Origin of the sequence: Nostoc sp. XA010 (assembly GCF_020829625.1) — a bacterium.
Taxonomy (GTDB): domain Bacteria; phylum Cyanobacteriota; class Cyanobacteriia; order Cyanobacteriales; family Nostocaceae; genus Nostoc.
Window position 1 is genome coordinate 1 of the sequence record NZ_JAIVFX010000028.1, and the last position, 57,671, is coordinate 57,671.

The following is a 57,671-nucleotide window of genomic DNA, read 5'->3' on the forward strand; positions in this document are numbered from 1 at the left end:
TTACCAGTAGTAGAAAGCTTCCATCCAGTTGTTTTATATTCCACTGAACGACAGTGTTTTTTGAATTTAGGAAACCCTTTTTTACCCTTGGACTTCTTCTTGCAATTAGACGCTCTCTTACGAGACGTACTTTTAGGTTAAGTTGACATTAATGGGCATTGCTGTGCCCCTACACCTAGTGATATAATTTTGTACCGCGTCTGAATGGGAACCACTATATCAGATTGCCATCTGAATTATTGATTAACAAGCTTAGAAAATACTTTAAAAGTGGGTGACCTGAGATTCGAACTCAGAACCAATAGATTAAGAGTCTACTGCTCTACCGTTGAGCTAGTCAATAACTCTACAAGCCCATTTATTTGTTACTTCTGATCGGTTTTCTCTCAATCCAATAAGTAGGTTGAGAGAAAAATGAGAGAAAGTTTTGATCAAGTCACAGCAAGCGATTTAGGCAAACACTTAATTGGATATGAACGCTTATTAGCACTCTTCAAAGACATCCAGAAGCAAACCCCAAAAGGTGTAGGACTAAAACGAGAAGTCAAGACATCTGGTACATATATACTATTGCAATTTAAGATTGGTGATAAACGAACTGCTAAGGCTTGTAACTGTGACTTTACCGAGATAGGGATAGTCAAGGCGCTAGAAAAAGCAAAACAGGTTAGTGAAGCGTTAATACGGTATAGCAGTGAGACAGAGTTCTGGAATTGGTACGATGAGTTCCTACTTGAGAAAAACGTCATCAAGAATGATCTGCTGACTTTTGAGCAAGCGATCGCTCTAGTAGAAGAGAATTTTTGGAACAGTTACAACGGTAAAAAACAAAAACGAGATAGAAACAATCCATCTCATCAAACTTGCTGGTATGACGCTTATGGGCGCTTTTACAAACTATTGCCAATAGAAAAAATAGTAAATCATGCCGATATTAAATTAATAGTTGACAGTAAAGAATCTGGTACTAAAAACTTCAAAATGTGTGTACGTTCAATGAAAAAACTTGCAGACATCATTGGTAATACTGGATTGAGTGATGAGTTAAAAAAGATAGATATTAGACAAACTAAATATAGAGATGACTTACAAAGTATTTCTCTTGATGACTTCCTACAAATGAGAGATATGGTATTAAATATACCCATTGATGATAAACGCTATAACATTGAGTCTCGTAAATCTTGGATGTTCGTATTCTCAATGCAAGTGGTATATGGGTTCAGAATTAGTGAAGTGTTTGCAGTTCAGAATATTGATAAACCATTTGTTACACGAGATAACGTCACTATAGCGGCGCTTAATGACCCTAACAACAAAGATATGATTGCTGTTGTGGGTGATAAGACGTTATTGGGAACTACGACTAAAACAGGTTATAGGTTAGCACGTCCATTGGTTCCACCTACTCATTTAGATTTGATTGAACAATTAGAAATAAAATCTAGTAGGTTGCCAATAGTCAGAATTGAAAGTAATAACCCTGTGTCGATACGGCACAAATACACTAAAACTGCTAGGCAAATGTTATGCAATTGGCTGAAAGATAATAAATTCACTCAAACTCATGCTTTGCGTCACCTAGCTAATCTAAATGGGATGATGGCTGGTATACCGTTAGAAAAAAGAGCTATGTCTCTTGGTCACTCCCCCGCAATGAATGACACAGTATACAAAAAACGTCAAACAACTAAGACAACACTCGATCTACTAACGCAGTCTACTAACCAAGCGATTCCGTTACAGTCAGCAGTTGCGATCGCTCATAAACTGAGATGTACTGATGAGAAGTCCACTAAACTACTAGCTGCTATCTACAATGTGTCTGAAGATGAGATAACTAACATTATGCTAGTACTTTTGTAGCTGAATAAAGATACAATTATCAGAATTCTAAGTGTATTCCTCAATATATTGAGCAGTAGGAGAAAACGCCATTTGCAAATAGAAATACTGATATAAAACGACTACCCATTAGATTTTCCTAGTGTTATGTTGGGTTTGTAGGACATAGCTGAACTTTGAAAAAACTGAATACCCAAGACGCCCTGAGATAACAGAAGCATCGAATAGCCAAGATGCCGATGGTAGGTACGAAACGGGCTGAGGGTATTCTGTATAGTACCTAACCACACTTTGAGAGAAAGTCTGGTTATCCCTTCTTTCAAGAATAGGTTAGTTATGTATTTATAAGATAGCTAGGTCGTGTACAAATCAGACTATTTCAGCCTAAACAACACAATAAAGAAAGGAACTATTAACGATGCATAATCAGTATTACAGTTCTGATTCTGATAATCAAGATGTAGAAGGAATTGCTAATTTTACCCAAGAGGAATACGCGCCAACACGACCATTATTTCCACTATTGCCAGATACTAGTGAATATCTAGAAAAAACCGATGCTGCAATCGTTAGTACGCCCAAAAGTAAACAAGGTACAATTCCACGAGCCGATATTATAGGTACAGAGATAGCTGAAAAATATAGAGGTAAATGGATATTCAACGGTGAGGCTAATTGTTGGATGATCTATGAGTTTACACAACCTGGAATTTGGACTAAGGTTAATGATATCTGTATTGAGGGATTGATCAATAAAGAACTCAAAAACCAAGAAATAGCTGGCTATGGCTCTTGTAGTTACATCACCAACATTATTAGTAAAATTAGAATCGAATTGATAGAGATGAGTTGGCAAGAAAGGTTGCCTACAAAGTTATTACCATTTGAAAACTGCGTACTAGAAATAGCTACAGGAAATGTTCTTAAGCATTCACCAGAATATCGGTTTACTTGGTGTTTACCGCGTGCATTTGATAACTCTAGTAATGAGTTTCGGTTGATTGATAAGTGGTTGGATGAGGTTACAAGCACTAATCAATCAATCAAAATAATACTACTATGTTACTTAGCTGCTATTCTCAAAGGTCGTTCTGATCTCCAACAGTTCTTACATCTTATTGGTTCTGGTGGAACAGGTAAGGGCACATTTTTTAGACTTGCACAATCTCTCGTAGGTAACTACAACGTATGTAGCACTACTCTTAGAGATTTTTGTAGTAAAACCTTTGGAGTGGCTAATGCTTACAAAAAGCGGTTACTACTATTTCCAGATCAAACTCCATATCAGGGAGATGTACAAAAGTTTAAATCGCTTACGGGACAAGATGAGTTACAAGCAGAAGAAAAATATAAGCAACCATTTCAATTCAGATTTGATGGTATGGTCATCATGGTATCAAATGATCCTGTGTTTGATACTCGTAACTCATCTTGGCTTACAAGGAGACAGATTTTAATTCCATTCACAAACACTATAGATAAAAAGAAATGTAGAAATTTAGAAGAAGAGTTTCAGCCTGAGTTGAATGCATTAACTCAATATTTACTGAGTATTTCTGATGAAACAGTTACTGAAGTATTGAGGTGTGCAACCGATAACCCAGAACTTGCTCAACATAGTTTGGAGCAACAAATAAGTACTAATTCTATTGCAGGTTGGATTGATGAGTGTGTTATCCGAGATGGCACTAGCAAATGTGCAATAGGGAGCGATAAGACAGACAGCAAGACTCTATTTGGCAGCTATACACAATGGTGCCGCAAGTCTGGTAGCTCTGCTCCCACCTTGCGTACTTTTAGCCTCAATCTACTGGATTTTTGCAACTCTACTATGAGATGGGATGACGTAAAGAAACTACGTAATAGCCAAGGTTATTACATTGACAGCTTGAGATTACGTCAACTTGGTAACGATGATCATCTTCCTTCACCACTAGTCAGTGTAGAGTCAACCTACACAGTGAAGAGTGAGGTGTAGCAACATAACCCAGTCAGGATAAGGGTTGTGTAGGTTGTGTAGGTTGTGTAGGGTCAGAGTATTATCCCTAATATATTTAGGAATGAGGCTCTGACCTGCAAACAAAATCATAAATCAAGTAAAAAGATATATGTAACCCCAGGGCAAACGCATCTAAAGTATAAGAATCCTTTAATAGCAAGGGTTTCAACGTTTTTAAATTTAGCCTATTTTTTCGTCAAGATCCTTATCCAGCAGGGGTTTCAGAAATGCCGTGCGTTCGCCCTGATATGTAACCCTACACACTCTACATAACCGAGTCAGTATAAGGCTTACAACACTACACACAATCCTACACAGTGTAATGTCAATCCTACATATTCAAAGTAACAAGTAATGAGTGTTACTGTTTATCTCTATTGGTTACTATGAAGACTTAGTTAATCTTGATACAGGTAAGAGAAAGTGTAGTATAACTGATATAAGTATTAAATACTACATTAGTTAGATATGGAATTTGCAAGAGCAATGGCTTTAGGTGGCAAAATAGTTCATGCAAATGGATGTAATTTTTCTTCCTACGACGAGCTTAAGTTGCTTTGTTGTGTATGCAGAGAGCCTGTTTGTCTCAAAAAGGGTGAATATAGAAAATCTCATTTCGCTCACTTTCCAGGTACAGACCCAAAACAAGTAGAACAATGTGAATTGAGAGTTTCATCTTATGGCAACAAAACAGAAATTAGTAGTTTCACTAAGGATAGAGGACAAAGGCTAGAGATATTTCAACAGCACTTCATAAGTATGATTTCTGTTGGGGGAGAAAGAATTGTTGAGGATGTAGAATTCCACGACTGGATTGATTCAATCAAACGTGACAATAATCAAGCAATTAATAATATTACCAAAGGTTGTATAGAATATTTTCTAACCCATCAGAAACAAATGGAGGTATCCTGTTTTTATCTCACAGATGATCAACCCTTACTTCAACAGCAAATAGCTTTGGAAGTGATTGACTACTTGTGTGTCAAGTCTAGCTTGCAGTTGCTAAAGTATTTAGTTCATTATAGTGTGTACAAACTGTACAAGCATAAACATGACAAGTTATTTAAACAGCAAATTACAACAAAACATATAGCTAATATTTGTCAATACACAGCTAAAGTAATTATGTTCACCCCTTGGATAGAGGTGATAAATAATCCTAAAAACACACAGTTATTAACTACTAATACTTCCCAGCTACTTGAATCAAAACCAGTATCAGTTATCAAGCGTAACTGGTACGCCTTGTTCGTTCGCTACGGTAAAGAACAAGCTACCGTACATACCATTATCGAACAAATGAAGATCAACGCCATACCTGACTACAAACGCAACGTTAATAGCGGGTTAATCTCGTCAGATTTCTTACTCTCCGATATCATCCTAGATATCGCATATCCTCACGAGTTCTCTATGGCTAGCAACATGACCATAGAAAATTATAAATCGTATCTGTTCATAGAGATCGATGACCTATACAATACCGATGTTTTCTACAACATCATAGAACCGTTCTTCAAAAACCTGATCGACGTTATCGGATTCGTGGGCATGAAAACACCCAAGTATGCTAATCCTGATAAGAAAACAAATCCCATACGTCTTAAGCAACAGTACAGTGTACAAGGACGTTCCGTTCTCAAGTACTATAACGATACCGTTACCGTACCTGTTAACGTTTCCAAGGTTGACTACGAACGGTTACGCTTGTCAAACGGTAGTGTATCCGTCTTCGACGATGACTTGTATCAACCTGGGGAACCTGTGTGGTTTGTGATTAACGCCAAGCACAAGGCAAAGTATTGGGTAGTTAAAAAACTAGATCAAGACCACTACCAAATTAGAACAAAAAAATGGTTCAAGTTTCCCGCTTGCGCCAACATGCTCCGTAAATTTGACGGATAGCAGCGATCGCACAATTAACTAATGGTTGACGGTAGCCATCATACCGTTATCAATGAGTTAATCCCTCATATACCTACAAAACTTTGGAGACTAAAGATAATGGCTAGCACATACTTTGTAGATCCATCCTCAGAGAAAGCGCTCGCTGTAGCCCAAAATCTAGCAATACTCAATGAGAAAATTGCGATATTAATACGTGAGACTGCTACTAAAACCACGACTAAACAAGAAGTATTCTACTTTCTAGCCAGCCACGACGGAGCTAGAGTTATATTTAAAAATGAGAAAAAAGTATTAAAAGAGTTGACAATCGATCTAGCGTATGGGTTGGAATTCGATCCTAGAGATAAAAATGGAAAACTGCAACTTGACATAGTTAACTTACTATGTGAAATAAGCCGAGATCCTCACATGATTGATGTTTCACTTGGCTTAAAGTGGCTACAAGTTGCGTTTATTGTATTTGGTAAAGTTCACATGAGGGCTACATCCGTAGTATCGGTAGATATCGTTACAGCGACATTGCAAGACTGGATGGACACTATCAAAGCTACACAGTTAGAAGCTAGCGATAAGATTGAGATCGCTATCTGGTTACTAGATAGAAGTAAGCTAGGCAGAAAACTGAACGCTAGCGATCGCAAGAAACTAGAAACTTTCGTTAAGTCTTTAGAACCCGTTGCAATAACTGCTACAGTGCCTACAGTGCCACAATAAATTACAGTAAAGCCTACTACTGATGCTACAGTAGCTTCTCAAGTGGTTGACAATGTTAACGCTAACAAATCCAGAAATGGTAAAGTTACGCAACTAGTAACACCATGCCTATGAGTATGCAGCAATTAGAGGGTCAACCGTTATTCCGTCAGACCTCGAATGGGGCAGTTTATCGAACCGAGCAAAGACAAAGTTAGCTAAAGAGAACAATTACTGGGGCGGTATCCGCATCAAAACAGATGGCGAGAATGAGTTTCGCGGCACATACATTCATAGCTTAATTGCGATCGTGTTTGCTCAATGGTGTAATCCGAAGTTTGCATTGTGGGTTTCGCAACAAATGCGGAATGGAAGGGATGTTAGACAATGGTCAACTTGAGTTTATCAACACGTACTTAGACAGCAAGGGTAAAATAAGAGTACTTTGGGCGTATGACGATCGCATATTCTTGTTACTAGCATTGAAACGTCGTTCTCACCTTATCCCCGATGACGCTAAGGATATCAAGATAGCTAAACAAACATATCAGCCTATTTCTAACGAACTAGTTATGGAAGCTTTTACAGAAGCTTATCAATTAGCTAGCGATCGTTCGATCGTTATGCCTAACACAACTTTGGATGCATACAATCGTTACGCTATCGGCAAACTAGCAGAAATACAAGCAGAAATACAGAATGCAATCGCTAACGATAGTAAAGCAGATGATACGGCGATCGCTAACGACAGTAAGGAGCAATAGTTGAGTCAACTGTATGACGATGGTTACACTAAAACACTCGTTAACAAGCTAGCCAAGGTCAAAAAAGTTAGCGTTAACGAGCTAGCTAAGGCATACGATCATAAATGTGACCTTGAAAACGATTTAATCAACCTCAAGTAACACTCAAGTCAACATAAGTTAACTCATAAGGTAGCTATCGTGGCTACCTTTTTTGTCAACTTATCACACTACTTAGTAGGAGTTCCCATGATAGATTTTTCAGATTTTGGTGCGATCGCTGGTAAGGCAGTTACCAATACTGCCACTGTAGCTAAACCACAGGAATCAACCAAAGTTAAACCGAAGTTAACTATTGATACTAAAACCAGCAAAGCTATACTAACTGCCTCTGTAAGCCTTTGTAAAGGGTGACATGAAGCGATTGTGGCTTGATATTACATGAAACTTAAAACAGAGGTATTACAGCCTGATACAGCTACGTTCCCTAATTCGTTAGGCGTTTATAACGTGATCAGATAGTTTATTCATTAATAAATAAGACAAACTTATATTTGCAGATATAAATGATAAGTTTATCTCAATACAAGTATTCACCCCTATTTGGTTGTTTTAGGGGTACATTGGATTGAAGTGAGAGAAAACTGAGAGAAAAACAAAAGCCTGAAAAAAGTGGGTGACCTGAGATTCGAACTCAGAACCAATAGATTAAGAGTCTACTGCTCTACCGTTGAGCTAGTCACCCGCACGAATAGCCATCATAGCAGACTTCTGACAATTTAGCTAGTACCGTGCCAAAAAACGAATTAAAGGGGGAATTTGATGGTGAAGGTGGTTTGACCGGCTTCACTCTGCACATAAATTGAGCCGCCTAAATGTCTGACCATTTTCTGCACTAATGCCAATTCCAGCCCAGTGCCGCTATGTTTCCAAGGATCATGTTTGGAAAGGTGATAGAAAGGCTCAAATATGCGTGACAGTTCGTTGCTGGTAAGCTTTAGTCCCGAATTGCTAATATTAAGCTCTACTGCGTCCGTTATCAGGTGAGCAGAGACTGTGATAGACTCACCTGCCGGGGTATATTTGCAGAGATGGTTGAGTAGTTCGGTTATAATCCTCTCCATATCTGTGATATCTGTCTCTAAAAGCGGGAGTGCGGGATCAACACTCAGGTTTAACTGCTGTCGCTGGCAACTGCTAAGGTCTCGAAAAGACTCGACAATGGGGTTAAGCCAGCTTTGTAAGTCAATGGCAATCAAAGTTGGGGGATCGGGTTCGGCTTCTAGATATGTGAGTGTGAGTAGGTCGTTAATTAACTTGCTTTCTCGCGCACACTCGTTATGCAGAATCTGCAAGAGTTGTGGAACTATTTCTATATCTAATATTTCTGCTGGTGTGAGGACACTTTCGAGGGTTTGGACTGCAAGGCTGATGCTAGTTATTGGTGTCCGCAGTTCTTGGGACAGGTTTCTGAGAAATTGGTTTTTGAGCCGATCGCAATTTTCTAATTCTTTGACCTGTGCCTGGTTTTGTTGGTAAAGCTGGGCTTGACGAATGGCGATCGCACATTCATTTGCTACCTGCTGCACTAACTCGACTTCAAATTCATCAAATGCCTCTTGTGATGGTCTTGTCAACCAAATGTTTCCCAAAATCCCTTGAGTATCGAAAATTGGACAAGCCATCTGGGACATAACCAATAGCTTTGGTTGCCATCCCGGCGCAATTTCCAAAAATTGCAAAGGTTGTTTTTGCAACAGTGACTGATAAACTTCAAGACGGTCTGCAATCTGTTTAGTCAATCCTTGACACTGGGGTAAGTTAGTGGTGTACTCGTAGGCAATACTAACCAGAGTTTGACAGGTGCTATAGAGTTCGATTTGGCAACGATCAAGGTTCAGTAGCTCTGCTAATTCCTGGGTGAGTGTCTGCAATACCTGAGTTTCATCGAGACTATCGCGGATTTGTTCTGTCATGCGTCGCACCAAGGCTTCAAAGTTTCGCACTTGCTGCAACTGATTTTTGTGCTTCTGTTTTTGCAACTGCAACTTTGCTTTGAGATCCTTAATTTGCTGACGAAGTTCTGCCTGCTCAACAGCAATGCCGATTTGAGTTGCCAACTGTTTGAGTAAGTCCGTTTCTGTTTGCTGCCATTGACGCGATTGGTTGCAATGCTGGGCAATCAATAGCCCCCACATATCTTGCTCTTTGAAAATCCGCACGACTAGATTGGCTCTCACCTGCAAAGATGCCAGAAAATCTATATGGCAAGGATGCAACCCAGCTGCATAAATATCTTCGACAACTTGAATGCAACCTCGCCCGTAGTGTTCTTGATGTTTGCCACTGAAGCAGGGATCGGTGATGTTTTTTCCCAACAGGGGATCAGTCACAGTTGACTCGGCAATAATTATCCCACTGCCATCAGCCTCGAAGCGATAAATTAGGACGTGATCGCAATTCAAAAACTGCCGCAGTTCAATTGTTGTCTGATGCAGAATTGTCTCTAATTCGACAGATTGATGAATTCGTCCTGCGATCGCTTCTAGCAGTTGTTCCCGTTCAACCTGGAGTCCAACTGCCTGTTCTGCTTGCTTCACAGGAGTAATATTGCTACTAGTACCAATCAGTCGATAAATCCTGGAGTTAGCATCCCTTAGCGGCGTGAGAGTCGTACTCCACCAAGTCTGAACCCCCTGGAATTGCAAACATTGTTCGTAAGAAATAGTTTTGCCGAATAGCACACACTCAGCATAATGCTGACGCACCTTAGCAGCATCGTTGGGGGAGAGAATATCCTCTGGTTTTTTGCCCCGGAGATCATCTGAACGAATGCCTATCCACTGCTCATGAGTGGGATTAAGTGCCACATATCGAAAATCTCCGTCCTCCAGAACATCAACTACAAATATTGATGCTTGCACAGAATCATACATGCTCAGTAGAAATTGCTCACTACTACTTTTATCATCTACTTCTGTGCCGAAGAGAATCTGAGGTGGTGATAATTTTGTCAACTCCATAGTTGATTCCGTTGGATTTATATTCATGCGAGAGTCCCTGTCTGGTATTACTGACTCTTCTAGGCGCTCTCTTGTCGTTACGCTTGTAGTAGATGCACTTTAGCGCCTATAGCAAAGTATTGTCAGCTGTTGCTCATCGAAATTTGAATCTTTCTCTACTTCTTGTCAGAAATCTAGGAAAGCTAATAAAAGTCAGCTTAACAAATCCTGCTTTTTGAAGGCGAAAAGACATTTGCAGGTTAGGGCAAACTTATTGAAGTTGATTTTTAACAGTTTTTCAAGATTGTTGCATGTACTTAAGTGCAAACCTCAGTATACATGAATTAGATTTATAATTCTTAATATAAAGAATAAGGAGTGGCAGAACTCACAATCGCAATTTATGAGCATTCATTCCGGTGAGAATACCAACTAGCAGCCAAGTAATAGCTAATCCCATGACTTCGCCTAAGAATAACTGCATCAGGCGGTGTAAAATCATCCCAACAGCAGAACCCACGGGGACAGCAACAGCCCAACTTGCCGAAGAGACAAATATCCATCGCCACGGCATAGGCTGGGGAATTGCTAATGATTGTGCCAATCCAATCCCCAAGCCGCCAAGCGCCCCATAAACCGCCCCAGACAGGATTCTCACTGGGAAAATCTGAGTGCTAGGTACTATCCAACCCACCGCACCAATACCGATCGCAGTGATGATACTCCAACCCAAAAGACTTGACAAAATCCACCTGATACAATATATGGGTTCTTTGAGAAGACAACCTTGAGGAAGTGCGATTGCAAATCCGCCGATAGCCGCCTCTACTACCCCAATATCTGGTTTATCGCCGACTTCGATAAACAATAAACTCAATAAAAAACCGCCAAAAGTAGCGAAAGTCCACAGAAATATAAAGCTAAGTCTAGTATTTTCTGGCGCGAATGGCATTAAAGTTTCTTTGGTTTTAATAATCTGACAGTTTTAGCATTAAACAGATCAAAAAAAGCTTTGCGTCGCTGTTGGGGTGATTCGGGTACGATGTAACCCCAGAGACTCTCCCAGTAAAAAAAGGAGATCCCATCAAAATTGCGATCGCGCACCACCTGAACTTGTTCTCTAATTTGTGCCATTTTGACAGGATTACGCACCGTTCCCGTTGATATCCCAATACCTACAGGTATTAGACTTTGAGCCAATTTTATCGATGATTGTTCCAGTTGAGCGATAAAAGAGTTTTTGTCATTTCGATATACCTGCAAAATTAACTCATTAACCAAACCTTTTTTTACCCAATTTTCCCAGTCTTGCAAATAGTATTTGTAGGCAAAAGCTTGATAGTTAGGAGACAGAGATATTTTAACGTTGGGTTTAACAGCCTTCACAGCTTGATAGATTTCTGCCATAAAATCAGTAATTTTGTCTGCCCGCCAACGCATCCACTCTGGGTTAAAAGGATCAGTTGGGGGACTTTTGCCTTGATGCTCTTGCTGGTAGAGTTCAATAGTGAAGCGATCGTAGCCAAACTGTACTGGCATCCCAAAATGATCGTCAAGTTGAATACCATCCACATCGTAATCCCTGACTACTTCTAAAATTAGCGATTGGATAAACTCTTGCACTTGCGGATGTAAGGGATTTAACCAGGCCACCTTACTAACCAAAACATTATCAATTTCTTCCGGTGGGGCATCTTGGGTAGACTTTATACCTTCTTGCCCAATTGTCAACCAGTCGGGATAACGCCTTGCTAATTGTGAATAATGCGGCGTCATAAACCCGTATTCAAACCAGGGGATCACTCTTAAATCTTTATTTTTCGCAAGTGTTACTATTTTTGCTAAAACATCCTGTCCACCGTGCATGAAGTTGAGCAAAGGTTGAGTTTCCGAACCTGTAGTCATTTTAGCTATAGCACTCTTATAAAAAGTATTTCCTCGATTCCAAACTACAGGATAAATTGTATTAAACTTGAGAGTCGATAATTGGTTTATAGCACGGTTAATACCCCAAGGAACAAATAGTACACCGCTAGCAACATTAGTGAGCCAAACACCGCGAATTTCTGTAGTTAAAGGATTTATATTTTGGGAATAAACTGGCAGTGAAGAAACTGAAGAGAGCGAAAAAACTGTTAAGGTGGCTACTAATCCCAAACACAGTAAATAAGAAATACAACGGCGAGCAACCCGATTCATTTGTAAGCGTGACCTAGTGCGATCGGAATATATATAACTACAAAATAAAGTTGTAATCCTCCGGATGATGTAAAGAAATGATGATTCAGAATTCAGGAGTTAGAGGTCAGAATAGTTGAAATAATACGGAGCCAATTTTGGTCATGAATCTACTTAACAATACCAAAACCTGATAAATTATGACTCCTAACTCCTAACTCCTAACTCCTGAATTCTTTCTCCTTAAAATCTTTCCACACCTTCAAATTGCTTGAGTGCCGATGCATTTGCTGCTTCACCACAAGTTCTTGGTGTAGGGAATATCTTTTCAGGATTTGCTAACCCTTTAGGATTAAAAACTTGCCGCACCCATTGCATAGTTTCTAAATCAACTTGGCTAAACATCTGTGGCATATAGCACTTTTTCTCTGCACCAATGCCATGTTCACCCGAAATACTACCACCAACTTGCACACAAAGTTTAAGAATTTTACCACCCATTTCTTCTACTTGCTCTAATGCTCCATGCACAGAATTATCATAAAGAATTAGCGGATGAAGATTGCCATCGCCAGCATGAAATACATTAGCAACCCGATAACCGTATTGTTCACTTAATGTCTTAATCTCGTGCAAAACATAAGGCAACTGAGTCCGAGGAATTACACCATCTTGTACATAATAATCTGGGCTTAAATGTCCAGCCGCAGCAAAAGCTGCTTTGCGTCCTTTCCATAATTTCAATCTGGTTTCTGGGTCAGTAGCAGAAGTAACATTTCGTGCCCCATTCTTTTTACAAATTTCAGTAACTCGCTGCTTATTTCCTGCAACTTCTACTTCTAAACCGTCAATTTCTATTAGCAAAATGGCAGTAGCATCGCGGGGATAACAATTAGTTGCTACAACATCTTCAACAGCATTGATGCTGAAGTTATCCATCATTTCCATACCACCAGGAATAATCCCGGCGCTGATGATATCAGAAACAGTTGCTCCCGCATCTTCAATGCTAGTAAAATCTGCCAACAGCACACAAATTGATTCTGCACTTTTGAGAATTCGCAAAGTAATTTCTGTAGCAATTCCTAAAGTACCTTCGGAACCAACAAAAACACCTGTTAGATCATAACCAGGCATTTCTGGAATTTGTCCGCCTATATCGATAATTTCCCCTTCTGGCGTAACAATTTTTAATCCCAAAACGTGGTTAGTAGTAACACCGTATTTGAGACAATGTACACCACCAGAGTTTTCCGCAATATTGCCCCCAATAGAGCAGATAATTTGGCTGGAAGGATCAGGAGCGTAGTAAAAACCAGCACCACTAACAGCCTGCGTTACCCAACTATTAATCACCCCTGGTTGGACAACTGTCCGTTGATTTTCCAAATCAATGCTGAGGATTTGCCGCATTAAGGAAGTGACAATTAAAACAGAATCTTTGACTGGCAAAGCGCCGCCAGATAGACCAGTGCCAGAGCCGCGTGCTATGAAGGGTATAGAGTATTGGTTGCATATTTTCACAATTTGGGCAACTTGTTCTGTAGTTCTAGGTAACACCACCACAGCCGGACGTTGGCGATAACCAGTTAAACCATCGCATTCATAGGTAATGAGTTCTTCGCGGCGTTGCACTACACCATTTTTGCCAAGCACAGCCTCGAATGCTTTGAGAATGGGTTTCCAGTTGCGTTGTTTTTTATCTTGGGTAAGCATAGTTTTTTAAAGTTCAAGGTAGATGTTGCAGGCTGGTTAGTATAGCTGTAATTACTATTGTTGCAAGAATAGCAGTCAAAAGTGAGTAAAAGCGATCGCATGATTAGGCTGAGATTGCGATCGCATGATTTAACTATAGATAGAGTATAGGTTCTCCATTTCATCCAAGAATACCAATTTGTCTGGCTTATTTATCTCTCCAATATCCTTTTACTTTAGTTCCATCCTTACGACGATAACCTTCGATATATATTTTACCGCTAGAGTTACTTAATGAATTACTACCCCAAAAGTTTGTATTGTTTTGCTGTTGGTTTACTTGTTTAATTCCCTCTCTTCTTGGTTACTCTCTTCTGGGATGTTCTTCTTTTTGTCTATATTGCCAGAACCTCTATCTTTCATTAATCAACTAACCTAGAAAATCAATTAACCTAGAAATAAAGCTCTCAAATACTCGATAAAATTATGGTTCAGGAAGTTTTAATCAATGATGATGATTACTATGTGCCAGATGCCAACCAGTTAATGACTGAAAATGACACTTTAGATAATTTTGCTACTTCCAAACAGAAACGCCTTTTAATTGGCTCTCTTTACAGTAGTCTACAGCAGCAGACTTTTTTAGCAGCAGCTAATATCGGTATTTACCATACAGACGGACAACCCGCAATTGTACCCGACGTTTTTCTCAGCTTAGATGTGCAAGTACCTCAAAATTGGTGGGAAAAACAAAATCGCTGTTATATGGTTTGGCGTTTTGGCAAACCTCCAGAAGTCGTAATTGAAATTGTCTCTAATATAGAAGGTGATGAACTGGGCAAAAAACTGAAAATTTATGAACAAATGCGGGCGAGTTACTACATCGTATATGATCAGAATCAGCAATTAGGAGAAAAAGTCCTGCGCTTTTATGAATTTAGAGGAAGGCGCTACTTTGAAACTTCCGAAAATTAGTTAGAACAAGTTGGTTTAGGCGTAACTTTGTGGGAAGGTAAATTTGAAGACAGACAAGATACTTGGTTACGCTGGTGCTACCAAGATGGTAATGTTTTATCGACTGGAGATGAACGCGCTGAACAGGAACGACAACGTGCCGAACAAGCAGAACAACGCACCCAATTGCTAGCAGATAGGCTACGGGCTATGGGCGTAGACCCCGACGCTCTTTAGGACACGCACTGTAAAGACGCAAAGATTTTTTGCGTCTTTGCATGAGCAAAAAAAATCTCACAAACTTATGCAACTTATAAACTCATTTATCCTATGCCAAACCTTCTCTAATAAATTAGGATCATCTGCATCAAACCATTCAATTTGGGGATAGGCTCGAAACCAAGTGCGTTGTCGTTTGGCAAATTGTCGCGTATGCAAAATTGTTAATTCTTTCGCTTCATCTAAGGAAATATCCCCAGCCAAATATTGCTTGATTTCTTGATAGCCCAAAGTATTCAACAAAGACAAATCAACGCCATATTTTTGACAAAGATACTCCACTTCAGCAACCAAACCATTTGCTATCATTTTCTCAGTACGCTGTTGAATACGAGTAAGCAACTTTTCAACATCGCAATCTAAACCAATTTGCAAAATCGGATAATTGGGTGGATTCTCCCCTTGTTGTTCTGAAATTGGATTTCCAGTAACATAATATACCTCTAATGCTCTTAAAGTTCGCAGTAAATCATTGCCATGAATCTTTTGTGCTGCAACGGGGTCAACTTGTTGTAACATTGCGTAGAGTTGTGATTGACCGAGAGATTCAAGCTGCGATCGCAATTCCATCTGTGGTGCAACTCTCGGAATTTTCATCCCTTGGACAATGGAACGGATATATAAACCAGTGCCACCAACTAGAAACAGTGGTGTAACACCAACAGAAGCAATTAAGGCTTGTGTTTGCTCCTGATAGTCTGCTACTGTCATGATATCTGCTGGATTGCAGATATCTATTAAATAATGCGGCACCAATTTTTGTTCAGCCACAGTTGGTTTCGCCGTCCCAATATCAAACTCACGGTAAACTTGACGAGAATCAGCACTGAGAATTACAGAACCCAACCGCATCGCCAAAGCCAAAGCTAAACCAGATTTACCCGTTGCCGTCGCTCCACAAATCACAATTAATTTAGTCATTAGTCATCAGTCATTTGTCATTAGTTATTAAACTATTCTCCCCCTGCAACGCCAGCCTCCCCTGCTCCCCTTGCTCCCCTTCCCCTGCCCCTCTTCCACGGTAGTGCAACCCCAGTATAAACTTCTCTAGAAAATGCCCTACAGACGCCAGCAAGGCTTTTGTGTTACAATTTTGGAGTGTTTTTGCTTTTATTTGCCTTTAGGCGATTTCAACCCCACGCATCAGGAGAGTTTACATGACGAGCAGTTACAGTGCCGATCAGATTCAAGTTCTGGAAGGTCTGGAAGCCGTCCGCAAAAGACCAGGAATGTACATCGGTACTACTGGGCCGCGAGGACTCCACCATTTAGTTTACGAGGTGGTGGACAATTCAATTGATGAGGCTTTGGCGGGTCATTGCACTCATATAGAGGTGGATATCAACGCTGATGGTTCGGTGACTGTAACAGATGATGGTCGCGGTATTCCCGTCGATACTCACTCGCGCACCGGAAAATCGGCTTTGGAAACCGTAATGACGGTACTACACGCCGGTGGTAAGTTTGGCGGCGGTGGTTACAAAGTTTCTGGAGGATTGCACGGGGTTGGTATTTCTGTTGTTAATGCCCTGTCTGAGGTTGTAGAAGTTACAGTTTGGCGAGATAAAAAAGTTTATCTCCAACGCTATGAACGCGGTATCCCAGTTAGTGAACTGCAAGTAAAGCCTTATAAAGAAGCTAGAACTGGAACTTCTGTTACTTTTAAGCCAGATACGCAAATATTCACTGTTAGCATTGAGTTTGATTACATCACTTTATCAGGTCGCCTACGGGAATTGGCATATCTGAATGCAGGTGTCAAAATCACCTTTACTGACCACCGTCTAGAATTACTAAAAAGCGATACACCGAAAGTAGAATCCTACGATTACAAGGGTGGTATTAAAGAATATATCGCTTACATGAACCGCGAGAAGCAGCCGTTGCATGAAGAAATTATCTATGTGCAGGGCGAACGCAACAATGTGCAAGTAGAAGTTTCATTACAATGGTGTACTGATGCTTATACGGATAATGTTCTAGGTTTTGCCAACAATATTCGGACAGTGGATGGTGGTACGCACTTAGAAGGGTTGAAGGCAGTTCTAACTCGGACATTAAATGCGATCGCTCGCAAGCGCAATAAAATTAAAGAGAATGAACCTAACCTCAGTGGCGAACACGTCCGTGAAGGTTTGACTGCGGTAATTTCGGTTAAAGTTCCAGATCCAGAATTTGAAGGACAAACCAAAACCAAACTCGGTAACACTGAAGTTCGAGGAATTGTTGATTCTTTGGTAGGAGAAGTCCTCACAGAGTACTTAGAATTTCATCCTGCGATCGCAGACTCAATTTTAGATAAAGCTATCCAAGCTTTCAAAGCCGCAGAAGCAGCGCGTCATGCGCGGGAATTAGTTCGGCGCAAATCGGTGCTGGAATCTTCGCCATTACCTGGTAAATTGGCAGATTGCAGTTCTCGCGATCCCAGCGAATCGGAGATATTCATCGTGGAAGGGGATTCAGCCGGTGGGAGTGCCAAACAAGGACGCGATCGCCGCACTCAAGCTATCTTGCCTCTACGTGGTAAAATTCTCAACATTGAAAAAACCGACGATGCCAAAATTTATAAAAATAACGAAGTTCAAGCGTTAATTACAGCACTCGGTTTAGGTGTCAAAGGTGATGAATTCGATTCCACCCAATTGCGTTATCACCGCATAGTCATTATGACGGACGCTGACGTAGATGGGGCGCACATTCGGACTTTGTTGTTAACATTCTTCTATCGATATCAACGAGCGCTGATCGAACAAGGCTTTATTTATATTGCTTGTCCCCCACTGTTTAAAGTAGAACGGGGACGTAATCATGAGTACTGCTATAGCGATCGCGAAAAAAATCAAGCAATTGCCAAATTCCCTGCTAACGCTAACTACACCATCCAACGCTTCAAAGGTTTGGGTGAAATGATGCCACAACAACTCTGGGACACCACAATGAACCCAGAAACCCGCAAAATGAAGCAAGTCGAAATTGAGGACGCTGCCGAAGCCGATCGCATCTTCACAATTTTAATGGGCGATCGCGTCGCTCCCAGACGAGAATTCATCGAAACCTATGGTTCTAAACTCAACTTTACCGATTTAGATATCTAATATCAATTCTCTGGCACGACTTCAATAATTTGTGACATTGGTAATGGGTGAAAACGTATCACCCATTACCTTTTTTAGATCCAAAATTGCTATAAAAACTATTTATTTCAGTGGATGACAAACTAAGAAATATATAAATATTTTGGATTAATATTTTTCAGACTACAAACTATGTCGTTAGATGAGTGACTATATCCATAAATTCATTAGATATTGTCAATAATTCCTTATTTAACTGGATTTTAGACAAAGCTATGAAAGCGAGCAAAGGCATAGTAAAAATATTGTTCAATATTATTGGCATAAGTAGCTTGGTTGCTCTGTCTGCCTGCGCTCAACCTGTCGAAAGTCCTACAGTAACTGTCCCTCCTGTCACCCCAACTCCTACTGCCACCATTGCCACCCAAAATTTAGCAGAACTGGCAAAGTCAGCAGCCAGCCAGGGACAGTTTCAAATCCTCATCCGAGCAGTGCAAGCCGCAGGCTTAACTGAACAGCTTGCTGCACCAGGCCCTTACACAATATTTGCACCTACTGACGCCGCTTTCTCTGCTTTACCAAAAACTACTTTAGACCAACTCTTAGAGCCAGCAAACAAACAACAATTAGTCAAGCTTCTGGCCTACCACGTTATACCTGGGGGAATTACCTCGCAGCAATTGACATCTGGACAAGTTAAAACAATTGAGGGTAGTCCTGTTCAAATCACTGTTGATCGTGCCAGCAACTCAATCACAGTCAACAACGCTAAAGTGACTCAGCCAGACATCCCAGCTAGCAACGGCATCGTTCATATAGTTGACCAGGTACTTCTACCACCTAATTTTGCCCCAAATCTAAAAACCACTCCAACACCACGGTAGTTCAAGCATTGCTTACAGTTTCTAGTTTTCGCTAGGGGTAGCTTTTAAACCTATCTCTAGCGAAAACTGGACGCTAACATAACAATCGATTAAAAAAAATTAGGTTGCCTTACCACGTAAGCGGTAAGTCAGTGCGACATAACTACAAAAATTCTAAATTTTTAAGTTGCTAAGGGACTTCCAGAAAATAAATTATCCAATTTACTCAGATAATATTTTTCTTTCTCCCCCTGCCCCCTGCTCCCTGCCCCTCTGCCTACACCGCGATAGGATATTTTTTTAGTTGGAAGTCCCTAAGTACCCATATAATTTGCTTATTGTCAATATTTTACAAAAATTCAATCTTCTAGTGTTAGCTAAACTACCAACTTTATGGAAGTTTAGTTAAGATAATACTCTTTGCACTGATTGGCTGATTTTTTGTCCACCAGCTAGAAACACATTTGTTATGCTTTAAGAAAATAACTGAATCTCATCTATCAAACAGCAATTAATAAGTATTTTGAGGATTTCTCATAATAAGATGACAGAAAGTTACTGGAATAAAAGTATTGAAGTTTACAATATACTTACGTAAAAAAAATTTTGTAACCAAATCATCAGGCAATCTTCAGGATTCTCCTTGTTCGAGGTAATGCCTACTGGAAGCGGACACCATCTGGCAGCAAACTTGTTAATATCTTCATATAGTGCCTTAGCGATCGCTATTGTATCGGATGTATCTAATGAACTTTTGCCTTAAATAAGACTATACTGGCGAGTTCGCAGGACAAATTCTTTTTGTATTGATTAAAATATCCTTGTATACAATAAAAAAAGTTTGTCAAGTTTCATAGGGCTGAAATCGCCACAGTGCGCTAACGTGTGAATAAGACCAAATTAGTTAAACCTAAATTGATCTGCTATCAGGTCGATTCTGCCACAACCTCAACTCCTCAGTTAAGGTAATTGGTACGCAGAAGGTTAACTGCTTTGAGGCAAGCACTATACCCTTGTTGTATTTACCCAAGGTCAAGACCCGGTTTAGTCTAAGGAATGCGTAATTTGTGAAGAAAATGTAAAAATGGGTAGATTAAGATGAATCGTCTGAGTTAACATAAAATTCACTCTTCCTAAGTAATAAATGTTGTGTAAAATACATGAAATTCAGCAAAAGCAAACGTACTTACTTTGTAATGTAATAAGAGGGTCACTGCAATTCCGAAAAGTGGAGAAAAATTTAAGAGTATAACTCCCGTTTTTAATGTCTTTTTGGTAATAGTGGCTAATAATTGCTTTAGAAGTTCATGATTAATACACAAAAAGAGTGCAATTTCTGTGAAACAGGCTACAATCGGAAGAGTCTTTCTAGGAAAATCTGCCAACAGTCTGAACTCATTAGTATAGAGTGGCAAATTTTTTCATAAAGGCGAGTCTTTTATTTGACCAGTTAGTTGAAAGCAGTGTGTGATAGCAACACACATAACATTTACTAAGATGAGCAAGTCACTTTTAGTAATCGCTTAAACTAAAGTAAAAAACCTCCGAAAATATCTTTGGCAAATCGGCCAAAAAGTTTATTTTCGGTTGATGAATAGCTCGTTTAAAAGAGCAGTAAACACATCTTGAGTAATTGATTCTGCAAGGAGCATGAGGAACGCGGCATGAACCAGGCTAACAACGTACTCGAAAGCATATATCAGCCTGACCTAGAAATAATAAATCAGCCTGAGCTCGAGTTAGAAGAACTCTTAATAGACGATGAAGAGGACTTGCTGATCATCGATGAAGGTGACGAGGAATTTTTAGAGCCTCAGTCTGATGAGGACGACGCAAAGTCTGGAAAAGCCGCTAAATCGCGTCGTCGGACACAAAGCAAGAAGAAGCACTATACCGAAGATTCAATTCGGCTCTACTTGCAAGAAATTGGTAGAATTCGGCTGTTGCGGGCAGACGAAGAAATTGAATTGGCGCGGAAAATCGCTGATTTGCTGGAATTAGAGAGGGTTCGGGAAAGGCTCTGTGAACAGTTAGATCGCGATCCTAGAGATAGTGAATGGGCAGAAGCAGTACAACTACCTTTGCCAGCTTTTCGTTATCGCCTCCATGTTGGTCGTAGGGCGAAAGACAAGATGGTGCAATCTAACCTCCGTCTTGTAGTTTCAATTGCCAAGAAGTACATGAATCGTGGTTTGTCGTTCCAAGACTTAATTCAGGAAGGCAGTCTCGGTTTGATTCGTGCCGCTGAAAAGTTTGACCACGAAAAAGGTTATAAGTTCTCCACTTATGCTACATGGTGGATTCGTCAAGCAATTACCCGCGCGATCGCAGATCAATCCCGCACAATTCGTCTTCCAGTTCACCTTTACGAAACCATCTCTCGGATTAAGAAAACTACCAAGTTACTATCTCAAGAAATGGGTCGCAAACCGACTGAAGAAGAAATCGCCACTCGCATGGAAATGACCATTGAGAAGTTGCGGTTTATTGCTAAATCTGCCCAGCTACCTATTTCATTAGAAACGCCCATTGGTAAAGAAGAAGATTCTCGATTGGGCGATTTTATTGAATCTGATGGTGAAACTCCAGAAGACCAAGTTTCCAAAAACCTTCTGCGCGAAGACCTTGAAAAAGTCCTCGATAGTCTAAGTCCTCGTGAACGCGATGTTCTCAGACTGCGTTACGGCTTGGATGATGGTCGGATGAAGACTCTTGAGGAAATCGGACAGATTTTCAACGTCACCCGCGAACGCATTCGTCAAATTGAAGCGAAAGCACTCCGCAAGTTACGCCACCCAAATCGTAACAGCGTTCTCAAAGAGTATATTCGGTAGTCAATTAGTCATTAGTCATTAGTCATTGGTCATTGGTCATTAGTAAATAAACAAAGGACAACTGACTAATTACAAAAAAATAAAAAACCTGGTAGTGAATTAGCACTCCAGGTTTTTTTATTTATAGGTCATCTTAGATATTAAAACTTATAGGATGCCCCAAAAATGTAGAAAGCCTTGACCAGAAAAAAGCTCAACCAAAACGGCTGCTGAAAAACCAATCATTGCTAAGCGACCGTTCCAAATTTCTGCTTGTGGGGTAAAGCCCCAACGCCAAGCGTTGCGATCTTCAATTACAGGAGTAGTTACTTTTGCTGTGGTTACATTTGTCATGGTTCAGACTCCAAACTTAATTTTTAAGGTTTATTGCCTTATGTAAACTAATATAACAAATATTTTTAGAAAGGCAACATATTTTATACTTTTGTTTCCATACCTTGACATAAACAGCAATTGCTGTTTATACAGATTAAAATATCTGCCTTCAGTTAGATTTACCGAGGGAGAAGAAATGTTATGTAAATTTTTACTGTCATAAATAATATAGCTTATTGAGAGTATTATTCAAGTAAATAACTTGCATTGCTTGATTTTATATAGAGTTTGTTATTTTAAAATTAAAAAACTATTTGATAATTTATAGAGATATTTGGAGTCAAAAATACTTAGCTCAATACCAGACCATTTCCATTTCTTTTGAAGTGGAGACAAAACCAAGCTTCTCATAGATACGTTTACCATCCTCAGTGGCGTGAAGCCAGAGGCGTTTTGCCTCAGTTTCTCTCACAAAGCTGATAATTTTCTTTAATAATGCTGTTGCAATTCCCTCTTCTCGCCACATCGGAATTGTATAAACGTTCATAATGTAGGCTTCTAAGCCTGAAAAATTGCCGTTATAAGGGGGGTCGTTGAAAAAATACCAAGCCGCTAGTGGCAACAATTTGATAATTTACTTCAGCTACCCAAGCTAAAAACTCACCCGACGGCATTTTTTCTCCAAGATATTTTCGAGTTGCTTCTACTAGGTTTGTGGTATCAGAGCTACCTTTTATATCGCCAGCCTCCCGCAGGAGTTCGAGACGCAGTTGGATTAGCGCCTCTAAATCCTGCAAGTTGGGTTGTCGCAAGTTGAACATCACCGTAATTTACGATCGCACTTCCGCAACGGTGATAATTTTTTCATCGCGATTGAGTTGGATGATACTCTCACCTTTAACATCTTTGCCCAATATTGGCACTGTTTCCACAGGTAACCGCACTACCCGCTCTTTATTCGTCACTAAAGCTACCTCGGCAGATGCGATCGTCGCTATAACCATACCAGCTAAGTTGTCAGTTTTGCTGGCGAATTTCAGCGCTTGCGTCCCTAAATCGCCGCGATTAGCCGCTCTTAACTGGCTCGCAGGCATTCGCTTGGCATATCCTTCTTGAGTAACTAGCAGTAGTTGGTCATCTTTACCGACAGTGACACAGCCAACCATTTGCTGATTTTTCAATAACCGAAATGCTTGTAAACCCATCGCTGTGCGTCCCATGATCGGTAATTGTTCATCATTGACTGCAAAGCGTAACAGTCGCCCACCGGAACTAGCTAAAATCAGATGATCCCCCGGTTTGGTGAACTGGGTAAATGACAATTCATCATCGTCTTTGAGCTTTAAAATTGTGATTCCGCGCCGAGTCAAGTTAGTAAATTCTCCCAGAGACAGCCGCTTAATCCGTCCCTCTTTTGTTAAGAGAATCATCTGCTTAGTTTCGAGATTTTCCGGCAGCAAAAAGCGGCTGACTACTGCTTCTTGAGCGCCTTGAGCAGTACTACTGAGCATGGTAATCAAAGGTTTCCCCCGTGGAGAACGTCCAGTGGTTGGGGGAATTTCTCCCACCTTCACAGGATAAACTTTGCCACTAGCGCTTAGTACTAGCAAGTCTTTCTCTGTGTCAGTCAACACAGTTTGGATAATGAAGTCGTTATCATGCAGACCATTTTCAGCTTTTGATTTTCTCCCAGATGGCTGGGTGCGGCGCACATAACCCCGTTGGGTAAACTCTAAAACCGCTTCTTCTGCTGGTTCAGAAGATTTAAGTTCCTCTTCTTCCTCTACTCCTTGTCCCCTTGTTCCTTTGTTCTCTTGTATCCTTGTATCGGTGCTGGTAGGTGCTAGCTTAGTACGCCGGGGATCGTTGTACTTGCGTTTGAGCGATCGCAAATCTTTTTTCAGCGCCTTGAGTAACTCTCGGCGATCGTTGAGTAATAGCTCCAACAATCTAATTTGTTCACTTATCTGCTCAAATTCCTGCTGCAAATTTTGCTGTTCTAAACTGGTGAGGCGACGCAACGGCATAGCCAGAATTGCATCTCCTTGTACCTCACTCAAATCTAGTCGGCTACAAAGGTTTATTTTTGCCGTACTGCCATCGGGAGCTTGCCGCAAAATTTCAATTACCTGATCCAAATTAGATAGTGCTTTGAGTAAACCTTCCAGCAAATGCACACGACTTTGGGACTTCGCCAACTCGTAATTGTAGCGACGGTTCAGCGTCTCTTCTCGGAAACTCAAAAACTCCTGCAACAGTTGACGCAAACTTAACTGGCGGGGTTGTCCATTCACTATTGCTAGAAGAATTGCCCCAAAAGTCATTTGCAAAGCAGTTTGGTGATACAAATGCTGGAGAACTTCTTGGGTATTGGTATCGCGTTTGAGTTCAATTACCACCCGCATCCCTTCGCGATCGCTTTCATCTCGAAGATCAGAAATTCCTTGCAAGCGTCCTTGATTTACTAAGTCCGCTACCTTCTCAATCCAGGCAGCCTTATTCACTTGATAAGGCAATTCTGTAATGATAATTGCCGTCCGTCGCTTGCTTCCCCTTGTCGCTGGAATTTCCTCCAGAGTCGCAACTCCCCGCAGCAGAATCCCACCTTTACCTGTGGTATATGCTTCTCGAATTCCAGTCTCACCAATTATTTCTCCACCAGTGGGAAAGTCTGGCCCTGGAATTAACTCAAATAACTTTTCATCTGGCAAATCTGGGTTGTCAATTAATGCAATTAACCCATCGACAACTTCCCCTAAGTTGTGGGGTGGAACATTCGTCGCCATTCCCACAGCAATACCAGAACAGCCATTGAGCAACAGAAACGGCAACTGAGCAGGTAACACCGTTGGTTCCTGCTGGGAATTATCGAAGTTCCCGACAAATTCCACAGTTTCTTCGCCAATTTCTGTCAGCATTCCCTCATGGCTGATGGGTGCGAGGCGCGTTTCTGTGTAACGCATCGCTGCTGGCGGGTCATTATCGACACTGCCAAAGTTACCGTGTCCTGCCAGCAAGGGATAGCGGCTAGAAAAATCTTGTACCAGCCTGACTAAAGCATCGTAAACTGATTGGTCGCCGTGGGGATGGTATTTACCCAACACATCACCCACTACACGGGCACATTTTCGATAGGGTCTATCTGGTACTAAACCGAGTTCGTGCATGGCATATAGAATGCGGCGATGCACTGGTTTTAAGCCATCACGCACGTCTGGTAGCGCTCGCCCGACAATCACGCTCATGGCATATTCTAGATAAGACCGTTGCATCTCGGTATGCAGGGCTGTTGTAATTACCTGTCCCGTTGCGAGAAGGTTTAACTGTTTTGCCATGAGTTTTTTCCCTGAAATTTAACTACACTAAAGCCGTCGGAACTCAATATTGCAGCAACCACAGCATAACGGATGAAATGGGATTCCTAACAAAATATTGATAGTCATAAAAGAAAAAGCAGTAGTATCATCCTTGATGACAGGATGTACATTGACTATTAAAAAGGAAACAGATAGCAGGTAGCTGTTTTAATCGAATGATATGCTGCACACTTAATTTGTATAGACTCCATAGCTAGGATACTTGCCATGACTGCATTTTCTCATTTTAAATTTTGAATTGCCTAATCGCCTTACCTCTACCTCTATTACTAAAAATCTCATGAAAACTGTTTTAATTGTCGAAGACGATCTAATTAATGCTCGTGTTTTTTCCAAAATTTTGTCCAAGCGTGGCGGCTTGGGTGTAAAACACACTGAAAATGTTGAAGAAGTAATGAAAATTGCCCAATCAGGAGAAGCCGACCTGATTTTGATGGATGTTTCTCTGTCTAGAAGCGTTTACCAAGGTAAATCTGTTGATGGAATCAAAATTACACAAATGTTAAAATCTGATCCTAAAACAGCAAACTTACCCGTTATTTTGGTGACGGCACATGCTATGGAAGGCGATCGCGAAAACTTTCTCAAGCAAAGCGGCGCTGATGGTTACATTTCTAAGCCAGTTGTTGACCATCAACAGTTTGTTGATCAAATCATTGCACTTCTACCCACAGACGACTAAGAATTGACGACTTATTTCAGGAAAACTCGCCCGCAAAGGTTTTTGGGCGACTACTTCCTGTATTTAGTCAGTTTAGTATAGATGTACTACGAAAAGGTACTGTTAGGCAAGTGGTAATAGGAGAGTTAGGAGTTAGGAGTTATGAGTGAGGAGTTAAATCAGTGAAAAGTTATCACTGTTTCAATCGGGGATTTGACACTTCAGCAAGAGCTACGTGACCACCCCGACTGAAACACACCACTTGTTAGTTGTGGGGGACTCTGACTCCCAATGGACAAATTAACTGATAACTGTTGAAATATTTAACTTCCAACTCCTAACTTTTAACTCCTAACTCCTAACTTTTAACTCCTAACTCCTAACTCCTAACTCCTAACTCCTAACTCCTAACTCCTAACTCCTAACTTCTATTGAGTAGGCTGTTGTTCAGGGGCTGATGATGAGTTTTCTCGTTGCTGTAAGGCTGCTTGAATACGGGGTAATTCTAAGAATTTTTTCGTATCAGACAGTAAGCGATCGCCCCAGAGATTTTCTTTGAGGAAATCCAAATTAGCATAGCGCTGATCGATGCGGAGTGCGGCTTCTCCCAAGCTTAATCCTTGTTGGCGGTCGCCTTTAGTATACAATGCCACTGCCAAGGCTAATAATGGTTCTGCGGCTTGCTTATCAAGGGTTACAGCAGATTGCCATCGCTTAATCGCTCCGGGGATATCACCCTGTTCGTAGTTGATTAAGCCAATGTTGTTGAGCGCCGGCCAGAATTTTTTATCTTGAGAAACTGCTGTATTGTACTGTACGATCGCATCTGGCAATCTACCCAGCAGATAGTAAGCATTACCCAAATTAAACAAACCCTCTGGATCATTGGGTTTTAACTTCAAACCGTCTTGGTAATTGACAATAGCTGCTTGGTAATTTTTCTGCTGAAAATTAGCTGAACCCAAAGCAAACAAAATATCACCATTTTTCGGGTTGATAGATTGCGCTCTTTTCAGGCTAGCGATCGCCCCGTCAAACTCTTTGGTTTGCAGTTGCAATCCACCTAAGAGCAGCCACACTTTATCATTCTTAGGAGCCAGTTGACTAGCCAGCCGCGCTCGTGGCAAAGCTAAATCAATCTGTTGAAACTGAGCCAGTTGAGCTGCTTCTTGGGCCAAGGTCAACCCCTGCTTCTCTAACTTTGTCCCATCTAGTTGCAATGTATGGGGTATTAATGCCTGCGCGTTAGCGGCTTTTGGCATACTCCATAAACTACAGACCATTAGAAAAGAAATCAAACGAACATGTTTAGGCACATTACCGCCTTTAAGCCACTAATCAAAGAATCTTTCAGCTAGCTTAAACGATCTGCGCTGTTGACGGTAGCAAAATCTTACAAAGAAAGGCAGGAGGTAGGGGACAGGAGGCAGGGAGCAGGGGGACAAGAGGTGAGAACTTGCAATAAGTTTTTCCCTTGTCCCAATTCTTTTTGTCCTCTTGCTATTCCCCATTCCCCACTCCCCACTCCCCATTAAAAAAACTTATGACTTTGGTCATACATCAGTTTGGAATTACTAATGACTTTGGTCATACATTGGTTTGGACGTTTTAAGCAATAATTGATATGTATGAATTTATACGAAGAGGGGAATATTAAACACCTTGATGCCAAAACAACAATAACTGTCTAAAGATTGCTGAATTCAAACCTCAGCATATAACTTTAATACAAATAAGGAATCAATTCCATGTTGAAAGCAAATCGGCTATCCATAGTCTTAGCTGCTGCTGCCCTGATCGTTGTTCCCACTCTCTTGGCTGCGCCTGCAAGTGCCCAGACGAAAGTATATGTTGTTGGCGATCGCAATCAAAATTGGGATCGCGACGGCAGACGCAACTATAGAGAAGACAGAAATCGAGACAGAAGTAATTGGAACCCCAAGGGCAGACCCTATCCTGTAGAAATCAGAAACCCTAGAGATCGGGATAATTGGAACCGCAACAACCGATTCAATAACAGAGTAGTCAGACTTGGTAATGGTGACATCAGATATCCCAATGGAGAAATTATTCCTGCTAGATCCATAGCCAGACTGCGTAATCAAGGTTACTTCAGACTTCCCAACGGGGATATTCTTCTTCCTAATCAGGAAATTGTTCCTGCTGGGAGATTAGTTAGAGTGCGTGATGATTACTTCAGACTTCCTAGTGGATTGGTACTGCAAATAAACCTTTAAAACATAAAAACTCAAAATCATTGTTGGTATAGGGCTACCAGGCTATATTAGCCGTGAATAACTAGCTCGGTAGCCGTTCTTTTTAAACGAAATTATATGAAACTTGATACACTAAAGACCGTAGATTCATCAGTTTTGGTTCCAGAGGTAAAGAAAAAAAGGGGGAAACGTAATTGGTCTTGGCTAATTGCTCTTTGCCTTTTGGGTGGAATTGGTTATGCCGTTTATTACCAAGTAACGGTTGCTCCCCGTCAAGAAGCTAGACGACGGGTGCTGACACAACCTGTAGAAAGGCAGAGTTTAACAATCACAGTTTCAGCGAATGGAACGGTGAAACCTGAGCGGTCAATCAACCTCAGCCCGAAAAATTCCGGCATCCTGAAAAGCCTGTTGGCGAAAGAAGGAGATATCGTCAAACAGGGACAGATTGTTGCTTACATGGATGATTCCAACTTGCGGGGGCAACTCACCTCTGCTCAAGGACAATTGGCACAAGCCGAGGCGAATCTGCAAAAGGCGATCGCAGGTAATCGCCCTCAAGATATTGGTCAATCACAGGGAGCATTAGACGAAGCCGAGGCGAATCTACAAAAGGTACAAGCAGGCAATCGCTCTCAAGATATTGCCCAAGCACAAGCACAGTTACAAAACACTCAAGCGGCTCTAAGAAAAGCAGAAGATAATCTTCTCCGCAATCAACAACTTTACAATGCAGGCGGTATTTCCCTTCAGACTCTCAACCAAAGTCGTGCAGATCGCGACAGCGCCCAAGCTACTGTAAATGCAGCACAACAAGCGTTGGGGTTGCAAAAAGCTGGGTCACGTCCAGAAGACATTGAGCAAGCACAAGCTGTGGTGAAGCAAAGACAGCAAGCTTTGGCACTTCTAAAAGCCGGAACGCGCCAAGAAGATATTGACGCAGCCCGCGCCCAGGTAACATCTGCTCGCGGTTCGCTGCAAAACATCCAAGCCGAAATCAATGACACAATTATTCGCGCACCTTTTGATGGTGTGGTGACAAAGAAGTTTGCTGATCCCGGCGCTTTCGTGACACCGACAACAGCCAGTAGTGAAGTAGCTTCTTCTTCTTCTTCTTCAATCTTGTCTCTAGCTTCAACAAATGAAGTTGTCGCAAATTTAGCGGAAACAAATATTTCCAAAATCAGCCTTGGTCAAAAAGTCTCGATTAAAGCTGATGCCTATCCAGGAAAAACCTTTGAAGGTAAAGTCAGCCAAATTGCTGCCCAAGCAATAGTAGAGCAAAACGTCACCAGTTTTGAAGTGAGAGTATCACTTTCAGACCCTCAAAGGCTACTGCGATCTGGGATGAATGCGGAAGTAGATTTTCAAGTCGGTCAAGTTGAAAATGTTCTAGTAGTACCAACCGCCTCGGTGGTGCGGCAAGAAAATGCCACAGGTGTATTTGTGGCAGGAAAGAATAATAGACCTGTGTTTACTCCTATTGAGACTGGTGTCAGCGCGAATAACTTTACTGAAGTTAAGTCTGGATTGACAGGAAACGAAAGGGTATTGCTCAGTTTCCCACCAGGATCGCGTCCGCAATCAACACCAAGAGGAGGAGTTTTCCCTGGTCTAGGAGGAGGTGGAGCAGGTGGTGGCGGAGGTCGTTCAGGCGGTGGCGGCGGAGGTCGTTCAGGCGGTGGTTCTGCTGGTGGTTCCCCTTAAAGTTAGTTTTAAATCAATAGGGTTTAGTTAAAAACAGGCAAGGGAGCAGGGGGATGGAACAGAAAGGGGAGTAAAAAGGTTCAAATGCCGAGCAAAAAGGCTCAACTGCCGAGTAAAAAGGCTCAACTGTCGAGCAAAAAGGCTCAACTGTCGAGCAAAAAGGCTCAACTGCCGAGTAAAAAGGCTCAACTGCCGAGTAAAAAGGCTCAACTGTCGAGCAAAAAGGCTCAACTGTCGAGCAAAAAGGCTCAACTGCCGAGTAAAAAGGCTCAACTATCGAGCAAAAAGGCTCAACTGTCGAGTAAAAAGGCTCAACTGTCGAGTAAAAAGGCTCAACTGTCGAGTAAAAAGGCTCAACTACCGAGTAAAAAGGTTCAACTTTTTTAACGAACCGCAAAGGACGCCATCGCGTAGCGTCTCGTTAGAGAAGGACGCAAAGGAAGAGAAAGAAGAAATGCTTAACTGAATTGTATTGAGTTTCAAATAAAACTTTATGTTTAAGATATTTAAGGGCTTTTACAAAACTAAGAATACTCGCACAGTGCCGTTGCTGGAAATCTTGACAATGGCGGCAGAGACTCTGTGGAGTAACAAATTACGCACAGGTCTAACTATGTTGGGCGTAATTATTGGGATTTCTTCAGTCATTGCCATTACTTCTGTTGGTCAGGGAGTACAAAAGGGGGTTGAGCAACAGATACAAGCATTGGGTACAGATGTGATCCAAATTTTGGCGGGTGCAGCAAGAAGCGGAAATGTCCGACAAGGAGTAGGTTCTAGCAGCACCTTGACTTGGGAAGATGCAAAGGCGATCGCTACACAAGCCCCATCAGCACAGATGGTTTCTGCCTATCTTCAACGCAGCGCTCAAGTTGTATATGCAGGACAGAACACCTCAACAACGATTTATGGCACAGATTTGAACTACCCAGAAGTTAGAAATACCCATCCTCAACAAGGGAGATATTTTACTCAAGAAGAACTAGATACTACCGCACAGGTAGCTATTCTTGGTCCTACAGTTCAAAAAACCCTCTTTGCACAGGGTGTAAATCCTATCGGCGAGAGAATTCGCATTCAGGGAGAGGCTTATGAAGTAATTGGGGTGATGGAACCTAAAGGTTCTCAGGGGCCGATGGATCGAGATGACCAGGTTTTTATTCCTCTAACTACTATGTCGAAGAGACTGGTTGGGAACAATGCCCTTGTAGGCGTTTCTGTAAATGGAATTTTAGTTAAAGGCGCTAATCAGGAACAGTTAGAAGCCGCTCAGTTTCAAGTCACGAATCTTTTACGGCTGCGTCACAACATTTATCCGCCGCAAGCTGATGATTTTCGACTGACCAATCAAGCTGATATTGTTAGTACCTTCACTAATATTGTGGGTTTATTTACAGTAATGGTGGTAGCGATCGCTGGAATTTCGTTAGTGGTTGGTGGAATCGGTATTGCCAACATTATGCTGGTTTCCGTAGTTGAGCGGACACGAGAAATCGGGATTCGCAAAGCCGTAGGAGCCACCAATTCTGCAATACTTAATCAATTTTTAACCGAAGCGATCATGATTTCCATTGTTGGTGGATGTATTGGGATGGTCACTGGCATTTTATTAGCCTTTATAGCTGCAAACACTTTCAAATTTCCCTTTGTAATTTCTTTATTGTCAATTATTGCTGGCTTTGGACTCTCATTGAGCGTTGGCTTAGTCGCTGGGGTAATTCCAGCACGGAATGCATCCAAATTAGATCCAATTACTGCTTTACGTAGCGACTAAATAATTCGTAATGGGCTACGTCCCGCTTCTCTAAAAGACGCTACACGAACGCTAACGTAATTTGTAATTCGTAATTCGTAATTCCTAACTCCTAACTCCTAACTCCTAACTTTTATGCCCACAATGATTTGGATGGAATCTATTACTAAAACTTACCACTTGGGAGAAGTTAGTGTTCCAATCCTCAAGGGAATTGAACTCTCTATTGAGGAAGGGGAATATGTCTCGATTATGGGTGCGTCAGGTTCGGGAAAATCTACACTCATGAATATTTTAGGATGTCTGGATCGTCCGACAACTGGAGACTATATTTTTGAAGGTAGAAACCTGACGACTTTTGATGATGATGAATTAGCCTATATTCGTAACCAAAGGATTGGTTTTGTTTTCCAACAATTTAACTTATTGGCGCGGGCAACAGCGCTGGAAAATGTTATGTTACCAATGGTTTACGCTAACTTGCCTAAGCCAAAACGCCGTCAAAGGGCATTAGATGCTTTGGAAAAGGTAGGGCTAGGGGGACGCATATCTAATCGTCCTAGTCAACTATCTGGGGGACAACAACAACGGGTAGCGATCGCTCGTGCTTTGGTCAATCGACCTGCATTAGTTTTGGCAGATGAGCCAACAGGAGCTTTAGATACTGAAACTTCTCGTGAGGTGATGAGTTTGCTGACAGAACTTAATGACCAAGGGATCACGATTGTGATTGTCACTCATGAACCAGATATCGCGGCTCAAACCAAAAGGATTATTCGAGTTCAGGATGGCTTGATTGTAGGGTAATTTGTTAATATCAGTTTTTTGAGGAGGAATTTAAAATTCCCGTAGATCAATTAAGATAAAAAGTTGTGATTATATCCTCAAAAACTAATTAATAACTACAATCTATTTATGAATTTCAGTTTATTCTTCGTGCATTTTACCTGGGTTACCGTAGCATTCGCTATTCTTTTTCCAAATGCAGCAAGTGCAGCAACTCCCCCAAAAGCCCAGAATACCTCCAGCCCTGTACAGGTTCCCAATTACCTCAACCCCAGCCCTAATCCTCTCCAATTTCCTACCAAACCGCAGGAAGTAAAGATTCAGCGAATTGTCCCAATCAGTTTGGCACAAGCTTTGGAACTAGCACGACGCAACAATCGAGATTTACAGGTAGCCCTATTACAGCTAGAACGCAGTCGTTCTGCGCTACGCGAGTCTCAAGCTGCCTTGTTTCCTACTCTGGGAATTAACAGTAGCGTGACTAATAGGGGTAATGGTTTTACTAATAATTCATCTCAAAGCAGCACCTCTTTTAGTGGTTCAGCCCAACTGAATTATGACGTTTATACCTCCGGTAATCGACAAGCGGCAATCCAAGCTGCCCAAGAACAACTACGCGTGGATCAATTGAATGTTGAAAATCAATCTTTGACAATTAGTTTGAATACCACAACTCAATACTATAATTTGCAACAAGCAGATGAACAAGTAAGAATTAATCGAGCTGCTGTGGAAAATGCCCAAGCTAGTTTGCGAGATACTCTAGCCAGAGAACAGGCTGGAGTGGGTACGCGGTTTGATGTGCTGCAAGCTCAGGTAAATTTAGCAAACGCTCAACAAGAACTGACTAATGCTATCTCGCAGCAGCAAATTGCCCGTCGTCAGCTTGCCACGTTGTTAAGTTTGTCAGAGTCAGCTGATATTAGTGCCGCAGATCCTGTACAAATAGCCGGTCTTTGGCCGCAGACGGTAGAACAAAGTATTGTCCAAGCATTTCAAAATCGCCCAGAATTGCAACAGCAATTAGCACAACGTAATATTTCCGAGCAACAGCGACGACAGGCACTTTCACAGCTAGGGCCGCAAATTAGTTTGGCAGCCAACTACAACCTGTCAGATCGGTTTAATGATGGCGCCAGCATTAGTGATGTCTATTCATTGGGACTTAACGGAAATCTCACTTTATTTGATGCCGGAGCTGCAAGAGCAAGGGCGGCTCAGTCGACAGCTAATATTGCGATCGCAGAGTCTCAATTTGGTAGCCAGCGCGACCTAATTCGCTTTGATGTAGAACAGTACTATTCTCAATTGCAATCCAATTTGAATAATGTGCAGACTTCTAGTGTGGCTTTAAATCAAGCTAGGGAAGCTCTGAATTTAGCACGGCTGAGGTTCCAAGCTGGTGTAGGTACTCAAACAGAAGTGATTTCTGCTGAAAATGACCTGACAAGAGCAGAAGGTAATCGAGTCGCAGCTATTTTGGATTACAATCGCGCTCTAGCTAATTTGCAAAGATCAGTTACTTCTAGAGGATCGCGCTAAGGTCAAATCATTAAAGAAAAGTTTGCTTAGTACTGCTTTGTCTAAAATCGTGGCGAATTGAGAGTTTAAATTTAAACGCAGAGGTACGCCAAGAATTTGCTACGAATTACAGCGTTTTTCTAGTAATTGAACTACGCTACTCCCCACTCCCCAGTCACAATCTCAGTCGTAATCTAAGCTTTAGCTGAAAACATCTATGGCGTAGTAATTACCGCTACTGGGCAATGGGCTTAAGTAGAGTCAACTTCCTTGGTTTGGGCAAACTTGAGGATTTCCCTTTCTGATCTGGTTCCTTGAAGAGAGCGCAAGAATCAGCACAACCGACATACTCGCGGCGACTCCACCAACATAGTCATCAACCCAGCGCAAAATCTGGTCTACGATGGTACGTCCAATTGTAAAAGCGATCGCTAAAAATAATATAGCCGCACTCACCGAATGGAAAATTGTCCCAAGGTCAAATTTGCCGCTACTAGCTAAACCTGAAACCACAGAAAGTAAAATCCAGCCGATAGTATCGTCAGTCATCCCAGCAGCTAATGTGACTTGACCAATGTCACGGCGAATCAGGTTTAAGTCCATCAGCACCTTAGCAATCACTGGTACTGCCGAAATACTCATTGCTGTGGCTATGAACAGACTGAATACTAGTCGCTTTTCTGGATCGGCTAAAAAACTATCTGGCAATAGCCAGCCCAATCCGAATCCGGTGATAAACGGGACAATAATTCCGCCTAGTGAAATCAACAGAGCCGTTTTACCCTTACGAAGAATCAGCTTGAGATCCGTTTCCAACCCAGTCACAATCAGCAAAAATAACACGCCTAACCAAGAAATCACCGAAAGTAAATTAGACTGTTCTTGACTTTGGGGAAAGATGTGTGCCTGTAAGTCTGGAAGGAGCAAACCAAATAGAGAAGGACCAAGCACCACACCCGCCAGTAATTCTCCAACAACAGGCGGTAGGTTAATCCGGCGCATTAACTCACCTAATCCCCGCGCTACGAGAAGCAATAATGACAGTTGCACCAACACCAACAGCAGTTCATGATGACCAAGAGGTTTAATTAAACCGTCACCTGCTGCTTTCTGTGCAGCGAGTACAGGCACTAACATCAGGGATAGGTTTTGCATATAAACGTCCACAGGTTGGATTACAACTTTTTACATAGGCTGCTTCAAGTAAATCTTGAAAATGTTTACTTCGACATCGGTCTAGGAGGCTGAACTGTCATTGTCATTAGTAACGGTAAGACTATTATGTGCGATCGCGCTCATCTGTCAGTTCAGCAGCAAAGCTCATCAACTTATTTTCGAGCGCGAACAAAAAACTTTGTAGTATCTTCCCAAATACCTTGATCGGTTGCTAGTTTCTCAATTTCTGCTTTGTACTCAACTTGCAACTGATTTAATTGTTCTTGTGATAATTTTGACAACAGTGGATTACCTTTAAAATTTATCTTCATTGCTATCACAGATAATCTGTTATCCCTAAGAGGGCGATAACGTCCTGATGGCTCAATCTTAATTTCAATATCTTTAAAACCTGCCTGATTGAGCAAATTTCGACATTTTTCTGGAGTCCCTAGTGGTTCAAGGATATGGGGTAGCGATACCCCCAAAACTCTAGCGCAGATCTTCTGCTGAAGAGATGCCATAAAGGCTGTTTCGGGAGGACAGGTAAATGTCACAAATCCTCCGGGTTTCGAGAAGCGATACCATTTTTTTAAAATAGCAAGTATATCAGGAAAAAGTAAAATTACCTCACAGCAAAAGACAACATCAAAACTACTATGACTAAAGTTGAAATATGCTGCATCCGCCTCAATTAACTCGATATTTTGTAAGTTTGCTGCTGCAATTTTAAGTCTTGCTTGATGCAACATTCCAGGGGTCATATCAATCCCAATCACATAGCCTTCTGAACCAACTTTTTCAGATACGGGTATCGCAACTAAAGCAGTTCCAGTCGCCACATCAAGGATTTTCTGTCCCGAATGCAGCGTCACAAATTCAAGTAAAATCTTGGCATCTAGAGGATGGCGAGTACCTTCTTCATGGTCATAAGTAGTTCTATTGCCATAGAATTCTTTTAGTTGCTGCTTATATAGGACTCATATTTGATTTTTGAACAAAACTCAGTACATCTTTATTCCTTCTTCCCAGTCCCCAGTCCCCAGTCCCCAGTCCCCAGTCCCCAGTCCCTTACCTCTACGAGTGATTCAGAAATCAAATCGGATTGCTATAGCTATCTAGATCAGTCATAACCAAATGTTAAATTTTCTCCACTTTATAGTAACTTTTGTTGTGATATTAAGTTGCTTGCTGCTGAATCCAAGCCTGACAGCACAAGCCGCGACTTCATCCAGTACTGTTTACGAACAACGGATAATCCATAGCGCAGATGGTATCGGCAAATATTACATGGGGCGCGAAATTGCCAAAGTTATGGGATACACAGGTGCAGGCTGGCTAGAACGTCCAAGCCGAGAGGGAGAGGAACAGCCAAGTAAAATCGTCAGCCTTCTCAACCTAAAACCTAACGATGTAGTGGCAGATATTGGCGCTGGTACAGGTTACTTAAGCTTTCGCATTGCGCCGCTATTAACAGCAGGTAAGGTATTAGCTGTAGATGTTCAGCCAGAAATGTTGGAAATCATTGAGTTGTTCAAAAAAGATAAAAATATCACCAATGTTGAGCCTGTTTTGGCAACTCTTAGTAACCCAAACTTACCATCTGAAAGTATCAATTTAGCTTTGATGGTAGATGCTTATCATGAACTTGAGTATCCTCAAGAAGTGATGCAAGGAATTGTGAAAGCACTTAAACCAGGTGGTCGGGTAGTGCTGGTTGAGTACCGGGGTGAAAATCCCTTTATCATGATTAAAGGTCTGCACAAAATGACTCAAAAGCAAGTTCGTAAAGAAATGCAAGCTGTTGGTTTGGTTTGGCGTGAAACTAAAAACTTGTTACCTCAACAGCATTTAATGGTATTTGAAAAACCTGATTATAGCGCTTCTAGTTACTCTGATCTCTCTGCAAACCTCTATTTCAAAAGGCTATCCATTACCCGGATTTTTCTTAATTATCAAATAAAATACTTAAAATAAGACCAAACAAGCTATTGGACAAACCAAACTATGCGGTACAGTTACGATAGAGGTTAAACGTACTCCAGAACATAGTACCAGAAACGCAAACTAAACAATTCGGTTTACAAGTATCGACATTCAAGTACCATTACATCACCGAAGAACGTTCCCAGCTAAAACCTGTCAGGTTACAATTGATTCTAGCACTAGAACAAAACCCGTCTTTGGGGATTAATCCGATTAATTGCTTGTTGATTAATAGCTTAAAAATTAATAATTTAGAAGATGCAGCACGATATGTGAAATGGTACACATATCGTTGGTTAATCGGACGCTATCACTATGTTTTAAAAGCGGCTTTGGAATTGAGAAATTACAACTGGAAACTGTGAGGCTTTTTCACATGGCGCTGGCAACTTTTTAAATTGTGGCGTGGCCATTATTATGGCTGACTATCAAGCACGAGTTAATCCTGAGTTGCGCTGTGACACTGTTTTAAAAGCCTGTGAATGGCAGTCTTTATCTGCCACGATTAATAAAATTATCTCACGAGATAACCCACCATCTTTACGCCAAACAGTACTCATGATTACAACATAGGCGCGGCTTTTTGAACCGCAAAGGCGATGGTGAACCTGGAGTGAAAACCATTTGGCGTGGGTTGCGGCGATATCGTGTAATCGGCGCTACCTGGAAACTTCTCCACTCAGATTCCCCATCTCCATCTCTGTAGTTAGCGATGCCTCCGGCGGGCTACGCCTACGCACTATACCTTAGTTATTTTCTGTTTCTAAGGTCAATCATGCTGCGGTTATTACTTCTATCATCCCCTCAGAGTCTGGCTTACAGCAATGTTAAGAAAGATCCGGGTAATGGATAGCCTAAAAAAGAGAGAGGTTTGCAGAGAGGCCAAAATTGTACTTCACTAGGTCAAGAACCGTTATTATTCAAACCATGTTCTCTGACGGAGTGGTATCTCAAGAACTAATGACTCTCGCGTTGCAGTTTGATAGCTGAATCATTAGCCTTTAATTACACGTAGGAGCTGAAGCCGAGTTCACCTTTGTTAAATCGCCAGTGAATACTGCTGTGTATTGATAAGGTGATGAACCAGTGCAAGTCATGGAATTTGTATTAGCGCCACGAGGAGTCCACCATGACTTTGCCTGCACAGTCAAATTTGTGCCATTCCATGATAGATTTTGCACAGCAAAAGAGTTCGTTTGTCCATTATCCGCCCTTTTGGCAGATAAAAATGTAGCATAGTCAACTTGGCCATTGGCTGGATTAATCCGGGCTAAAACTGCGACTTTTGGCCCGCCTCCGCTACCATAGCTAGACAACCAACGCCCAGTTGCAAAGCGGCGAAAATCATTACCAGTCTGACTACCAGTGGAGGAGTAAACGCCATATAAAACATTGCCTCCATCCCAATACAATCCGTAACCTGTACCGTCGTCATTGGTTGTTTCGTAATCAGTTCTACACCATGATTTGATACCACTATTGAAACGGATTGTCACAGGGTTTTTGTTATTAGATGAGACTTGCTGATAACCAATGTAAATGGCTGTATTTCCATAAAATACTCTGGGGCCATTTTTAGCTTTGATTGTCGCTTCACTATCATTGCAACTGAAGGTTACACCATTACCGATAGATGAATTTACCGTCTGGGCAAAAGCTGGAGGAGCTTTTTGTGTGATTACTAAATCAGCTACTAACACTACAGATAAAGAGAAAGCAGCCAAATACTTCTGCAATTTGTGAGAATAATTCATGGTAAAAATCTGCCGAACAATTGTCAGGGAAAACACCGTATTACTATAAAGTCTAATTAGAAATTAGACAAGCAAAATTATTGAAAATGCTGTAATGTGCGATTTTCAATATCACCAAAAATGAGACTATAGTACAAAATGCATAATCAAATATGCATGATATTGCCTGATATTAACTACACCTAAAGCTTCTTTATCAAAGAGCATTAGTGGATAGAATAAATTGCGTAGGCATACCGCTACGGGAAAGCAAGCCACGCGCAGCCTCTGATAGAAAAGCCTACTAGAGGTATCGCAGCAGTCCACAACAAATGGTTTTAATAAACAAGTGGGGTTTGCTCTTTGCTTTTGGAAAAGTCAATCATAGCTAGAGCAATTTTATAAGCATCAAGCATAGTGCGGAACTGCTCAATTGATTGAGTCATATTTCGCAAATTGCAATTATCATCCAACCATACTTGAATGAATTGTTTTCAGTCCAGCCGAACTCAATTCAGCTTTTTCTAAAACACTGATTTACGTTTTGGATGGGACATAAATATATTCGTTAGAGAGAGTTCTAAAGCTAGTTTGGCTTAGTAAGGCTGTTTGCTGGTTCAGTAAAATTAGTGAATATTTTTTTATTTTTTAAAAAACTAATATATAAATCTGAGTAATTTCTCTTAATTCAGATATAGCATTTGGTTTTTTGAACGATTGCTTTAATGTTAGTTATAAATGTTGCCATGTTGATTGTAAAGCCTTAACAAACTAGGTTTTTAGAATTTGTGTGTACACCATAGCCTAAAAGAAGAGAAGCTTGGAATCTTACTTTCCAACACTAATAGGCTTTATAAGACTCAACCCAGAAGCTCTAAAAATGCTGCTTCACCACATCTAAACGTGAACAATTCCAATAATCGACATGGGAAACAATCAAACCATCAGAGTTGAGACTTAATTCACTCCAACCAGGAATAGAAATTCGTGGCTTCCAGGGAAGAGGAGTATTCCAACTCAGTGTCCACTCAGTTTTTATTGTGTCTCCTAAACGTTGAATATTATGTAAGTCCATCTTGGGTTCTAAAAACCAAGTTTGGATAAAATTAACCATTTTCTTATAACGTTTAACGCCATAAAATTTATTTAGTGGATCTTGAAAATAAACGTCTAGAGCGTAAATGCTGTAAGTTTGATTTACTGGGAATCTTTGATAGTCTTCTTTGAGGATTTCAATGATATCCATGATAAATATATATATCTGTAAATTGGTTATATGGAAACGTGGTGCGGATATAAATCTTTATTAAAAATTGAAATTAACCCTCATTCCATAAACGTTCTAACTGACGCCGCCAAGCAACTAAAACTTCTTCTCGCGCCTCTGAGCTTTGATTTATTTCACCCATCAATCCTTCTGCGTAAAAGCGTTCCAAAGTTTGCATAGTAGCTTGCAGAGATTGTCCTTGCTGTTTTGCTGCATGAATAATTTGCCGGATACGGCTTTCTATTAGTCGATTAAAGACATTATCTAATCCAGCCTCATGAAGAGATACAAGTCGATTGATTGCATTGGACAAATCTGCACCCACTAAAGTGCTACTGTTATGTTGAAATACTCCATAAATCACTCCTTCATACAAAGCGTAACGTACTTCTTGAGTGTCATCAAAGTTGGCTTCTAAGAACTGTTCTAAAAATGGTTGGGCTTCTTGGATAGGCACAATAGGTAGTAAAACTCTCAACCAAGTATTATCTTCAGAAAGCAGCACCAACAGGCGGAAAGCTGAAGTGTCTACTTGCCACGATCCAGGAGCGATCTCTACAACAGGCTGCGCCAATGCAGGAACATCCGATGTGCCAAATAATCCTGTTAGCGTACCAGCAATTTCTTCAGGTGTCATAACCCTTTATTTATATATAGCCTCTAGATTAGCGCAGAGGTGCATCAGCTTATTCACTAAAACTCTGTACTGCTTGCTTGCTGGACAATTTTCAGTCTGAAGACATAGTGGGGGCATACACTTAGCTGTACGCCCCCACAAATAAATGTATTCCACTGAATTGAAATATGTGATTTAGATTATCGAATTGCTCAAAAACACAATGCCGATCGCACACAAAGCGAAGCCAGTAATGCTAACTTTCCAGGGTAAAATTTGGTTTATTTCTCCCATACCCATTGCAATACCAATTTCTCTGGCACTCATGGCAACCGCAAACAGAGTTAAGGTCATGCCTAGTATATAGCCAATTAATGGCATCATTCCTGCCCCAATAATAGATTCGGCATCAGCGTAACCCTGAAATAAACCAGCACTGATGCCCACAATAGCAAGTACTATAAAGTTTGGTTGATTTGGCATCATCAGCATAATACCAAAAACGATGGTAGAAATGGCGATGGCTATTTCTGTGCCTGGTAAATTTAGCTGAAATAAATGAATTACAATGCCTAAAACTGTTGCTAAGACAAAACACCCAGCGATCGCAGCACCACGAACAAATACAGATGAGAGTATGCCAATAGCAACAATACCAACTAAACAATTCAAGGCAATTACTGGATCTGCCAATCCCCAGATAAAGCCTTCCCAGCAGTTAGAAATGGTATGAAGATCTGGTGTTCCACTCAATGAACTCAGTAAGCTAATTATAATTAGAACTGCGATCGCCCCAATATGGCGATGCATTAACCTCAATGTGGGAAATTCGCCCCAAGCATGGGATTGTGATAATTTAGTTTTGAACATCAGCATCTGCCAAATTAGTTGTTTCGGTAATTTATACTACCCACATACCCAAAAAAACTAACCTGGTAATCATGGCAGATTACACTAGCTTCATCAAATATTTCTGACAATGCACTCAACCAAATTTTGAATTATTTCAGCATCTGTTTCACTTAAACTTTCCAATTGAAGTCTGTTGCCCTCTTGTGGGGTACTAAATTGGCTACTGTATATACAGCGACTTAACCCTACCGGACTATTCTGTAAAATTGTTGTATAGAATACGCAAGCTGCTACGTAGGAGCCAATAGGACTAGGGTGGCTTTGATCTGGACTATAAAGGTTCAATTTCGGATTAGCTTCCTGAACTTTTTGCCAAGCTATCCCAACAGGTGCAACTTTGGCTTTCAGTTCTTTCACAATTTTCATGTATGAATCGGTCAATATCTGTTGCGTTTCTGGTTGATTTTGCTTTGCCCAAGTCAAGTAGAATACTGTTTGAGAATTCACTCGCTTAATTTCGGCATCAAACAGACTGGCGTACTTGTACATTTCCTTGGGATTAGTAATCGGTAAGGTACTTTGCTCTTGAAGTACTACGTAGTCCCATCGTTTCGCTCTCAATAGCCTGAGTGCTTTACCACGTTTCCAGTGGTTTTTGAGGCTAGCTCCACCGACCACAACCATTTCAGTTTCGAGCATTCTAGTTTCTTTTGCCGACTCAGCCAACTGTTGTGTCAACCAAGGAAGGTCATTGACATAGGTATAGCTGTTGCCAATAAATAAAACTCTGATTTGCTGTTCAGTTCCTTGAAAGGTATTTGCCTCAGTTGGCTTCTTTATGAGCCGAAACAAAGCAATCATCAAAAAGAGGAATAAACATACATATACTATCTTTGTGCTTATCATCATCCCTAAGACAGAAGAGGCAGTTTATTAGATGCTGTGGCTATTACTCAAAGTTAAATGGTCTTGACCTCTGGTTTAACCGAAATTACTTTCAGAATCAGCGTTAGACTTTGTGTAAATGGAATCACCAAGACCTACCTGATATTACTGAAATAGAACGCAGTCATGCGATCGCAAAATTTCAAGGTAATGACAATCCATTCGTATTAGATGCCACCTTAGCAGAACGGGCATACTGTAATTCCTAAAAAAGGGTAGCACAGCTAACTGTGCTACTCTTCATGCAATAAAATATACTTATACCGTTTCTTTGTGAAGATGCGCCAAATCTCACAAAATCGCGTTAAAAAAATCTTGAACAGAGGTAATTTGTCAGATATTGTAATGAAAAATTATACAGGTTACATAAGGAATTGTCTTTAATATTAAATGTTGTACTAGTACGCAACGGCGGAAATAGAGCAACCGTTTAGAATCCTTAAATAGCTTAGTCCATAACACTTTTGACTTTTGACTTTTGACTTTTGACTTCCGCCTTGCGGTACTAGTGCAGTAATTCTTCAACTTGATGCTGGCTCCACAAAGTTCTATATAAACCCTGTTGTTCCAACAGTTGTAAGTGATTGCCTGTTTCGACAATTTTTCCCTTTTCCATCACAAAAATTCGGTCAGCCGCCGCCGCCGCCGATAATTGATGGGTAATGAAAATTACTGTTTTGCGTACAGTACCACCAGAGAGATTTTTGAGGATTTGCGTGGCTGTTTGATTATCCACACTAGAGAGGGCATCATCCAAAATTAACACTGGAGCATTGACCAGCATAGCCCTAGCTAAGGCAGTACGTTGTCGTTGACCGCCAGAAAGAGTGATACCGCGTTCACCAACAAGAGTTTCGTATTGCTGGGGAAAATTGTTAATTTCTGATTCAATTTGGGCAAGTTTAGCAACAGATTCTATCTGCTCTTGTTCGCTAATTGGATCGCCGTAGCGGATATTATTTTTGATTGTAGTGCTAAATAGAAAACTATCTTGAGGAACGTAGGCGATCGCACCTCGTAAATCTGCCAACGCTATTTTAGTAATATCCACCCCATCTAAAAACAATTGTTCTGATTCAATATCCAACAAGCGCGGCAAAGCATTAGCCAAAGTGGATTTTCCCGAACCAATTGCCCCAACAATGGCTACGGTTTCTCCCGGAGCAATGGTAAAGTTAACATTTTCTAGCGCTGGAGTGGTGGAACCAGGGTAAGTATAGGTGAGATTTTTAGCTGTCACTTCCCCTTTAAGTTCAGCCACAGGTAGATGTATGACATCGGCTGTGTCTTGAATTTTCGGTGTGACAGAGAGAATCGATTCAAGGCGATCTATACTAACTTCACCCCGTTGGTAGACAGTAATTGTGAATCCTAAAAAGGCTGTGGGGAAAACTAGACGCTCTACATAAATTAACAGTACTAAAAAATCACCCACCTGAAGCGTCCCAGAAGACATTCGTGCTGTCCCTAACCAGATGATTATCAGCGAACTGACATTAGCTAACCCGCTAATTACCGGAAACAGTATATTTCGGAGTTTTGCCAGTTCCAAGTTAGCAGTTAATAGCTGCTGATTTTTCTTGGCAAAGGCTCGACGCTCGTTTGCTTCTTGGGCATAGATTTTAATTAAGGCAATGCCACTGATATCCTCTTGGATAAGTTCGCTGATGTCAGAGAGTTGCTCTTGAACTGCTGCTTGTTGTTTGCGTAAGCGATTACTAAACAGACTCACTAACAAGAGCATAAAAGGGTACACTGCCAGAGAAGCTAGTGTGAGATCCACACTAATTGACAGCATTACTGGCAGTGTCAGGGCATAGGCAAACACGATATTTGCCAGACTTAAGACTGCAAAACCCAACAACCGCTTGATATTGTCCACATCACTAGTAGCCCGATTAATCAAATCGCCAGCAGTATTACTAGCAAAATAAGCCGGCTCCAGCTTGAGTAAGTGTTCAAAAATGCGTTGTTTCAGGTCAAATTCCACCTGTCGCCCCACCCCAAATAACCAAATACGGGATGCCATCCGCATTAGCCACATTGCCGAACTGAGTAAGGCAATTATTACTACATCGTGTAGTATTTGGTTCAAAACGAAGGTTGTGGAGAGTTTGTCAACACCAGCACGAATCAACAAGGGGATATAAACGCCCAGTGCATTGACAGAAAACAAAGCCAGAATACCTAAAGACGCCTCCCGCCAATGGGGACGTAAGTAAGCACCGAGTTTAGCGATTCGTCGAGATTTTGCCATTAAAGCAATTTTGCAACTTTATCATCCTAGATTAACTGTTAGTCCAAGAAGACAGCTATGTAGAGGGAATATCCCTGTAAATTAACAAGAAAGAATTCAGCAGTCAGGAGCCAGAATACCCTTTCAGGGAAGCAAGCGACAGAATTTAATTCTGTGCGACTGCGATTAGCGCAGCGTAAGGGACTTCCAAATAAAAAATATACCATCGCTATAGAGGCAGGGGGCAGGGGGCAGGGAGCAGGGGAAGCGAAAGTCGTAGTGAAGTCCAGAAGGATAATTTATTTTTTGGAGTTCCCTAAAGCCTTCTCTACCAGAGGTAACGTCTTCGGCATAATAACTCTTAAAGACGCTACGCGTAGCTTGCTTCTCCGTAGGAGTACGCTTTGAGCAAGGGACGAGCGTTAGCCGTTCGCTCTTAGCTTTACCGTAGGGTAGGGTGGATGAATAAACGGGTTTAAGTGCCCCAGCAAATTTTAAATTTGCTGGTCTTCAATCAGTGGCGGGTCTAAATTCCCCACTGATTGAATTTTGTATTCTGAATTCTGACTTCTGTTTTACTTTATTACCTCTGAACACGCATGAACCTGTAAACTTCAGCGAGATAACTTTCCCAAGTTCTTGTTGTCAATTGCAACGTTTCCGAATTCGGTACAAAGTCTTCAAGCCGTAAACCGCGTGTACGAATATCTTGAGGACTTCCTTGCAATAGGTACGGAGGTACTCTTAAATTATAAGAAAGAATGCCATCCCCTGTCACATCTGAGATGTTAGCTGCGGTGGTTTGTTGCCCTAATGCCACTAGTGTCCCAGATGTTGGCATAGCAGTTGCTACATAGGGTTCACGTCCCATTGCTAGAGGTGCCCTATAAAGAAAATAGGCTACTGCTGGTGTACTTGCCAAAAGCAAAATTGTCAGTGCCCAACCGATCAAGTATCCTCCTGGTTTTTCTATCCCACCTCCTTTGATTCTCTGAGCTGCAAGAATCATCAATAAAACAGAGGCTCCTAGAGGTCTGAGTGGAAAAGATAGCACCCTCCACAACGACGCCACAGCAGGTTCACTGGGGTTAAGAAATGATAGGGCTACGACTACCAAGATAACGACTAGGATTAATCGCCCTACAAAAGTTCCAGAAGGATAAAATCGCTGGAACAGAGAATATACGATAGTGCCAATCAGCAGCCACAGCAGTACTCGGCTTAACAATAGAAACATAGATTAACTCTCAAATTTTCTGGTGCAGTGAGCCAATGTGGTGGTAAGACAGTCCGCTTTGCTTGGGATTTCCACGCCATTTCTCTTGTTCAGAAAACAAGTGGCTCCCCAAGAGGAACTGTCGTGCATGGTTTCCCTGCATAAAACAACTAGCGACTTCTTAGCTGTAGCGACGCTAGGAGCGTCACTCGTAAGGGCCAACCTAGAAGTTTCGGGAAATGGATTTATTTTATTGTCAACTTGTAATCGCACTGTTTGACTTAAAATACCTCAAACCTTACACCCAAAGACTACCGTCGTAGTGATTTTAGTGCAATTTTTTGCCACTGCGTCTATTATTTATAATTTTCCAGAAGAGTAATGTCGCACCGATAAACTAAATTAATTGAGTAAGCTACTCAAAAGGAAAAACTATGTCGTCTGAAAAGCCTACCATTTTGGTAACGGGGGGAGCTGGATATATTGGTTCTCATACAGTGCTTGCTTTGAAGCAAGCGGGTTATAACCTTGTGATACTTGATAATTTGGTCTATGGGCATCGTGATCTGGTAGAAAAGGTTTTACAGGTAGAACTGATAGTAGGGGATACAGGCGATCGCGCCTTGCTAGATAACTTATTTAAAACCCGCGATATTGCTGCGGTGATGCACTTTTCTGCCTATGCTTACGTAGGAGAATCGGTGACTGACCCGGCTAAATACTACCGCAATAACGTTGTTGGTACTTTGACTCTGTTAGAAGCAATGCTGACGGCATCTGTGAAGAAATTTGTCTTTTCTTCTACTTGTGCCACCTACGGGGTACCAGAATTTGTACCCATTCCAGAAAACCATCCCCAAAATCCGATTAATCCCTATGGCGCTACAAAGCTAATGGTAGAAAAGATTCTCTCTGATTTTGATGTTGCTTATGGTTTTAAATCAGTGCGTTTCCGCTATTTTAATGCTGCTGGTGCTAACCCCAATGGCTTACTTGGTGAGGATCACAACCCAGAAACCCATTTGATTCCCTTGGTGCTGATGACAGCTTTAGGCAAACGAGAATCCATCTCAATTTTTGGCACCGATTACCCCACACCGGATGGTACTTGTATTCGCGATTATATTCATGTTAACGACTTAGCAGATGCCCATATTTTGGGATTGGAATATTTATTAAAAGGTAGCGATAGCGAAGTTTTTAATTTAGGTAATGGCAGCGGTTTCTCTGTCAGAGAAGTCATTGCAGCTGCCGAAGAGGTGACAGGAGTTTCCATACCAGTCGAAGAACGCGATCGCCGTCCTGGCGATCCCCCAGTTCTCATTGGCGCGAGTGAGAAAGCCAGAACCATTTTAGGCTGGAAACCTCAGTATCCATCCATCAAAGATATTGTCGATCATGCGTGGCAGTGGCATCAAAAGCGACATAAGTAGACTTGATGGCATTCAACCGAGATAGCTGTATATTCAGAAATTAAAGCTCTTAAAGATTAGTCTGCAAAGGGTTTGGTAATTTGCTACTTCTTTGTACTTAAGATGGTTATGAGTAATGAAGAATCAAGCCTTTTCAGCCCCTATTTCCGTTTTCGTTCATATCTCGGTTCAATGCCAAATGCGATCGCATTTGGCAGAAGTGGGGTACAAGGAAGAACAATTGCTCCATTGTCTTCCCCATCTCCCTACTCTGTACTCCCTACTCCCCACTACTTCTCATGCTTCGTAGTACGACAATTAAGATGCCAATAAATCCGAGAATTGGCAGTGCGATCGCCCAAATTGGTAATTGCTGAGATTCACCTTCTACTAAATCACCATTAACATCTCGCAGATTTTGTGTATTCTGTGTAGAACCGCCTGCCACAGTAACTTCAAATTTGAACTCAAAGGGTTTGAATCTTGCTCCAGAGACTGGTTTACCATTTAGTTGCAACTGATAAATACCTGGCTTGGGAAAGACAACTTCCGCACCTGGAATACCTTGATAGCGTTCAGCTGCCACAGGTTCTAACTGTGGTTCTAACAGGGGTGGCTCTCCGGCTGCATAAGGTTCGGCATAAACAGCTAACTGACAATTACACTGTGACAGGGGAATCACTCTTCCACCTCTGCGGGTAAGCGCAAACCAAGCTTGGCTTGGTTCTCCAGCACGGGGATTATCATTTGGTTCAATGTGGAGGGTACCGCCTACATCTCCGGCTACTTCCACTTTATGAGCAGATGCAGGGTAAATATTAGTTATTGATATAACTAAGCAACTCAGGAATAATAAGTACTTTATTGTTCCTTGATTCCAGGAAATGCCTTTAAATAGGTAATACCTCTGTTTTTGACTCGTTGAAATGGAGCCAGAAATTAAAGATGATTTACCGCGATTTGGTTGGGGGAACATAAAACTTTTCTACGGCTAACTTTGACCAAAAAAAACGCGATCGCACCATTAAGACACCGAGGGTAACAATTACCATCAGTACTACCGCTAATTTATTTCCCCAAGTTGATTGTGAGGAACCCAAGTAATGGGAACCAATCAACACAGTATGAATGGCACTCAAGAGCAAGGCTGGCACACCCAATAGATGAATCTGTCGCCAACGCTTGCCCAAAGATTTCTGCAACGATTCCCAACTCGTTAAAGCGGCGGGGGACATTAATACCAATGCTACAGCACCCGCAGCCATACCCCACTGAAATTCTGGCGGCAGGAAAGAAAAGGCGGCAAATTTCCATTGCAATGAGTGTTCTATCATGTGGACGGTGTGAACCACAGAAAGCACAAAAGATCCCACTCCCAAGCCCCGGCGGTAACGCAGTGGTGATGCCCACAAGCCACTAATGGGACGGGCAATTAGTGCCAAAATTAAGCAAATTAAGGCAGCGTGTCCGGTGTAATCTACCATTGTGTCACCAGTCCGCAGCAAGGTGATAACGCCAATGATGAGTGTCACCCAACCGCCTAATCGAAACAACTGACTGCGCTTGTCTTTACTTACTAAAGAGCTGGAAACGCCTACACCTAACATAGTGGGCAGGGTTCCCAGCCCAAAAGCCAGCATAGTTGCCGCACCCATCCATAAATTGCCAGTTTCAGCAGCTTTAATTTGGGCAGCATACAGGAAACCACAAGGCATTAAACCCCAAGTCATCCCCAAAAGCATTGGCGTCCACCATTTGGTTTTTAACGAAAGCTTAACCATTCCTGTGCTGAGGCGATCGTGTAAACTACCTTGTAACAAGGGGTGTAATACAGGAATACGCGGCAGTAAATCGGGTTTTACTTGTCCTAAGCCAAACCAAATCAGCATTACACCAGTTAAAATTGCCATCCAGCGCCGTAAGTCGCTACCAACACCTGCTAGCTGTCCACCTTGCAGCAATACCGAACCTAGCGCCCCAATGCCAGCACCGACTAGAGCATAGCTCAACATCCGCCCTAGGTTTAGCAGGATATGAAATTTTAATTGCTGTTGCCAAGTGCCGGACTTTTCTAAGGTTGATGTGCGTCCCAAAGAGGATGTTGGTGGTGTTTTCGGCTGATGAGATAGGGAAAATGCCACTGTTAGAGGGCCACACATCCCAAAGCAATGTCCAAAACTCCCCAGGAACCCCAGTATTGTGATCAGCAACAAATCTACCATAAAAAAAGCCCTGAGTTCTGAGTCATGAGTCCTGAGTGTCAGAATAAAGATTTTGAAGAAGTAATAATATAATTCTTTTCTTCTTTGCTCAGTACTCAGCACTCCTCTAGTGGGGCACTGTAAGTGAAGTTGCGATCGCTGTCAAAAGACAAGTTGTCAAACTTGATGTTTACTCTAGGTAAGGTTCTCAAAAATATACTCACGTACAACTAAAGTGATCTGACCTAATTAGATTAGGTATATTGAGCTTAGGACAAATAGATTAAAGCCATAATCACTGGCTTTGTTTATCATGGAAACCTTGAGACTTCGTAAGATCAAAAACAAATTGATACCATCTTTTCAAAGTCTAAAATTTAGACGTAGTAATAATGGGGTACTTTTCGTTGTTAAACATTTTCATAATCCTCAAACCACACCTGACAAGTCTGAATTTGAAAAGGCTATGGAAGCTTATCAAAAAGTAAGCATTAAGTATAGGAATGCACTTCGTGAGCTAGCTCAGTGAATGATATTTTTTGGCTGAGTGAGGCAGTCATTAAAGCTATGCACGAAGAACAATTAGCACAGCACGGCGGACTTCCAGGTATAATGAGATAGAAATCTACTTTTAGCTAGTTTAGATAGACCTAAAAATTTATTTGCTTATGGTGAACCTACACCAACTGTTTTGAGTAAGCGGCAGCTTATGCTTTTGCATTTGTAAAAAATCATGCATTTCTAGATGGTAACAAAAGGATAGCTTTCATTCCGATGGCTACCTTTCTTATATTGAATGGGTATTCTTTAGAAGTGCCAGAAAAAGAAGTTGTATTAATGATAAAAAGACTTTCAACTGATCAAGAGACTCAAAAATCGATAGCAAATTGGATAAAAGAAAATTATATTAAAATAGAGAGTTAAGCTGATTACAAAGTCAGGACTTACGCAAAATAATGGAAAAACGAACCGCAAAGGTGCAAAGGACACAAAGGAATGAGAGTTTCAGAGAGTTATTGCGTAAGTCCTAAAAGTAACTTTGTAGGTTTATCTAAGAATTTAGGAAACCAAAATATTAAATCCTTCCTAGCAATCCTGAAAAGTTATACCTGGGGATTTGCGCTACCCTAAGTCTGGAAGCCAAGGATAAATTACATGAGAAAATGGATTTGGCTGATGCTGTTGGTGCTGATGGCAGTTGCCGTGGTGGGTAGCAGAGGTAGCACGTTTTTTGAACAGCGTCCGTCGCCAGCAATTGTTGAGCGCATTCCGGTGGAAACACTCCAACCACAGCCAGAGTCAAAGGAAGTTGACAGTGCGCCGCAAGTGTCTACTAATAACCTATTAACTCATATCCAAAAGTTGAATTTTCAGCGCTACACAACAAAAGAGCGATCGCTTACTCGCACTTATATCACAACTGAACTCACAAAATTAGGCTGGAAGCCCAAATTGGAAAAGTTCTCTGAGGGTGTAAATATTTTTGCCGAACGCCTAGGAACTAACAAAGCCGCTAAAGCAATTCTCGTGGGAGCGCATTACGACACTGTTGCTTTATCTCCTGGTGCTGATGATAACGCTAGTGGTGTAGCTGTGGTGCTGGAAGTTGCTCGGTTGCTCGGTTCCCGTCCTACGCCACGGACGTTACAACTAGCTTTTTTTGACCAAGAAGAAGCAGGACTTTTGGGTAGCCAGGCTTTTGTTAGCAGGACAGCACGCTTACAAAATTTAGGCGGAGCGATCATTATGGATATGGTAGGTTATGCATGTTACACTCCTGGGTGTCAAAAATACCCTGCGGGGTTGCCTGTTACGCCAATTAGCGACAAGGGTGACTTTTTGGCAGTAGTCGGTGATACAGAACATTTGCCTTTGCTGAGTGCTTTTCAAAACTCACAGATGCTCCCTTCAAATGCTCTGAATAAACAAAAATCAATGCCATCAGTCCTAACATTACCAATTCCTTTTAAAGGTTTACTGACACCAGACACCCTACGCAGCGACCATGCACCATTTTGGTATCAAGGTGTAGGTGCTGTACTGGTGACAGATACCGCAAATTTACGTACTCCGCACTATCATCAAACTAGCGATGTTCCAGCGACTATCGAGCGATCGTTTTTTACAGGAGCAGCACAGATTGTGGTCAATGCTACTAATGCCTTGTTACAGAAAAACGAAGTTTTGGAAACTCAACCACCAAGCTGAATTATGAATTATGTTGACTAGTTTCTAATTCAGGGAAAGTCAATGTCCAATTCTTTTTATCATTGATTTGAAAGTACAAACCTTGAAGAATCAGCCGCAGAGCCGTTCGAGTTCTAATAAAATTCCTTACCAGATAAGTTTCTGGTTCAGCAAAGATATCATTATAGTTTTTTATCTGACCAAATTGTTTTGAACAGTAACTGCCAGCACCTTTTACTGTTAATACAAAAAATGGAGCTTTTTTGTATTTGTCAGGAATCATAAAAATTCCATATACATGGTGACGGCCACGCCACGGCTGAACTATAACCTGAGTAGCATGTACTTGGAAATTTGTAGTTTTTGCAGCAAGAATTGCCTCGGAATTACAATCAGAATTATTCACAGGCCACCACAGTATAATAATACTCAGGGAGAGCAGCAAAATCAAAATATAGCGGAGTCTGCGATGCATAATGCCAAGAAAAATTGTTGATGTGGCTGGTAGAATTTGATGGGTAATGATAAGCTACTAAAGCAGTCAGGCTATCCCCCGGCAACACCTCTGCAACAGGTTCTAAAGGGCAAAAACAGAACATTAAGCGATCGCTTAAACTTTGGTGTCAAAAAAATTGTAGTCAATATATCAGCCCACAAAAAGTTCAGATTGTAGATGCGTAGTTTACCGCCGCAGGCATCGCTTACCCTGTTCTAGACTTTCCTTACAGTATTAAACCTAGCTGAGAAACAATCAGCCTTTTGTGGCTGTCAACACTGATTTATCCTCAATTTTTTTAGCTGTGATGAATTCTACAATTCGTTGCTTTTATTACCGAAATAGAATTCAGGAGTCAGGAGCCAGAATTCACAATGAATTCTGACCGAAAATAGTGGACTTGAATCAATTGAATCAATAATGAGTTTGCATCCTCCAATGATTGATTCTGACTTCTGAATTCTTCTTCAAGTTTTCGATGTAATTCTGTTCGCATCTACTGATGCTTTGAGGAGATCAGCGCAATGCCGATAGTGAGTCTTGCCTACAGCACATAGGCCATCCTAGACATCGCTATCAAGTTAATGCATAAATCTGCTTTTATTTCTAGATAATTATTTTGGTAGCCAAATACACAAATATTCGTTATATTCCCGTAAGTAACACTTGGTATATATTTATGAGAAGAAGTTGGGGAAGTCTTAAGACAGTTGCGGGTTTCTTTAGCGCAATTGCACTTACACAATTCGGAGCAAATACTCCGGCCATTGCGGCTGATACAGTTGTTGTGCGTTTCGGTTTATTTACAGAAACCATCTCCCTTGCTGAGTTACAAAAGGCTGCAAAAACTGGGGAATTGCCTGAGAGTTTACAGCCTTACGCTAAACGATTATCTGAAGAACAACGCCGCTTCTTCTTAGGGGCGTTGGGTATGAATATACCGATGAATGTTGTCACCGTTAATAGGTTAGTTAATACTCAGATTGGTACAACTATTCTCAGTGATTTTGCTACAGCCTTAGCCAGAAAGGACAAAGCTGGGGTGCAAGCACTCAGAGCAGGATTGGTATTAGGTTCTACTGCACCGCAAGGTCTTTCTATACTGAGTTTTATCGCGGCTTATCCCAGTAAACGTTTAGAAATTGATTTACCAAAGGCTTTTATAGTTGCAGAAAGTTTGAATACAGCTTTTTGGCGCACCCAGCAATTTATGCTAGCGATCGCTCCCCAACTGGACTCCATAACACCGCAGATTACTTACCCTTTTGATCCCAGTCAACCAGGAACCGCTCAAGTAAAAATACTCAACTTAACCCTGAATGACCAAAAGCGCGATCGCAAAATTCCAGTTGATGTTTACTGGTCAACTGCTGCAACTCCCGACAAACCCCTGATTGTCCTTTCTCACGGCTTCACATCAGTCCGCACAGACTTGTATTACCTGGCAGAACATTTAGCATCCCACGGTTATGTAGTAGCAGCTTTAGAACATCCCGGTAGTAACCAGACAAATACTAACTCAGCATTACAAGGCAAAACCAGTGTTATGAAGCCTCAGGAGTTTTTGGATCGCCCTCAAGATATTAGTTTTATCCTCGACGAATTAGAAAAGCTCAACCAAACGACTAATCATCCGCTACAAGGGAAACTTGCAACCAATAACGCGATGGTTATTGGCCATTCTTTTGGTGGTGCTACAGCTTTAGAAATTGCTGGAGCAGAGTTACAACTCGAACAACTCAAACAACGCTGTAAAAATAACTTGACTACTTTCAGTGAGGCAGAAGTTATGCAGTGCATCGCTCAAAAGCTACCAGAAAATACCTATCAACTACGGGATACTAGAATAAAACAGGCGATCGCTCTCAATCCTACAACTTCTCTGATTTTTGGCGAAACTGGGTTAACTAAAGTGCAAGTTCCTACCCTAGTGTTAGCAAGTTCCGCAGATAAAACCACCCCAGCTTTAACAGAACAAATTGCAGGATTTGACAAAATCCCATCCCCAAAATGGCTAGTTGGTATAGTTGGCGGTACTCATCTGAGTGTAAAAGACCCCACTACCACATTGGATCAGATAGGAAAACTAAATACACCAATTAGTGGCGGTGAAGTTGTGGGTGAACAAGCAGCAGATGTTCGCAAGTACGTTAAAGCTATAGCTTTGGCCTTTGCTTTCCAGATGACTCCAGAAGCTAAAAACTACGCTATTTTTCTGACATCAGATTATGCCCAATTTGCTTCGACTACGGCATTTCCATTTCGCTTAATTACGCAGATTCCTCCTGATGCTATGGCAGTGGTGAAAGAATTTGTTGAGAAATAAGCGACTTCCAATTAAACAAATATCCAATTTTATAAGTAGCTTCCTTATAGGATGTTTGAAAAGTCATAAATTATACCAAATACTCGGCTTACATTCTTCTTTCCGTTGGTGTCAGCCTGCCGTTGTGCAAACGCACAGAGGCTTTGAAACCTTCATTACCTTGTAGGGAAGAGGGGGTTAGGTTTCTGAGGTTTTGATATTAGCAATAAGACTTTTCAAACATCCTGTTAGAGGCTGCTGCCTGTAACAGGATGTTTGAGTTATTAAAATTAGCACTGACACCGCTCAGTTTTTTCTTAAAGTTCAGATTTGTAACGCGACCAGTTCATAAGTTACTAAATGGATTTTGCAGATGTCTAAGCCATTGTTGAAACAGTACTATAAGAATCTTATTTGATTTTTGAAATTATCTACGTGGGTAGGGAGTAGGGAATAAGGAATTAGGCTTTTCGATCTGTACCGAGCTTTTTTAAAAATCAAACATTAGTCCTATAGCTTATCTTAATAATACATTAAACTTTATGTATTAAGTAATACGCAGGTTGTAAAATCAGGCTTAATTTGTAATATCTAGCTAGATTAAATTATAGTAACTTGAGCTAAATTAAATCATAGTAACTTGATATTCAATATGTAGTTGCTGTTAAATCTACACTAAATTTTTACAGTAAAAATAACTATTTACACATAAACTTTATAATATACTTATTAAAAATAATAGAAGCTTAAAAGTGTAAAAAGTATGATTATTTGCTGAATAATACAGATGTATTCTACCTAAAGTTCCCAAATTGAAGAAGGCAGCTATCCTGAAGGCAACTAGAGGGGGTCTGAATCCCTTCTAATTGAAAACCACTAAATTTACGATTTAGTGGGGGTCTTAAACCCAGTTTGGGCAAGGCAGAAACGCATAGCTAAAACTTTTTCTGTCCTCTGCCTTCTGCCTTGCTCGAAGGACAGATAAATGCATACAACTGGCTTGATGCAAAATATGTTTGTGTCTTTATTGGTGTAAACTCTTTTAAATTCACAAAAATGTTAAAGCATTTTTAGCCGCTAAAACCACAGATAAACCCAAAATAGGAGAGTTCAAGGCTTGGTTTATTTACTTAGATAATAAGTAAGTAGTTTCAGACATATCATATTGTCAAAGTAATTTTGGATTCAGAATTAGACAATTACCCTATTTAAGTTAAGCTCATGGAACTTTATACAACTCTTGAAATCGAACAACTCCAGCACAATGAAGACCTTCCTTACTTGATTGAAATTGTGAATTGGGTGAAAAATTTTTTAGGAAGACCTCATCCTAACTTAGGAAGACCCGGCGTAGTTTGCCCTTTTGTACCTCACTCTCTCAAGTCAAACAGTATTCGTCTGGCAGTTATTCACACAAAAGATTTGTATGTAGAGCAATTAGAAGAAATTGTTGGACGCTACCGAGATATCTTTCTTGAGATGGAAGTTAAAGAGGATGAATTAGCAATAAATAGAGCTTTTTTACTTATCTTTCCTGACATCCATACAGAAGATGCTCCTAAGCTAGTAGATAGTGTCCAACAAAAACTTAAACCTTTGTTTGTTGAGTCAGGACTAATGATAGGAGAATTTCATAAACGTAATGAAAGTCCTGGTTTGCACAACCCAAACTTTCGCCCACTTCGTAGCCCTATCCCCTTGTTGGCTATCCGGTTTATGGTTGAAGCTGACCTCCCTTTTCTTGAGAGTCCGGCTGATCCATACTTACGTATTCGATATCTGGAAGCTTATTTAAAGTGTTTTGGTCATAAATTTACAGATGAAGCAAAGTTTAGAAATGCTCATCAAGCATTAGCTTTAGCGAAAGAACAAATAGCTATTTTCAGGTAAATATACCAACCACTCTGTAGAGACATAGCAATGCCTATGCATGTCAACAAAAATCGGCGGAAATCCCATTCGTTCAAGTGGTGGGAGGAATAAGCTAAAACACATCTAAATGTGGATATTAAAATTTTCTTAATATCTTGTCCGGTGAGCATTTTATTATTTCTTTAGCCGTATTAGCAGGGATGTTTCTCTTTCCCATCTTACCTATGCTCTGGGAACTACGGGCACAAAGCAAGCGCAGCCGGAGCAAAGAGCGCATTTTGACTTGGAGCGATCGCCTGAGGCTCAGAACCCTTGTAATCAACTTTGTGGCGATCGCTGCTTTATTAGCATGGCAACGGGAGCAACGCGAAAAAGTGAGATCATTGTGAAGTGAGTAGGGGGAGCAGGGAGAGCAGAGGGAATAAAGAGAAAATTTTAGTAATTTTTGCTATCCTAACAGCCCTGAATACACTTATTTATTTGTCTCCCCTTTTATTTTGTTCTGCGTCTGTTATCTAATAAATTAACCGCAGCACCAGCAGCAGCACCATTGACACCATTTTTCCAGGTAGTTCTACAACCACCAGAAATTGCACCTGCCAATACACCAGCACCAGCACCTACACCGATATCTTGAACAGGTAAACGTGCGTTTCTTCTTCTAGCTCTGGTGCGTCTTGCACCATTGGCAGCATTAACAGCAGCACCAGCCGCCGCACCTTTAAAAGCATTGTCTAATACCGAACCACAATTTGTTACAACTCCACTTAATACACCTGCCCCGGC

General features: G+C 41.2%; 50 protein-coding genes, 2 tRNA genes and 2 pseudogenes (1 of these 54 running past the window's edge). 29 read left to right on the top strand and 25 right to left on the bottom strand.

Features of this window, described 5'->3' with window-relative positions; all coding sequences use genetic code 11:
- Positions 1–271: 271 nt before the first annotated feature.
- Positions 272–340 (bottom strand) — tRNA-Lys (locus tag LC608_RS27535).
- A 74-nt stretch (positions 341–414) separates the two neighbouring features.
- Between LC608_RS27535 and LC608_RS27540 the strand changes: the two genes are divergently transcribed.
- From LC608_RS27540 to LC608_RS27565, 7 genes are all read left to right on the top strand, one after another.
- Positions 415–1,866 carry a hypothetical protein gene (locus tag LC608_RS27540; RefSeq protein ID WP_229556614.1) on the top strand — a complete coding sequence of 484 codons (1,452 nt, stop codon included), beginning with the start codon at positions 415–417 and terminating at the stop codon, positions 1,864–1,866.
- Between the two features lie 397 nt (positions 1,867–2,263).
- Positions 2,264–3,823 carry a phage/plasmid primase, P4 family gene (locus LC608_RS27545; protein WP_229556615.1) on the top strand — a complete coding sequence of 520 codons (1,560 nt, stop codon included), beginning with the start codon at positions 2,264–2,266 and terminating at the stop codon, positions 3,821–3,823.
- 489 nt (positions 3,824–4,312) lie between these two features.
- The gene (locus LC608_RS27550; protein WP_229556616.1) at positions 4,313–5,752 is read left to right on the top strand and encodes a hypothetical protein; all 1,440 of its coding nucleotides are present in this window, start codon (positions 4,313–4,315) and stop codon (positions 5,750–5,752) included.
- Between the two features lie 99 nt (positions 5,753–5,851).
- Positions 5,852–6,469 (top strand): hypothetical protein, encoded by a 618-nt coding sequence (locus LC608_RS27555; RefSeq protein WP_229556617.1) that lies wholly within the window; start codon positions 5,852–5,854, stop codon positions 6,467–6,469.
- Positions 6,470–6,698: 229 nt separating this feature from the next.
- Positions 6,699–6,848, top strand: a complete 150-nt coding sequence (locus LC608_RS37685; RefSeq protein WP_374108467.1) for a KilA-N domain-containing protein — start codon at positions 6,699–6,701, stop codon at positions 6,846–6,848.
- Positions 6,817–7,212, top strand: a complete 396-nt coding sequence (locus tag LC608_RS27560) for a hypothetical protein (protein WP_229556618.1) — start codon at positions 6,817–6,819, stop codon at positions 7,210–7,212. The genes LC608_RS37685 and LC608_RS27560 overlap by 32 nt, the downstream gene beginning before the upstream one ends.
- Before the next feature lie 228 nt (positions 7,213–7,440).
- Positions 7,441–7,605, top strand: coding sequence for a hypothetical protein (locus LC608_RS27565; protein WP_229556619.1), 165 nt, complete (start codon positions 7,441–7,443; stop codon positions 7,603–7,605).
- A gap of 259 nt (positions 7,606–7,864) precedes the next feature.
- Here LC608_RS27565 and LC608_RS27570 read toward each other — a convergent pair.
- The 5 genes from LC608_RS27570 to glcD form a co-directional block, all read right to left on the bottom strand.
- Positions 7,865–7,936, bottom strand: a tRNA-Lys gene (locus LC608_RS27570).
- Positions 7,937–7,997: 61 nt separating this feature from the next.
- Positions 7,998–10,241, bottom strand: a complete 2,244-nt coding sequence (locus LC608_RS27575) for a GAF domain-containing protein (RefSeq protein ID WP_229556620.1) — start codon at positions 10,239–10,241, stop codon at positions 7,998–8,000.
- A gap of 340 nt (positions 10,242–10,581) precedes the next feature.
- The gene (locus LC608_RS27580) at positions 10,582–11,145 is read right to left on the bottom strand and encodes a hypothetical protein (protein WP_229556621.1); all 564 of its coding nucleotides are present in this window, start codon (positions 11,143–11,145) and stop codon (positions 10,582–10,584) included.
- Complete coding sequence (locus LC608_RS27585; protein ID WP_229556622.1) at positions 11,145–12,392, bottom strand: glycoside hydrolase family 10 protein; 1,248 nt, start codon at positions 12,390–12,392, stop codon at positions 11,145–11,147. The genes LC608_RS27580 and LC608_RS27585 overlap by 1 nt, the downstream gene beginning before the upstream one ends.
- Before the next feature lie 222 nt (positions 12,393–12,614).
- Positions 12,615–14,087 (bottom strand): glycolate oxidase subunit GlcD, encoded by a 1,473-nt coding sequence (glcD, locus tag LC608_RS27590; RefSeq protein ID WP_229556623.1) that lies wholly within the window; start codon positions 14,085–14,087, stop codon positions 12,615–12,617.
- 465 nt (positions 14,088–14,552) lie between these two features.
- Between glcD and LC608_RS27595 the strand changes: the two are divergent.
- Positions 14,553–15,257: pseudogene (locus tag LC608_RS27595) on the top strand (Uma2 family endonuclease).
- A gap of 57 nt (positions 15,258–15,314) precedes the next feature.
- Here LC608_RS27595 and miaA read toward each other — a convergent pair.
- Positions 15,315–16,220, bottom strand: a complete 906-nt coding sequence (gene miaA, locus LC608_RS27600) for a tRNA (adenosine(37)-N6)-dimethylallyltransferase MiaA (protein WP_229556624.1) — start codon at positions 16,218–16,220, stop codon at positions 15,315–15,317.
- Positions 16,221–16,456: 236 nt separating this feature from the next.
- Here miaA and gyrB point away from each other — a divergent pair, with 236 nt between their 5' ends.
- The 3 genes from gyrB to rpoD all read left to right on the top strand — a co-directional run bounded on the left by gyrB (position 16,457) and on the right by rpoD (position 22,070).
- A complete protein-coding gene (gene gyrB / locus LC608_RS27605) occupies positions 16,457–18,394 on the top strand; it encodes a DNA topoisomerase (ATP-hydrolyzing) subunit B (RefSeq protein ID WP_229556625.1) in 1,938 nt (645 codons plus the stop codon).
- A gap of 254 nt (positions 18,395–18,648) precedes the next feature.
- Positions 18,649–19,257, top strand: a complete 609-nt coding sequence (locus LC608_RS27610) for a fasciclin domain-containing protein (RefSeq protein ID WP_229556626.1) — start codon at positions 18,649–18,651, stop codon at positions 19,255–19,257.
- Positions 19,258–20,900: 1,643 nt separating this feature from the next.
- Positions 20,901–22,070, top strand: coding sequence for an RNA polymerase sigma factor RpoD (gene rpoD, locus LC608_RS27615; protein ID WP_069073375.1), 1,170 nt, complete (start codon positions 20,901–20,903; stop codon positions 22,068–22,070).
- Between the two features lie 147 nt (positions 22,071–22,217).
- On the opposite strand, the gene LC608_RS27620 is transcribed toward rpoD, so the two are convergent.
- The 4 genes from LC608_RS27620 to gyrA all read right to left on the bottom strand — a co-directional run bounded on the left by LC608_RS27620 (position 22,218) and on the right by gyrA (position 25,720).
- Complete coding sequence (locus LC608_RS27620; protein WP_229556627.1) at positions 22,218–22,403, bottom strand: chlorophyll a/b-binding protein; 186 nt, start codon at positions 22,401–22,403, stop codon at positions 22,218–22,220.
- A 337-nt stretch (positions 22,404–22,740) separates the two neighbouring features.
- Complete coding sequence (locus tag LC608_RS27625; protein ID WP_229556628.1) at positions 22,741–22,932, bottom strand: GNAT family N-acetyltransferase; 192 nt, start codon at positions 22,930–22,932, stop codon at positions 22,741–22,743.
- Between the two features lie 31 nt (positions 22,933–22,963).
- The gene (locus tag LC608_RS27630; protein ID WP_229556629.1) at positions 22,964–23,206 is read right to left on the bottom strand and encodes a hypothetical protein; all 243 of its coding nucleotides are present in this window, start codon (positions 23,204–23,206) and stop codon (positions 22,964–22,966) included.
- Between the two features lie 9 nt (positions 23,207–23,215).
- Positions 23,216–25,720: a DNA gyrase subunit A gene (gene gyrA, locus LC608_RS27635; RefSeq protein ID WP_229556630.1), complete on the bottom strand. Its 2,505-nt coding sequence runs from the start codon at positions 25,718–25,720 to the stop codon at positions 23,216–23,218.
- Between the two features lie 322 nt (positions 25,721–26,042).
- On the opposite strand from gyrA, the gene LC608_RS27640 reads away from it, so the two are divergent.
- Positions 26,043–26,444: a response regulator gene (locus LC608_RS27640; protein ID WP_229556631.1), complete on the top strand. Its 402-nt coding sequence runs from the start codon at positions 26,043–26,045 to the stop codon at positions 26,442–26,444.
- Positions 26,445–26,851: 407 nt separating this feature from the next.
- Here LC608_RS27640 and LC608_RS27645 read toward each other — a convergent pair whose 3' ends face one another.
- Positions 26,852–27,739, bottom strand: a complete 888-nt coding sequence (locus tag LC608_RS27645; protein ID WP_229556632.1) for a tetratricopeptide repeat protein — start codon at positions 27,737–27,739, stop codon at positions 26,852–26,854.
- A gap of 432 nt (positions 27,740–28,171) precedes the next feature.
- Between LC608_RS27645 and LC608_RS27650 the strand changes: the two genes are divergently transcribed.
- The 6 genes from LC608_RS27650 (at position 28,172) to LC608_RS27675 (ending at position 34,427) form a co-directional block, all read left to right on the top strand.
- Complete coding sequence (locus LC608_RS27650; RefSeq protein ID WP_229556633.1) at positions 28,172–28,660, top strand: hypothetical protein; 489 nt, start codon at positions 28,172–28,174, stop codon at positions 28,658–28,660.
- A 96-nt stretch (positions 28,661–28,756) separates the two neighbouring features.
- A complete protein-coding gene (locus LC608_RS27655; protein ID WP_229556634.1) occupies positions 28,757–30,346 on the top strand; it encodes an efflux RND transporter periplasmic adaptor subunit in 1,590 nt (529 codons plus the stop codon).
- 84 nt (positions 30,347–30,430) lie between these two features.
- Positions 30,431–30,733, top strand: a complete 303-nt coding sequence (locus LC608_RS27660) for a hypothetical protein (protein WP_229556635.1) — start codon at positions 30,431–30,433, stop codon at positions 30,731–30,733.
- Between the two features lie 106 nt (positions 30,734–30,839).
- Positions 30,840–32,120: an ABC transporter permease gene (locus LC608_RS27665; RefSeq protein ID WP_267871236.1), complete on the top strand. Its 1,281-nt coding sequence runs from the start codon at positions 30,840–30,842 to the stop codon at positions 32,118–32,120.
- A gap of 114 nt (positions 32,121–32,234) precedes the next feature.
- Positions 32,235–32,906 (top strand): ABC transporter ATP-binding protein, encoded by a 672-nt coding sequence (locus LC608_RS27670; RefSeq protein WP_308189929.1) that lies wholly within the window; start codon positions 32,235–32,237, stop codon positions 32,904–32,906.
- A gap of 108 nt (positions 32,907–33,014) precedes the next feature.
- Positions 33,015–34,427, top strand: coding sequence for a TolC family protein (locus tag LC608_RS27675; RefSeq protein ID WP_229556636.1), 1,413 nt, complete (start codon positions 33,015–33,017; stop codon positions 34,425–34,427).
- A 240-nt stretch (positions 34,428–34,667) separates the two neighbouring features.
- Here the strand turns inward: LC608_RS27675 and LC608_RS27680 are convergent, their stop codons facing one another.
- Both LC608_RS27680 and LC608_RS27685 read right to left on the bottom strand, forming a co-directional pair.
- Positions 34,668–35,561, bottom strand: a complete 894-nt coding sequence (locus LC608_RS27680) for a cation:proton antiporter (RefSeq protein WP_229556637.1) — start codon at positions 35,559–35,561, stop codon at positions 34,668–34,670.
- A gap of 173 nt (positions 35,562–35,734) precedes the next feature.
- Entirely contained in the window at positions 35,735–36,451 is a 717-nt protein-coding gene (locus LC608_RS27685; RefSeq protein WP_308189935.1) for a methyltransferase domain-containing protein, read from the bottom strand.
- A gap of 247 nt (positions 36,452–36,698) precedes the next feature.
- On the opposite strand from LC608_RS27685, the gene LC608_RS27690 reads away from it, so the two are divergent.
- From LC608_RS27690 to LC608_RS27705, 4 genes are all read left to right on the top strand, one after another.
- The gene (locus LC608_RS27690) at positions 36,699–37,538 is read left to right on the top strand and encodes a class I SAM-dependent methyltransferase (protein WP_229556639.1); all 840 of its coding nucleotides are present in this window, start codon (positions 36,699–36,701) and stop codon (positions 37,536–37,538) included.
- 176 nt (positions 37,539–37,714) lie between these two features.
- The gene (locus LC608_RS27695; RefSeq protein ID WP_229556640.1) at positions 37,715–37,912 is read left to right on the top strand and encodes a hypothetical protein; all 198 of its coding nucleotides are present in this window, start codon (positions 37,715–37,717) and stop codon (positions 37,910–37,912) included.
- A 52-nt stretch (positions 37,913–37,964) separates the two neighbouring features.
- On the top strand, positions 37,965–38,120 hold the full coding sequence (locus tag LC608_RS27700; protein WP_229556641.1) for a hypothetical protein: 156 nt from the start codon (positions 37,965–37,967) through the stop codon (positions 38,118–38,120).
- A 10-nt stretch (positions 38,121–38,130) separates the two neighbouring features.
- On the top strand, positions 38,131–38,253 hold the full coding sequence (locus tag LC608_RS27705; RefSeq protein ID WP_229556642.1) for a hypothetical protein: 123 nt from the start codon (positions 38,131–38,133) through the stop codon (positions 38,251–38,253).
- Positions 38,254–38,548: 295 nt separating this feature from the next.
- Here the strand turns inward: LC608_RS27705 and LC608_RS27710 are convergent, their stop codons facing one another.
- The 5 genes from LC608_RS27710 to LC608_RS27730 all read right to left on the bottom strand — a co-directional run bounded on the left by LC608_RS27710 (position 38,549) and on the right by LC608_RS27730 (position 42,867).
- Positions 38,549–39,301: a hypothetical protein gene (locus tag LC608_RS27710; RefSeq protein WP_229556643.1), complete on the bottom strand. Its 753-nt coding sequence runs from the start codon at positions 39,299–39,301 to the stop codon at positions 38,549–38,551.
- Positions 39,302–40,154: 853 nt separating this feature from the next.
- Positions 40,155–40,526, bottom strand: coding sequence for a DUF2358 domain-containing protein (locus LC608_RS27715; RefSeq protein WP_229556644.1), 372 nt, complete (start codon positions 40,524–40,526; stop codon positions 40,155–40,157).
- Positions 40,527–40,599: 73 nt separating this feature from the next.
- Entirely contained in the window at positions 40,600–41,184 is a 585-nt protein-coding gene (locus LC608_RS27720; RefSeq protein WP_229556645.1) for a leucine zipper domain-containing protein, read from the bottom strand.
- A 174-nt stretch (positions 41,185–41,358) separates the two neighbouring features.
- The gene (locus LC608_RS27725) at positions 41,359–42,033 is read right to left on the bottom strand and encodes a HupE/UreJ family protein (protein ID WP_229556646.1); all 675 of its coding nucleotides are present in this window, start codon (positions 42,031–42,033) and stop codon (positions 41,359–41,361) included.
- 93 nt (positions 42,034–42,126) lie between these two features.
- On the bottom strand, positions 42,127–42,867 hold the full coding sequence (locus LC608_RS27730) for an SGNH/GDSL hydrolase family protein (protein ID WP_229556647.1): 741 nt from the start codon (positions 42,865–42,867) through the stop codon (positions 42,127–42,129).
- A 164-nt stretch (positions 42,868–43,031) separates the two neighbouring features.
- Between LC608_RS27730 and LC608_RS27735 the strand changes: the two genes are divergently transcribed.
- On the top strand, positions 43,032–43,169 hold the full coding sequence (locus tag LC608_RS27735) for an endonuclease (RefSeq protein ID WP_229556648.1): 138 nt from the start codon (positions 43,032–43,034) through the stop codon (positions 43,167–43,169).
- 296 nt (positions 43,170–43,465) lie between these two features.
- Here the strand turns inward: LC608_RS27735 and LC608_RS27740 are convergent, their stop codons facing one another.
- Positions 43,466–45,217 (bottom strand): ABC transporter ATP-binding protein, encoded by a 1,752-nt coding sequence (locus tag LC608_RS27740; RefSeq protein WP_229556649.1) that lies wholly within the window; start codon positions 45,215–45,217, stop codon positions 43,466–43,468.
- 562 nt (positions 45,218–45,779) lie between these two features.
- A complete protein-coding gene (locus LC608_RS27745; protein WP_229556650.1) occupies positions 45,780–46,433 on the bottom strand; it encodes a hypothetical protein in 654 nt (217 codons plus the stop codon).
- A gap of 413 nt (positions 46,434–46,846) precedes the next feature.
- Here LC608_RS27745 and galE point away from each other — a divergent pair, with 413 nt between their 5' ends.
- Positions 46,847–47,845 carry a UDP-glucose 4-epimerase GalE gene (gene galE / locus LC608_RS27750; protein ID WP_229556651.1) on the top strand — a complete coding sequence of 333 codons (999 nt, stop codon included), beginning with the start codon at positions 46,847–46,849 and terminating at the stop codon, positions 47,843–47,845.
- A gap of 259 nt (positions 47,846–48,104) precedes the next feature.
- Here the strand turns inward: galE and LC608_RS27755 are convergent, their stop codons facing one another.
- The gene (locus LC608_RS27755) at positions 48,105–48,800 is read right to left on the bottom strand and encodes a hypothetical protein (protein WP_229556652.1); all 696 of its coding nucleotides are present in this window, start codon (positions 48,798–48,800) and stop codon (positions 48,105–48,107) included.
- Positions 48,775–50,046 (bottom strand): sulfite exporter TauE/SafE family protein, encoded by a 1,272-nt coding sequence (locus tag LC608_RS27760; RefSeq protein ID WP_229556653.1) that lies wholly within the window; start codon positions 50,044–50,046, stop codon positions 48,775–48,777. Before LC608_RS27760 ends, LC608_RS27755 begins: the two co-directional genes overlap by 26 nt.
- Positions 50,047–50,736: 690 nt before the next feature.
- Here LC608_RS27760 and LC608_RS27770 point away from each other — a divergent pair.
- Positions 50,737–50,949 (top strand): annotated as a pseudogene (locus LC608_RS27770) (type II toxin-antitoxin system death-on-curing family toxin); the annotation flags it as partial.
- Between the two features lie 231 nt (positions 50,950–51,180).
- A complete protein-coding gene (locus LC608_RS27775; RefSeq protein WP_229556654.1) occupies positions 51,181–52,233 on the top strand; it encodes a M28 family peptidase in 1,053 nt (350 codons plus the stop codon).
- A 1-nt stretch (position 52,234) separates the two neighbouring features.
- Here LC608_RS27775 and LC608_RS27780 read toward each other — a convergent pair whose 3' ends face one another.
- Positions 52,235–52,687: a hypothetical protein gene (locus LC608_RS27780; RefSeq protein ID WP_229556655.1), complete on the bottom strand. Its 453-nt coding sequence runs from the start codon at positions 52,685–52,687 to the stop codon at positions 52,235–52,237.
- Between the two features lie 700 nt (positions 52,688–53,387).
- Between LC608_RS27780 and LC608_RS27785 the strand changes: the two genes are divergently transcribed.
- The 3 genes from LC608_RS27785 to LC608_RS27795 all read left to right on the top strand — a co-directional run bounded on the left by LC608_RS27785 (position 53,388) and on the right by LC608_RS27795 (position 57,274).
- Positions 53,388–55,034 carry an alpha/beta hydrolase gene (locus LC608_RS27785; protein ID WP_229556656.1) on the top strand — a complete coding sequence of 549 codons (1,647 nt, stop codon included), beginning with the start codon at positions 53,388–53,390 and terminating at the stop codon, positions 55,032–55,034.
- A gap of 1,200 nt (positions 55,035–56,234) precedes the next feature.
- Positions 56,235–56,903: a DUF6875 domain-containing protein gene (locus LC608_RS27790; protein WP_229556657.1), complete on the top strand. Its 669-nt coding sequence runs from the start codon at positions 56,235–56,237 to the stop codon at positions 56,901–56,903.
- A gap of 182 nt (positions 56,904–57,085) precedes the next feature.
- Positions 57,086–57,274 carry a hypothetical protein gene (locus tag LC608_RS27795; protein WP_229556658.1) on the top strand — a complete coding sequence of 63 codons (189 nt, stop codon included), beginning with the start codon at positions 57,086–57,088 and terminating at the stop codon, positions 57,272–57,274.
- Between the two features lie 103 nt (positions 57,275–57,377).
- On the opposite strand, the gene LC608_RS27800 is transcribed toward LC608_RS27795, so the two are convergent.
- Positions 57,378–57,671, bottom strand: the 3' portion of a protein-coding gene (locus LC608_RS27800) for a hypothetical protein (protein ID WP_229556659.1). The gene runs 126 nt beyond the window's last position; 294 of the gene's 420 nt are visible here — the last part of the coding sequence; its start codon lies beyond the right edge, outside the window; the stop codon is at positions 57,378–57,380.

Bases quoted from the DNA above. Each gene is read 5' to 3' on its own strand.
- LC608_RS27540 (WP_229556614.1), top strand. From the start codon at position 415: ATGAGAGAAAGTTTTGATCAAGTCACAGCAAGCGATTTAGGCAAACAC.
- LC608_RS27545 (WP_229556615.1), top strand. From the start codon at position 2,264: ATGCATAATCAGTATTACAGTTCTGATTCTGATAATCAAGATGTAGAA.
- LC608_RS27550 (WP_229556616.1), top strand. From the start codon at position 4,313: ATGGAATTTGCAAGAGCAATGGCTTTAGGTGGCAAAATAGTTCATGCA.
- LC608_RS27555 (WP_229556617.1), top strand. From the start codon at position 5,852: ATGGCTAGCACATACTTTGTAGATCCATCCTCAGAGAAAGCGCTCGCT.
- LC608_RS27560 (WP_229556618.1), top strand. From the start codon at position 6,817: ATGGAAGGGATGTTAGACAATGGTCAACTTGAGTTTATCAACACGTAC.
- LC608_RS27565 (WP_229556619.1), top strand. From the start codon at position 7,441: ATGATAGATTTTTCAGATTTTGGTGCGATCGCTGGTAAGGCAGTTACC.
- LC608_RS27575 (WP_229556620.1), bottom strand. From the start codon at position 10,241: ATGAATATAAATCCAACGGAATCAACTATGGAGTTGACAAAATTATCA.
- LC608_RS27580 (WP_229556621.1), bottom strand. From the start codon at position 11,145: ATGCCATTCGCGCCAGAAAATACTAGACTTAGCTTTATATTTCTGTGG.
- LC608_RS27585 (WP_229556622.1), bottom strand. From the start codon at position 12,392: ATGAATCGGGTTGCTCGCCGTTGTATTTCTTATTTACTGTGTTTGGGA.
- glcD (WP_229556623.1), bottom strand. From the start codon at position 14,087: ATGCTTACCCAAGATAAAAAACAACGCAACTGGAAACCCATTCTCAAA.
- miaA (WP_229556624.1), bottom strand. From the start codon at position 16,220: ATGACTAAATTAATTGTGATTTGTGGAGCGACGGCAACGGGTAAATCT.
- gyrB (WP_229556625.1), top strand. From the start codon at position 16,457: ATGACGAGCAGTTACAGTGCCGATCAGATTCAAGTTCTGGAAGGTCTG.
- LC608_RS27610 (WP_229556626.1), top strand. From the start codon at position 18,649: ATGAAAGCGAGCAAAGGCATAGTAAAAATATTGTTCAATATTATTGGC.
- rpoD (WP_069073375.1), top strand. From the start codon at position 20,901: ATGAACCAGGCTAACAACGTACTCGAAAGCATATATCAGCCTGACCTA.
- LC608_RS27620 (WP_229556627.1), bottom strand. From the start codon at position 22,403: ATGACAAATGTAACCACAGCAAAAGTAACTACTCCTGTAATTGAAGAT.
- LC608_RS27625 (WP_229556628.1), bottom strand. From the start codon at position 22,932: ATGAACGTTTATACAATTCCGATGTGGCGAGAAGAGGGAATTGCAACA.
- LC608_RS27630 (WP_229556629.1), bottom strand. From the start codon at position 23,206: ATGTTCAACTTGCGACAACCCAACTTGCAGGATTTAGAGGCGCTAATC.
- gyrA (WP_229556630.1), bottom strand. From the start codon at position 25,720: ATGGCAAAACAGTTAAACCTTCTCGCAACGGGACAGGTAATTACAACA.
- LC608_RS27640 (WP_229556631.1), top strand. From the start codon at position 26,043: ATGAAAACTGTTTTAATTGTCGAAGACGATCTAATTAATGCTCGTGTT.
- LC608_RS27650 (WP_229556633.1), top strand. From the start codon at position 28,172: ATGTTGAAAGCAAATCGGCTATCCATAGTCTTAGCTGCTGCTGCCCTG.
- LC608_RS27655 (WP_229556634.1), top strand. From the start codon at position 28,757: ATGAAACTTGATACACTAAAGACCGTAGATTCATCAGTTTTGGTTCCA.
- LC608_RS27660 (WP_229556635.1), top strand. From the start codon at position 30,431: ATGCCGAGCAAAAAGGCTCAACTGCCGAGTAAAAAGGCTCAACTGTCG.
- LC608_RS27665 (WP_267871236.1), top strand. From the start codon at position 30,840: ATGTTTAAGATATTTAAGGGCTTTTACAAAACTAAGAATACTCGCACA.
- LC608_RS27670 (WP_308189929.1), top strand. From the start codon at position 32,235: ATGCCCACAATGATTTGGATGGAATCTATTACTAAAACTTACCACTTG.
- LC608_RS27675 (WP_229556636.1), top strand. From the start codon at position 33,015: ATGAATTTCAGTTTATTCTTCGTGCATTTTACCTGGGTTACCGTAGCA.
- LC608_RS27680 (WP_229556637.1), bottom strand. From the start codon at position 35,561: ATGCAAAACCTATCCCTGATGTTAGTGCCTGTACTCGCTGCACAGAAA.
- LC608_RS27690 (WP_229556639.1), top strand. From the start codon at position 36,699: ATGTTAAATTTTCTCCACTTTATAGTAACTTTTGTTGTGATATTAAGT.
- LC608_RS27700 (WP_229556641.1), top strand. From the start codon at position 37,965: ATGGCTGACTATCAAGCACGAGTTAATCCTGAGTTGCGCTGTGACACT.
- LC608_RS27710 (WP_229556643.1), bottom strand. From the start codon at position 39,301: ATGAATTATTCTCACAAATTGCAGAAGTATTTGGCTGCTTTCTCTTTA.
- LC608_RS27715 (WP_229556644.1), bottom strand. From the start codon at position 40,526: ATGGATATCATTGAAATCCTCAAAGAAGACTATCAAAGATTCCCAGTA.
- LC608_RS27720 (WP_229556645.1), bottom strand. From the start codon at position 41,184: ATGACACCTGAAGAAATTGCTGGTACGCTAACAGGATTATTTGGCACA.
- LC608_RS27725 (WP_229556646.1), bottom strand. From the start codon at position 42,033: ATGTTCAAAACTAAATTATCACAATCCCATGCTTGGGGCGAATTTCCC.
- LC608_RS27740 (WP_229556649.1), bottom strand. From the start codon at position 45,217: ATGGCAAAATCTCGACGAATCGCTAAACTCGGTGCTTACTTACGTCCC.
- LC608_RS27745 (WP_229556650.1), bottom strand. From the start codon at position 46,433: ATGTTTCTATTGTTAAGCCGAGTACTGCTGTGGCTGCTGATTGGCACT.
- galE (WP_229556651.1), top strand. From the start codon at position 46,847: ATGTCGTCTGAAAAGCCTACCATTTTGGTAACGGGGGGAGCTGGATAT.
- LC608_RS27755 (WP_229556652.1), bottom strand. From the start codon at position 48,800: ATGTTCCCCCAACCAAATCGCGGTAAATCATCTTTAATTTCTGGCTCC.
- LC608_RS27760 (WP_229556653.1), bottom strand. From the start codon at position 50,046: ATGGTAGATTTGTTGCTGATCACAATACTGGGGTTCCTGGGGAGTTTT.
- LC608_RS27775 (WP_229556654.1), top strand. From the start codon at position 51,181: ATGAGAAAATGGATTTGGCTGATGCTGTTGGTGCTGATGGCAGTTGCC.
- LC608_RS27780 (WP_229556655.1), bottom strand. From the start codon at position 52,687: ATGCATCGCAGACTCCGCTATATTTTGATTTTGCTGCTCTCCCTGAGT.
- LC608_RS27785 (WP_229556656.1), top strand. From the start codon at position 53,388: ATGAGAAGAAGTTGGGGAAGTCTTAAGACAGTTGCGGGTTTCTTTAGC.
- LC608_RS27790 (WP_229556657.1), top strand. From the start codon at position 56,235: ATGGAACTTTATACAACTCTTGAAATCGAACAACTCCAGCACAATGAA.
- LC608_RS27795 (WP_229556658.1), top strand. From the start codon at position 57,086: ATGTTTCTCTTTCCCATCTTACCTATGCTCTGGGAACTACGGGCACAA.